The sequence below is a fragment of the Limnobacter sp. genome, assembly GCF_046297615.1.
GTDB lineage: Bacteria > Pseudomonadota > Gammaproteobacteria > Burkholderiales > Burkholderiaceae_B > Limnobacter.
In genome coordinates this window covers 56,266-113,936 of record NZ_JBKBHM010000004.1, presented here as the reverse complement: position 1 = coordinate 113,936, position 57,671 = coordinate 56,266, and the positions used below count along the sequence as shown (strand labels likewise).

General features: G+C 58.1%; 40 protein-coding genes and 1 pseudogene (2 of these 41 only partly in view). 24 read left to right on the top strand and 17 right to left on the bottom strand.

Annotated elements, in window-relative coordinates:
* The 10 genes and pseudogenes from ACK4FF_RS09800 to trhA all read left to right on the top strand — a co-directional run.
* Window positions 1–7,659, top strand: partial view of a pentapeptide repeat-containing protein gene (locus ACK4FF_RS09800; protein ID WP_409708177.1) — the 3' end only. The gene continues 26,529 nt to the left of window position 1, outside the view; the window shows 7,659 of its 34,188 coding nt (coding positions 26,530–34,188); its start codon lies off the left edge, out of view; the stop codon is at window positions 7,657–7,659.
* A 196-nt stretch (window positions 7,660–7,855) separates the two neighbouring features.
* Window positions 7,856–8,140 (top strand): DUF3467 domain-containing protein, encoded by a 285-nt coding sequence (locus ACK4FF_RS09795; protein WP_409708174.1) that lies wholly within the window; start codon window positions 7,856–7,858, stop codon window positions 8,138–8,140.
* 12 nt (window positions 8,141–8,152) lie between these two features.
* Window positions 8,153–9,994, top strand: coding sequence for an efflux RND transporter periplasmic adaptor subunit (locus tag ACK4FF_RS09790; RefSeq protein ID WP_409708171.1), 1,842 nt, complete (start codon window positions 8,153–8,155; stop codon window positions 9,992–9,994).
* A gap of 4 nt (window positions 9,995–9,998) precedes the next feature.
* Window positions 9,999–10,289: pseudogene (locus ACK4FF_RS09785) on the top strand (PqqD family protein); the annotation flags it as partial.
* A 354-nt stretch (window positions 10,290–10,643) separates the two neighbouring features.
* Window positions 10,644–12,155, top strand: a complete 1,512-nt coding sequence (locus ACK4FF_RS09780; RefSeq protein WP_409708724.1) for a hypothetical protein — start codon at window positions 10,644–10,646, stop codon at window positions 12,153–12,155.
* Complete coding sequence (locus tag ACK4FF_RS09775) at window positions 12,152–14,134, top strand: preprotein translocase subunit SecA (protein WP_409708168.1); 1,983 nt, start codon at window positions 12,152–12,154, stop codon at window positions 14,132–14,134. The genes ACK4FF_RS09780 and ACK4FF_RS09775 overlap by 4 nt, the downstream gene beginning before the upstream one ends.
* Before the next feature lie 16 nt (window positions 14,135–14,150).
* Window positions 14,151–14,897 (top strand): efflux RND transporter periplasmic adaptor subunit, encoded by a 747-nt coding sequence (locus ACK4FF_RS09770; protein ID WP_409708164.1) that lies wholly within the window; start codon window positions 14,151–14,153, stop codon window positions 14,895–14,897.
* 30 nt (window positions 14,898–14,927) lie between these two features.
* Window positions 14,928–16,916, top strand: a complete 1,989-nt coding sequence (locus tag ACK4FF_RS09765; RefSeq protein WP_409708161.1) for a ShlB/FhaC/HecB family hemolysin secretion/activation protein — start codon at window positions 14,928–14,930, stop codon at window positions 16,914–16,916.
* Between the two features lie 36 nt (window positions 16,917–16,952).
* Window positions 16,953–24,584 carry a filamentous hemagglutinin N-terminal domain-containing protein gene (locus ACK4FF_RS09760; protein ID WP_409708158.1) on the top strand — a complete coding sequence of 2,544 codons (7,632 nt, stop codon included), beginning with the start codon at window positions 16,953–16,955 and terminating at the stop codon, window positions 24,582–24,584.
* 3 nt (window positions 24,585–24,587) lie between these two features.
* Window positions 24,588–25,238, top strand: coding sequence for a PAQR family membrane homeostasis protein TrhA (trhA, locus tag ACK4FF_RS09755; protein WP_409708155.1), 651 nt, complete (start codon window positions 24,588–24,590; stop codon window positions 25,236–25,238).
* A 22-nt stretch (window positions 25,239–25,260) separates the two neighbouring features.
* Here trhA and ACK4FF_RS09750 read toward each other — a convergent pair whose 3' ends face one another.
* Window positions 25,261–26,262: an NAD(P)-dependent alcohol dehydrogenase gene (locus tag ACK4FF_RS09750; RefSeq protein WP_409708153.1), complete on the bottom strand. Its 1,002-nt coding sequence runs from the start codon at window positions 26,260–26,262 to the stop codon at window positions 25,261–25,263.
* Window positions 26,263–26,320: 58 nt separating this feature from the next.
* On the bottom strand, window positions 26,321–26,965 hold the full coding sequence (locus tag ACK4FF_RS09745) for a TetR/AcrR family transcriptional regulator (protein WP_409708149.1): 645 nt from the start codon (window positions 26,963–26,965) through the stop codon (window positions 26,321–26,323).
* Between the two features lie 128 nt (window positions 26,966–27,093).
* Between ACK4FF_RS09745 and ACK4FF_RS09740 the strand changes: the two genes are divergently transcribed.
* Together ACK4FF_RS09740 and ACK4FF_RS09735 are read left to right on the top strand one after the other, a co-directional pair.
* Window positions 27,094–28,551 carry a flavin-containing monooxygenase gene (locus ACK4FF_RS09740; protein ID WP_409708146.1) on the top strand — a complete coding sequence of 486 codons (1,458 nt, stop codon included), beginning with the start codon at window positions 27,094–27,096 and terminating at the stop codon, window positions 28,549–28,551.
* A 5-nt stretch (window positions 28,552–28,556) separates the two neighbouring features.
* Entirely contained in the window at window positions 28,557–29,501 is a 945-nt protein-coding gene (locus ACK4FF_RS09735; protein WP_409708143.1) for an alpha/beta fold hydrolase, read from the top strand.
* Here ACK4FF_RS09735 and ACK4FF_RS09730 read toward each other — a convergent pair.
* Entirely contained in the window at window positions 29,492–31,351 is a 1,860-nt protein-coding gene (locus ACK4FF_RS09730; protein ID WP_409708140.1) for a hypothetical protein, read from the bottom strand. The two genes, ACK4FF_RS09735 and ACK4FF_RS09730, sit on opposite strands and share 10 nt — an antisense overlap.
* Window positions 31,352–31,426: 75 nt before the next feature.
* On the opposite strand from ACK4FF_RS09730, the gene ACK4FF_RS09725 reads away from it, so the two are divergent.
* The 3 genes from ACK4FF_RS09725 to ACK4FF_RS09715 are packed head-to-tail and all read left to right on the top strand — an operon-like array spanning window position 31,427 to window position 35,845.
* On the top strand, window positions 31,427–32,800 hold the full coding sequence (locus ACK4FF_RS09725; RefSeq protein ID WP_409708137.1) for a TolC family protein: 1,374 nt from the start codon (window positions 31,427–31,429) through the stop codon (window positions 32,798–32,800).
* Window positions 32,797–34,566, top strand: a complete 1,770-nt coding sequence (locus ACK4FF_RS09720; RefSeq protein ID WP_409708134.1) for an ATP-binding cassette domain-containing protein — start codon at window positions 32,797–32,799, stop codon at window positions 34,564–34,566. Before ACK4FF_RS09725 ends, ACK4FF_RS09720 begins: the two co-directional genes overlap by 4 nt.
* Complete coding sequence (locus tag ACK4FF_RS09715) at window positions 34,559–35,845, top strand: HlyD family type I secretion periplasmic adaptor subunit (RefSeq protein WP_409708131.1); 1,287 nt, start codon at window positions 34,559–34,561, stop codon at window positions 35,843–35,845. The genes ACK4FF_RS09720 and ACK4FF_RS09715 overlap by 8 nt, the downstream gene beginning before the upstream one ends.
* Window positions 35,846–35,855: 10 nt before the next feature.
* Here the strand turns inward: ACK4FF_RS09715 and ACK4FF_RS09710 are convergent, their stop codons facing one another.
* Both ACK4FF_RS09710 and ACK4FF_RS09705 read right to left on the bottom strand, forming a co-directional pair.
* Window positions 35,856–36,668: a hypothetical protein gene (locus ACK4FF_RS09710; protein ID WP_409708128.1), complete on the bottom strand. Its 813-nt coding sequence runs from the start codon at window positions 36,666–36,668 to the stop codon at window positions 35,856–35,858.
* A gap of 102 nt (window positions 36,669–36,770) precedes the next feature.
* Window positions 36,771–37,610: an EamA family transporter gene (locus ACK4FF_RS09705; protein ID WP_409708125.1), complete on the bottom strand. Its 840-nt coding sequence runs from the start codon at window positions 37,608–37,610 to the stop codon at window positions 36,771–36,773.
* A 197-nt stretch (window positions 37,611–37,807) separates the two neighbouring features.
* Here ACK4FF_RS09705 and ACK4FF_RS09700 point away from each other — a divergent pair, with 197 nt between their 5' ends.
* The 3 genes from ACK4FF_RS09700 to ACK4FF_RS09690 are packed head-to-tail and all read left to right on the top strand — an operon-like array spanning window position 37,808 to window position 40,874.
* Entirely contained in the window at window positions 37,808–39,316 is a 1,509-nt protein-coding gene (locus tag ACK4FF_RS09700; protein ID WP_409708122.1) for a flavin-containing monooxygenase, read from the top strand.
* Window positions 39,313–40,254 (top strand): alpha/beta fold hydrolase, encoded by a 942-nt coding sequence (locus ACK4FF_RS09695; RefSeq protein ID WP_409708119.1) that lies wholly within the window; start codon window positions 39,313–39,315, stop codon window positions 40,252–40,254. Before ACK4FF_RS09700 ends, ACK4FF_RS09695 begins: the two co-directional genes overlap by 4 nt.
* Window positions 40,254–40,874, top strand: a complete 621-nt coding sequence (locus ACK4FF_RS09690) for a QsdR family transcriptional regulator (protein WP_409708116.1) — start codon at window positions 40,254–40,256, stop codon at window positions 40,872–40,874. Before ACK4FF_RS09695 ends, ACK4FF_RS09690 begins: the two co-directional genes overlap by 1 nt.
* A 30-nt stretch (window positions 40,875–40,904) precedes the next feature.
* Here ACK4FF_RS09690 and ACK4FF_RS09685 read toward each other — a convergent pair whose 3' ends face one another.
* Entirely contained in the window at window positions 40,905–41,141 is a 237-nt protein-coding gene (locus tag ACK4FF_RS09685) for a helix-turn-helix domain-containing protein (RefSeq protein WP_409708113.1), read from the bottom strand.
* A 146-nt stretch (window positions 41,142–41,287) separates the two neighbouring features.
* Between ACK4FF_RS09685 and ACK4FF_RS09680 the strand changes: the two genes are divergently transcribed.
* Complete coding sequence (locus ACK4FF_RS09680) at window positions 41,288–42,103, top strand: cobalamin-binding protein (protein WP_409708110.1); 816 nt, start codon at window positions 41,288–41,290, stop codon at window positions 42,101–42,103.
* A gap of 5 nt (window positions 42,104–42,108) precedes the next feature.
* Here the strand turns inward: ACK4FF_RS09680 and ACK4FF_RS09675 are convergent, their stop codons facing one another.
* From ACK4FF_RS09675 to ACK4FF_RS09650, 6 genes are all read right to left on the bottom strand, one after another.
* Window positions 42,109–42,471 (bottom strand): hypothetical protein, encoded by a 363-nt coding sequence (locus tag ACK4FF_RS09675; RefSeq protein ID WP_409708107.1) that lies wholly within the window; start codon window positions 42,469–42,471, stop codon window positions 42,109–42,111.
* Window positions 42,472–42,631: 160 nt separating this feature from the next.
* Complete coding sequence (locus tag ACK4FF_RS09670; protein ID WP_409708104.1) at window positions 42,632–43,315, bottom strand: Fe2+-dependent dioxygenase; 684 nt, start codon at window positions 43,313–43,315, stop codon at window positions 42,632–42,634.
* Window positions 43,316–43,351: 36 nt separating this feature from the next.
* Window positions 43,352–45,586, bottom strand: a complete 2,235-nt coding sequence (locus ACK4FF_RS09665; RefSeq protein WP_409708101.1) for a TonB-dependent receptor — start codon at window positions 45,584–45,586, stop codon at window positions 43,352–43,354.
* A gap of 159 nt (window positions 45,587–45,745) precedes the next feature.
* The gene (zwf, locus tag ACK4FF_RS09660) at window positions 45,746–47,239 is read right to left on the bottom strand and encodes a glucose-6-phosphate dehydrogenase (protein ID WP_409708098.1); all 1,494 of its coding nucleotides are present in this window, start codon (window positions 47,237–47,239) and stop codon (window positions 45,746–45,748) included.
* 136 nt (window positions 47,240–47,375) lie between these two features.
* Entirely contained in the window at window positions 47,376–47,819 is a 444-nt protein-coding gene (locus ACK4FF_RS09655) for an acyl-CoA thioesterase (protein WP_409708095.1), read from the bottom strand.
* Window positions 47,820–47,831: 12 nt separating this feature from the next.
* A complete protein-coding gene (locus ACK4FF_RS09650) occupies window positions 47,832–48,836 on the bottom strand; it encodes a putative solute-binding protein (protein WP_409708092.1) in 1,005 nt (334 codons plus the stop codon).
* 208 nt (window positions 48,837–49,044) lie between these two features.
* On the opposite strand from ACK4FF_RS09650, the gene ACK4FF_RS09645 reads away from it, so the two are divergent.
* Together ACK4FF_RS09645 and ACK4FF_RS09640 are read left to right on the top strand one after the other, a co-directional pair.
* Window positions 49,045–50,211 (top strand): nucleotide sugar dehydrogenase, encoded by a 1,167-nt coding sequence (locus tag ACK4FF_RS09645; RefSeq protein WP_409708089.1) that lies wholly within the window; start codon window positions 49,045–49,047, stop codon window positions 50,209–50,211.
* An 86-nt stretch (window positions 50,212–50,297) separates the two neighbouring features.
* Window positions 50,298–50,840 (top strand): YqaA family protein, encoded by a 543-nt coding sequence (locus tag ACK4FF_RS09640; protein WP_409708086.1) that lies wholly within the window; start codon window positions 50,298–50,300, stop codon window positions 50,838–50,840.
* Here the strand turns inward: ACK4FF_RS09640 and ACK4FF_RS09635 are convergent.
* On the bottom strand, window positions 50,725–51,606 hold the full coding sequence (locus tag ACK4FF_RS09635) for a hypothetical protein (protein ID WP_409708083.1): 882 nt from the start codon (window positions 51,604–51,606) through the stop codon (window positions 50,725–50,727). The two genes, ACK4FF_RS09640 and ACK4FF_RS09635, sit on opposite strands and share 116 nt — an antisense overlap.
* Window positions 51,607–51,739: 133 nt before the next feature.
* Here ACK4FF_RS09635 and ACK4FF_RS09630 point away from each other — a divergent pair, with 133 nt between their 5' ends.
* A complete protein-coding gene (locus ACK4FF_RS09630) occupies window positions 51,740–52,042 on the top strand; it encodes a hypothetical protein (RefSeq protein WP_409708080.1) in 303 nt (100 codons plus the stop codon).
* A 5-nt stretch (window positions 52,043–52,047) separates the two neighbouring features.
* Here the strand turns inward: ACK4FF_RS09630 and cueR are convergent, their stop codons facing one another.
* From cueR to ACK4FF_RS09610, 4 genes are read right to left on the bottom strand one after another with little or no spacing between them, the layout of a single operon-like run.
* Entirely contained in the window at window positions 52,048–52,455 is a 408-nt protein-coding gene (gene cueR, locus ACK4FF_RS09625) for a Cu(I)-responsive transcriptional regulator (RefSeq protein ID WP_409708077.1), read from the bottom strand.
* Window positions 52,452–54,659 (bottom strand): heavy metal translocating P-type ATPase, encoded by a 2,208-nt coding sequence (locus ACK4FF_RS09620; protein ID WP_409708073.1) that lies wholly within the window; start codon window positions 54,657–54,659, stop codon window positions 52,452–52,454. The genes cueR and ACK4FF_RS09620 overlap by 4 nt, the downstream gene beginning before the upstream one ends.
* Before the next feature lie 54 nt (window positions 54,660–54,713).
* On the bottom strand, window positions 54,714–55,619 hold the full coding sequence (locus tag ACK4FF_RS09615; RefSeq protein WP_409708070.1) for a sterol desaturase family protein: 906 nt from the start codon (window positions 55,617–55,619) through the stop codon (window positions 54,714–54,716).
* Between the two features lie 38 nt (window positions 55,620–55,657).
* Window positions 55,658–57,199 carry a glucose-6-phosphate isomerase gene (locus ACK4FF_RS09610; protein WP_409708067.1) on the bottom strand — a complete coding sequence of 514 codons (1,542 nt, stop codon included), beginning with the start codon at window positions 57,197–57,199 and terminating at the stop codon, window positions 55,658–55,660.
* Between the two features lie 235 nt (window positions 57,200–57,434).
* Between ACK4FF_RS09610 and ACK4FF_RS09605 the strand changes: the two genes are divergently transcribed.
* Entirely contained in the window at window positions 57,435–57,656 is a 222-nt protein-coding gene (locus tag ACK4FF_RS09605) for a hypothetical protein (RefSeq protein WP_409708064.1), read from the top strand.
* Between the two features lie 8 nt (window positions 57,657–57,664).
* On the top strand, window positions 57,665–57,671 hold the 5' end (the start) of the coding sequence (locus ACK4FF_RS09600; protein ID WP_409708061.1) for a hypothetical protein. It continues 1,028 nt past the right edge of the window; the window shows 7 of its 1,035 coding nt (coding positions 1–7); its start codon is at window positions 57,665–57,667; its stop codon lies beyond the right edge, outside the window.

The window sequence follows — 57,671 nt, the reverse complement described above, 5'->3', positions numbered from 1 at the left end:
GCCAGTGTGAGTTTGGCTGCGGGTATTGATTTCAAGGGTACTCTGGATTGGAATGACAACAATGGCAAGGGCGCGAACGACAATAAGTTCCGTGTCTCGGAAATCGCCGATGTGTTGTTGTGCGATCCGAAAGACATCTTTGAAGTCGGTTTGAAAATCGAATTTCAGGGTAACTTGAAGGTCAAGGTGGGTTTTGCCACGGTTTACAAGAAGCAGCTTTTCCGCGAGAAACTGTTCGAATTCAAGCACACCCCAGCACCTTGCTTCCCGATCCTGACCGCGGACGACGATGGTGATGGTACGTTCTCTCTGCACATGGGCAGTGGGTTGACGGACATGGCCTTGTTGACCGACATCGGTGCGTCCCAGTACGCGGACGATTTCGCATCGGCCAAGGCAGAAAACCGGATTCACAAGAACCCGTCAGATGTTGATGAAACCTATGTCATCAAACAGACTGGAACTGATGAGATCGAGATCACGGCCACCATTGATGGAACGGATTACACCCGGACATTCTCTGGTGTGAAGCGTATCGTCGGTGTGACCGGTTCGGGCAAGAACAAGATTGATGTCTCAGGCTTGACGACTATTGAAGCGATTCTGGTCGATACAGGGTCTGGTTCCAACGAATTGATCGGTGGCTCGGCCAGTGACGTGCTGGTGTCCAGTTCCAATGGCTCGACCAAGATCACAGGCAACGGCGGTACAGACCTGCTGGTGGCCCGTGGCGGCACAAGCACGCTGACCGGCAATGCAGGTTCCGACACCTATCGATTCCTGGGCAATTTCGGCACAGTCACAGTTGATGATGTGACAACCACTGATCCAAACGCCTTGGACTTCTCCAAGCAGACATCCGCGGTTGTGTTTGACACCTTGAACATGAAGGCTACACAGGGTGGCAACTCAGCGACCTGGACCCGAACCACCTCGGTGGGTTGGATCGCTGGGGGCACAGGTGCAGACACGCTGGACATGTCGTTTGAAAGCAAACCCTTGCATGTGGCTGTTAAAGATGAAGGCTCTGCGGCCTTCAAGGCCAAACTCAGCTCGGCCGCTCAAGGCCTGATTCGTGACACTGACGATGCAGCCTTGAACGACGGTGTTGTCAGCAATGCCACAACAGGCATGAATGGCGGTACCACCTTCGGTGACACCTCATTCCTCTTCACGGGGATTGAGAGCGTGATTGGAGGTACCAGCAGCGACGTGTTTGCGTTTGACCACGCACACGCCTTGGTTGGAACGGTCTATGGTGCTGCAACACGCGTGGGTGGTGCCAACGTCGGCTTGAACACTGCGGCCGAGCGGCCCTCTGCCCGCAATACGTTGGACCTGTCCTCGTATAACACCGGTGTGACGATTGACGAAAGCACCGCCACGTCCAACAGCCGTTTCACCCAGTCCGCACAGTCCGTCAAGGTGGGTGGTTTCCACAACATCTTTGGCGGCGCCGGCAATGACACCTTGGTCGGCAATTCGACCAACAACATCATTCTTGGTAGCGGAGGCGACGACAGCCTCAAGGGTATGGCTGGGAGCGATTTGCTGTCTGCTGATTCTCTCAAGTTTGTCAATACTTCCGGCAGTGAAGTTGAACTCAGCAAGTCTGGCGCCAAGTTGGCTTGGCAACAGTTGCCAAACCGCGAATGGACCTGGTTCGGTCAGATTGTCGAAAACGTCGACAAGTCGACTGGGCCACAAACCCTGGAAGGCGGAGAGGGTGACGACGTGCTGTTCGGCTCGACCGGTGCAGACACGCTACGCTCCGATGCGGGCAATGAGTTGATGGTGGGTGATTTCGCGCAGGTCAAGTTTGCAGCGGACGGTGCGGTTGATACCGTGACCTCCAAGCAAAGCGTGAAGGGCGGCGCCGACACCATTGTCGGCCTTGATGGCAACCACATTGTGGTGGGCGGCAATGCTGCGGACAACATCACCGTTGGCAATGGCGACAACCTTGTGTTGGGTGACTCTGGCGTCATCAAGTTGCGCGCTTCGACCCGTTTGGCCATCGAAGTCACCAACTTCGATGAATTGACAGCCTCACCAGCGGGTGGCAACGACACCATCACCTTGGGCACGGGTAGCAACATTGTTCTGGGGGGGCACGGCGCTGACACCATCACCGTCTCCGATGCCCTGGGCAAGCGCAACATCGTGTTGGGTGACCACGGCAAGCTGCTCTTCGCCAAGTCTGAGAAGAACTCGCATCTGCTCGCAACCATTGAAACCACGAAGAGTGGGGTGGATGAAAGCGCCACCGCAAGCGACGACACCATCAACTTGGCCAGTGGCAATGCCATCGTGATGGGTGGTGCTGGCAAGGACAACATCACCATTTCGGCTGCGGCATCGAATGAGGCTACCAACCGTCTGGTGGTGGGTGGCCATGCCAAGCTGGAGTTCGATGCGCTGGGTAGCCTGATCAAATTGCGGACTACTGATTCTACTGTGACTCAGGACAGCGATGACCGTGTAACCATTGGTGCAGCACGCAATGCAGCCAGTGGCTCGTTCGGTAGCAACATTGTTGTCACTGGCATGGGCAATGACACCATCCTGATTGGTGGTGGATCAGACCTGCTCGACGCAATCTCCGGTCGTGGTATCAGCCGCGACATCGTGATTGCTGACAACGGTGAAATTGAGCGTACAGCCTCCACAGCAACCACGGCCAACCAGTTGTTGATGATCCAATCCATCCTGAACAGCCTGGGCGGTAATGATGTGGTTGCAACAGGCAGTGGTGACAAGGTCATCATCGGTGGTTATGGCAAAGACGCCATTGCTGCCCATGACGGCAATAACCAAGTTTTGTCTGACAGTGGGGCGTTGACCTATGACGCTACTGGCAACGGCATTCTGCGTGAGGTGACTTCCAACACCTTCACTCAGGCTGAGGCAACCGCCATGGCGAATGTGGACCAGAATGACTACGTTCACCTGGGCAGTGGCAACTCGGTGGTGATCGGTGGCGCAGGCGCCGATGTGATCACCATCACAGCAGCCACTTCGGGCAGCAGTGTTTACCGTTACGTGATTGGGGGTCGAGGAACCGTGGTGTTCGATGCCGTGGGTACGATGACACTGGTTCGTTCCATTGACACTGCAGCCACAGAGGACGCCAATGGCAGCAATGGCATCAATGATGTCATCACCATCGGCGCAGGCCGTGACGCAGCCAGCGGCGACTTCGGAACCAACGTCGTCATCGGCGGCATGGGCAAAGACCGGATCTTCGTCGGTGGCGCAAGCTTCGAAGAAGAAACCCGGGTATTGACCGCAGGCACGGGCATCAGCACCGATATCCTGATTGGCGACAATGGCGAAGTGGTTCGCAGCGAGTCTGTGGTCGACGGCTCGACCGTGACCAAGACACCACAGCTCCTTTTGGTTCGCTCCATCCTGAACGACCTCGGTGGTGACGACCTGATTGGCAGCGGCAGTGGCGACAAGACGGTGATTGGCGGTATGGGTTCAGACATTCTGTCGGCCCGTGACGGTGATCACTTTGTACTGGGTGACAGTGGTTCACTGCAGTACGACACCGCTGCAGAAAACGGCGTGTTGCGTACCTTGTTGTCCGAGAGCCTGGTGTTCGGTGGTGACGACAACATTACCCTGCATGATGGCTTCAAGATGGTGGTTGGTGGCTTCGGCGCGGACACCGTGCGTGTCAACGCCACCCGTGATGCACGCTCCACACACGCTGATCAACGTGGACGCTTTGCCCGATACCTCATGGGCGATGCTGTCACCGTGGCATTTGACGTGGTGGGCGGTGTGCAAACTGTCATGTCCACTGATGTCATCTCGGCCACAGCAGGCAGCGACACCATCACCGTGGGTGTGATCGACAGCAAAGCAGACCTCGGCCGCAACATCATTGTGGGTGGTCTGGGTGCGGATGCCATCACGGTTCAGCCCGGTGCTTACAGCATCGACACAGTCGTTGGTGACAATGTCCAGATCGAGCAGAAAGCCCAGAGCTATGGCATTCAATCCATCACGACACTCACTGATGAGAAGGGCGATGCCGACACCATTAACCTTGGACGCGGTATTAAAACAGTGGTTGGTGGCTTCGGTGCCGATGTGGTGAATTTGGCCACTGTTGCTGGCACTGATGGAAAAATCAACCGCAGTACCGTGGTGGGCGATTCCGGTACCTTGATTTATGAGCCCGGTAACCCCGAAGGTGTGGGCGGTCCTGAAACAGCGGACAGCCTGCGTTCCATCGTCAGCAAGTCACTGAACTTCGGTGATTCGGACACGGTCTCCATCGTTGATGGTGATGTGGTGTTCATCGGTGGCGCTGGTCGGGACAAGCTGACTGTTGATTCTTCCCGCACCGCTTTCCGCTTGGCCGTGGGTGACAGCGCCAGCATGCAGTTCATCGGTGCTGGCCTGGCCAGCGATGTGACTCTGGCGCAGACACTGGACAACACAGCCTCAACCGGCGATGCGGACACCATCACGATTGGCAACGGCAATCTGGTCAGTGGCATGAGCACCTTGGGCAACGTGATTGCCATCGGTGGCATGGGTGCTGACAAGATTGAGGTGAACGCGCCTCGTTCCTCTGCCGTGTTGGTCGGTGACAACGCCAGCCTGGTTCGCAATGCCCTGTTGGGTCAGGTGACTCGTCTCGAATCCATTGCTCTGGAGCAGGGTGCCGGTGACACATTGACTGTTCAGGATGGTGATCACATCATCGTGGGCGGCTTTGGTTCTGACACCGTCAACGCAGGCAAGGGCAATCTGGTTGCGGCCGGTGACTCCATCCAGTTCAGCGCGACTGCCAATTCAGGGTCTACCCTGTTTGGCACACCAACGCTGGTGGCCTCGATTGGCCTGCCCAATGGCGCAGCAGACACCATCGCCGTCGGTGCTGGTATCTCCAACGTTGATGGCATCAAGCTGATTCTGGGCGGCGCTGGCGCTGACACCATCTCCGTCCTGGCCATGGCCGGGTATGAGCGTGTGATCGCAGGCGACAACGCTGAAATCAATCTGGATGCAGCGGGCCGTGTTCTGGGTGTTCAAAGCTTGGACACCGGTGTGACTACAGCAGGTGCCGACAAGGTGACTCTGGCTGTCGGCGCACGCGGACAGAATGCCCAAGTGGCGCTGGATTTCAACGTGCTCGCAGGTGGACTGGGTTCAGACACCCTGACCATCAACGCCACCTCCGATTCTCTGGATGTGGTGTCTGGTGACAACCTTGAAATGCGCCGTGCACTGAATACTGCCACCGGCGAATACCAGTTGACCTTGGTGAATGCCTTGAACGGCCAACTGGGTGGTGACGACACCATTGCAGTGGGCAGCGGTAACAAGGTGGTGATTGGTGGTGCAGGTGCAGACAGTATCGATGTTCGCACTGACACCCGCAGCAACCAGCAGACGGTTGTTTTGGGTGATGCGGGTGCGGTGTTCTACGACCAGTCCCTGACAGGCCGCTTGAGCCGCATTCTCAGCACTGTGGAAAACCAGGGCGGTAACGACAACATTGTGGTGGCTGGCGGCAACGCCTACGTCATCGCCGGTCGTGGCAACGACCGTGTGACGACCACGGCATCGGGCGCTGAGCGTGTGTTCATTGGGGATGACGGTCAAATTGACTTTGTGTCCCGTGACAACCGCCAGGATCTGGCCCGCATCCAGACCACGAGCGACCAGGTCAACCAGACTGAGCAAACCGACAGCGACACGTTCAACCTGCTGTTCAACGGCGGCAAGAACTATGTCTTGGGTGGGGAAGGGCGTGACAGCGCGCTGACCCGGGCCAATGTCAACACGGCCGACCTGATGTTCCCTTATGGCGAACAGGATGTCTTGTTGTCCGGCTCTGGTTCTATCCGCCGCGATGTCGAGGGCTCTTCCTTCAAGGACGTCATCAGCCTGGTTGCTTTGGGCGATTACGATGAGTTCCTGGATGAAGTCAAGGACGGCAACACTGGTGGTGGCAACCAAGGTGGTGGCGACGCGCTGGTGGGCACTGCTGTCGGTGAAGGCTTTGTCATCGATGGCAGCCTGACGACTGCAACAGGCCGCCTTGCGCTGCCTGCAGCCGACGGAGGTGCTGCGGTCTTTATCCCAGTGGATAACCAAGCCACCAACTTCGGTGTGTTCTCGCTGCGCGAAGACGGCAACTGGACTTACACACTCGACGCAATCAAGGGCGGCGCATTGAAAGGTGGTGAAGAACGCATGGAGCAGTTCATCGTTCAGACTGCCGATGGTTCGTCCACAGTGGTGTCGGTCAAGGTGTTCGGTGCCCAGTCCGAGGCCACTTTGGGTGGTAACTTTGCGGGCGGAATCACCGAAGACCAGTTGTCCAGCGTGACTGGCCAGTTGACCATTTCCGATCTGGATCGGGACGAGTCTGTCTTCCAACCAGTCGATTCCACGGGCTTGTATGGTCGATTCACCCTGAGTGCGAATGGTCAGTGGACCTACACCGTCAATATGTCGGATGTGGCAATCCAGTCACTGCCGCAAGGCCAGACCCTGACCGAGCAGTTCGAGGCAGTGTCTCTGGACGGCCTGACCCGCATGCCTGTGGTGTTGACCATCACGGGTTCCAATGATGTCGCCACAATCACCGGCGTTGTACTGAGCACTGCGAACTATGCCCCAGCCTCGACGCTGTCAGGCGCATTCAATGTGACCGACGTGGATACGGGTGAAGCCTTGTTCAAAGCACAGGACACGACAACCTCCTTGGGCCGCTTCGTTTTGGGCACTGATGGTACGTGGACCTTTGCTGTGGCTGACACCACAGACCTGGCTGATCTGGAAGTGGGCCAATTCCGCGAGGTTCAATTCACGATTGAATCCTTCGATGGCTCGGCAACCGACACCTTGACAGTCCGCATCAACGGCACCAAGGTAGTGGTCGATCCAGGCACCGGCGGCGGCAACAACGGCGGCGGTAACAACGGTGGCGGCAACAACGGTGGCGGCAACAACGGCGGCGGCAACAACGGCGGCGGCAACAACGGCGGCGGTAACAACGGTGGTGGAAGTACAGGTGGTGGTTCTACCGGTACAGGCGTCTTCGAGGGCTTGACCCCCGCGCAGATTGCCCAGTTGGCCAACCTGACCATCGGCCTGATGATCACCGGTATGGGCAGCACTTCGACAAGCAGCACAGGCAGCACTGGTGCAAGCGGCTCATCGTCGTCCAACAACGGTGGTTCCTCCAGCACCTCAAGCAGTGATGCTGCGGTCATCGGTACTTCCTCGGGTGACACGGGTTCTGTCAACGCCCTGGGTGGCAACACCGACGGGCAAGAGCCTGCAAGCGACCCGGCCACCGTCAACTCCCTGAACCCCACAGGCCCAACAAGCCTGGGTGTTCAGACTGGCGCGTCCAATGTGACGTCACAGACCGACCCAGCAGCGACCCTGCAAGGTCAGTCGTTCGGTCGGGAAAGCGCCGATGTGTATGACGAGTTGCCTGCACCAGCCTCTGGCGAAGCCGGAGCGCCTGCACAGCAGGGGGCACAAGCGCCTGCTGCCGAGCAAGCTGCTCAGGCCAGCGAAGGTGAGGGCAGTCTGGCCGATGAGATTGCGACAGGGCTGGCTGCGGCCTCCGCCTTGATCGGCTCAACGTCAGGACGCATTAACTGGAAACGTCGCAAGTGAGGATTGACTGAGGGTGTAAACAGGGGTGGAGCATTGAATTGTGTGAACTCTTTCACTGCAAGACAGTGAAAGAATGTCAACCAATGTTAAATGCTCCACCGAGACCCACCCATTCTTTTTACAGAGGGCTTGAAAAAAGACACACTCTATCGGGTTACACCTAAATTAGTTAATTCCTGTGAGGAGTGTCTTTTCCATGACTGAAGCAAATAAAGCTGTTGAGCCAACCACGCCCCGTATTGATTGGGACGACAGCAAGATGTCCACCACCTATGCCAACGTTTGTAACGTCCTGGGTACACGCGAAGAAATCATGTTGCTGTTCGGGGCCAATCAGGCATGGCAGTCTGATTCCAAAGAAGTGAAAGTATTCCTGTCCAACCGCATCGTGTTGAACCCCTATGCAGCCAAGCGTTTGCACGCATTGCTGGAACTGGGCCTGAAGGAATACGAAGCCCGTTACGGAGAGCTCAAGCTCTGATTCTGACTGATCATGGCTGAACAGCTCGGGTTTTATCCGCCCAAGCCGGACCCCGCTATTCGGGGGCCCATCGGCTCTGCCATCGCTGATCCAATCCTGTTGGCCCAGCGGTGGCTTTCTGCGCTTCTAAGTCAGCACCAGTATTCCAACCTGGTGTGTGCCTTGGTGGTTGTGGGCGCTGCCGATGAAGGCCCATTTGAGCCCGCCGCCTACTGGCCCAACGAAAAGTCGGCCACGGCGGAGCACATCCGCAACGCGGCTGAACGCGCCATGACCACCCGCTTGCAAATCACCTTGCCCACATCAAGTGGCTTTGTGTGGGCGCAACCGCTGGTTTTGGATGGTGCGCTGTATGGCGTGTTTGTGGTGGAAATGGCCCAGAAGCAGTTTCCCATTGCCCTGCGTGAACAGTTCACGATAGGCGAGGGGTGGCTGTATTTGCCGTGGTTGCATGGGCGCACCCATGCCAGTCAAAACAATGTCAAACGCCTGGAATTGGTGATGGAACAGGTGATGGCCATCGAAGATGAGCCGTCTGCTGATGACGCCTATCAGGCCATGGTGACGAATGCAGCCAACCGCTTGGACAGCGACCGGGTTTCACTGGGCTTCGTCAAAGGCGATCGCGTCAAGCTGCAAGCCCTCTCGGCCACCTCGGATTTTCAGAAACGCATCGACCTTGTTCTGCTGCTGGAATCGGCCATGAACGAGGCCCTTGAGCAGGGCAAGCCCACAGAATTCAACCCGGCTAATCCCCCGGAGCCAGTGCTTGCGGCCACCATGCAGGCCCACCAGCAGTTGTGCAGGGATTACGGCAGTGTCCATGTGGTCGCGGTGCCGTTCACACGCTCGGCCAAAGAGGCGGGCGTTGTCCTGTTTGAATGGGCACAGGCCCCCACACCAGACACTGTGGCCATGGCCCAAGCCCTGGTGCCCGTGGTCGGGCCGATTGTGCTGTCTCGCCGACATGCTGAACGGCCGTTCCGTCAGCGTTTCACGGACTGGTGCCGTGAAGAAAAAAACCGGCTGCTGGGTGCCCAACACGGCACTCGAAAGCTGGTGTACTCCTGTGCATTGATCGTTGTGGCCTTCTGCGTGTTGGCCACCGGCGATTTCCGCGTGTCGTCCAATGCCCTGCTGGAGGGCAGTGTGCGCAGGCAGATTGCTGCGCCTTATGATGGCTTCGTGGCTTCAGCCGCTTACCGTGCCGGGCAGACGGTCAAAAAAGGCGAGGTGTTGGCCACCCTCGACGACAAAGAATTGATGCTGGAGGCTCAGCGTTGGCTCAGCCAACAGGACCAGTATGCCAAGCAGGCTCAGGATGCCCAAGCGCAGTCTGATTTGCCTCAGATCCAGATTGTGATGGCCCAGGTCGAACAGGCCAAGGCCCAGCGTCAGTTGTCTGAATCCCAGTTGGAGCGCACCAAAATTGTCGCCCCATTTGATGGCCTGCTGACTTTGGGCGACTTGTCCCAAAGCCTTGGAGGCGCCATTAAAAAAGGGCAGGTGCTGTTTGAGTTGGCACCTCTGGATGGCTATCGGGTCGTTCTGGATGTGGACGAGGCGGACATTGCGTGGCTGAAAGTCGGGCAACGTGGCAACCTGGTGGTCACCGCCATACCGGACGAAAAATTCCCTTTTGAAGTCAAGCTGATTACACCGGTGGCCAAGGTCATGGACGGCCTGAATTACTTCCGTGTCGAAGGCACTTTGCTGGCCTCGGAGGCCAGTTTGCGGCCCGGGATGGAAGGCGTGGCGAAAGTGGAAATTGACGAGCGTCGTTTGGTGTGGATTTGGACCCACCGTGCTGGCGTGTGGCTGCGTCTGAAGCTCTGGTCTTGGTTCGGGATTTGACACCATGACTGGCTCCCTGTTTTCCAGTTCATGGTATCGGGTTAAGGGTTTGAGGCCGCAGTTGCGCGGCCAGGCCCGAATTGCCCGCCATGTGTACCGCACTGAAGTGTGGTACGTGGTTCAGGACACAGCCTCAGGGAAAATGCTTCGTATTGATGAAGTGGCGCACAAGTCCCTGGCCATGCTGGATGGCCGAAAAACCGTCGAAGACATTTGGCTGGCCTTGCAGGATGAGTTGGGTGACCGGGCACCGACGCAGGATGAATTGATCGGCCTGTTTACCCAGTTGCACCAGACGAACCTGCTGCTCGGTGGCAATGTGCCCGATCTGGATGAGCTCAAGGAGCGTCGCAAGAAAAACCGCACGGCAAAAATCAAGCAGTACATCGGTAACCCGATGGCGCTCAAGCTCCCCCTGATTGATCCAGACCGATTTCTCACGCATGTCGTTGCCGCTTTTCCCAGAGGCAGTGCGCCCTGGGTTCTGGCCATCTGGGCCATGGGCATTGCAGCAGGGGTCTTTCAGGCGGCCATGAATTGGGATGCACTGACTTCCGACATCACGGCCAGAGTGTTCAATGCTGACAACATGATTCTGTTGTGGTTCGCATTCCCGGTCCTCAAGGCCATCCACGAACTGGGTCATGGCTTGGCCATCAAGGCCTATGGCGGTTCATGCCGTGAAATGGGCTTGATGTTTCTGCTGTTCATCCCCGTGCCCTACGTGGATGCCAGCAGTTCCATGATGTTCAAGAACAAGCGCCATCGCATTGTCGTCAGCCTGGCGGGCATGATGATTGAGATGTTTGTGGCGTCACTGGCCCTGTGGGTGTGGGCCTCTGTCAGTGGTGGGCCTGTCAAAGCCCTGTTGAATGAAGTGGTTGTCCTCGCCAGTATCACCACCTTGTTTTTCAACGGCAACCCACTGTTGAGGTTCGACGCTTATTATGCTTTGGCCGACTGGCTGGAAATTCCCAACCTGGGACAAAAAGCGAACAAGTACATCGGCCACCTGCTGCAGAAGTACGTGTTTCGTGTGGGCGATGAATTGCAGGCCATGCTGCTGACTCCACGAGAGTCTGGCTGGCTGGTTTTTTATGCCATAGGTTCATTCATTTACCGCATGGTGGTGGCATTCGGGATTATTTTTGCCGTTGCCCAGATGTACTTTTTTGTGGGTGTCTTGCTGGCCCTGTGGTCGGTTTGGTCCATGTTGTTGTCCCCACTGCACAAGGTACTCAAAGAGTTGTTCGTCGGCCCTTCGCTGCGCAGCGTTCGCAAACGCGCAGTGATTCTGACCGGGGCGTTCCTGGCGACTGTTGGCATGTTTGTCACACTGGTTCCTGCGCCGTCGTGGAGCATGGCCGAGGGCATCATCTGGATGCCGGACAACGCCAGAGTCACCAACAGTTACGCCTGTTTCGGCAACTCTGTGTTGGTCAAACCCGGGGAGCAGGTGCAGTTGGGGCAACCCATTCTGCGTTGTGACGACCCAGAACTGCTGACCCAGTTGGAGCGTGCCCGCGCCCGTCAAGATGAATTGACTGCACGAGTCACCTTCGCCGCTGCGAATGACCGGGTGCAGGTGGGTGTAGCCCAGGCGGAACTGAACTACGTGCTCAAGGAAGTGGCCGAACTTGAACGCAGGCTTGATTCCATGGTGATCCGCAGCCCCAACATCGGGGTGTTTTACATGGATGCCCCGGGCGACTTTGCGGGCAAGTATTTCGACCGTGGCTCGCAGCTTGGTGATGTGGTCGACCCCAAAGCCTTGAGTTTGATCACCGTTGTGCCCCAAAGCAGTGTGGCCTTGGTGCGTGAGCGCACTGAAAGCATCGAAATTCGCACCTCGGACAATCCGATGAGCTTGGTGCATGCCAAGCTGGTGCGAGAGGTACCCTCGGCCACCAAACAGTTGCCTAGCCTGGCATTGGCGTTGCAGGGGGGTGGACAGATTGGATTGGACCCGGAGTCAGACGCCAGCACAGGGCCCAAAGCCCTGAACCCGCTGTTTCAGTTTGAGGTTCGCTTTCAGGACAACACCATGCCGAACACACTGGGCAACCGGGTGTTTGTGCGTTTCGTCCACCACAGCGAACCTTTGGCCATGCAGTGGTACCGTTCACTCCGCCAACTCTTCCTGAAAAGGTTTGCCGTATGAGCAATTACGCGCTGACCGTCGGGGGGCGTCCCTATCCGCAACGCCAGAATTGGACTGAGGCCGGTTGGCTGGACCGCCAGTTCGAAAAGCTGCGTACTTTCATGCTGAGCAAGTGGTGGTCCCGCGAGGCCCACATGGCGCGTTTCGTGCGTAAGGTTCATGCAAGCTACGATGAGCTTGAGCGTTTGAGCCAGGACGAGTTGGCTCAGCGGCTGCAGGCAGTCAAGCGTGACCTTCGCCGTTTCGGGCCGGTGGACGATGTCGCTGCCCGCGCATTCGCGCTAATCCGTTGGCATTCCAAACAAAACTTGGGGCTGGCGCATTTTGACAGCCAGATCTGCGGGGCCTATGCGCTCATTCGCGGCACCATCGCGGAAATGGACACGGGTGAGGGCAAGACACTCACCGCCACCCTGGGCGTCAGCACGCTGGCCATGGCGGGCAACTCGGTGCATGTCATCACGGTGAACGATTACCTGGCCACGCGTGACCTTGAAAAAATGAAGCCGCTCTATCACAGCCTGGGTTTAAGCACTGGGCTGATTGTCGAGAAGCAGAGCCCTGATGAAAAACGGGTGCAGTACCGTGCGGACATTGTGTACTGCACCAGCAAAATTCTCACTTTCGATTACCTGCGGGACCGCATCGACCTTGGGCCGCGCATGAAGCCCATGGGCATGTCCCTGCGCGCATTCCTGGGCACCAGTGAGCCCACCATGTTGCCCGGGCTTCAGTACGCCATCATCGACGAGGTGGACAGCGTGCTGATTGATGAGGCCAGAACCCCACTGATCATCTCGCGCGAAACACGCAACAACGTGTTGGAACAGTATTACCGACAGGCCATGCAATTGGCCCGTTCGCTGAAAGCGGGTGAAGACTACGAACTGATCGAACTGGGCAAGGCGGCAAGGCTCAATGACACCGGCAAAGGCCGGATTGAGGCATTCGCTGAAGAACACGGGGGCCTCTGGCGGGGCAAGTTGCGCCGTGAGGAAATCATCACCCGCGCCTTGAATGCCATTCACGGTTTCCAGCGGGATATTGATTACCTGGTGCGCGATGACAAGATCATGATCATCGACGAAAACACCGGGCGTGTCATGCCCGACCGTTCTTGGGAGCTGGGCCTGCAACAGTTGATGGAAATCAAGGAAGGTGTGCCCATCAGCCCCGAGAAGGAAACCATGGGCAAGATCAGCTTTCAGTTGTTCTTTCGCCGCTATCTGAATTTTTCCGGCATGACCGGCACCTGCAAAGAAGTCGCTTTGGAGATGGGCGAGGTCTATGGCCTGCCTGTGGTGCGTATTCAGCCACGTTTGAAAAACAAGCGGGTTTATTTGCCCAGCCGAATGTTTGTGACTGCCGAGGACCGTTGGCTGGCCGTGGTGGCCAGCGTCAAAAGCCGACTGGCGGCCGATCAGGCTGTGTTGGTCGGCACCCGCTCGGTGAAGGCCTCAGAAACCTTGTCCGAGCATTTTGACCGTGCCGGTGTAGATCACCAGGTACTGAATGCCAAGAACGACCAAGAGGAAGCCGAACTGGTGTCCCGCGCCGGGTTCCCGGGCAAGGTCACCATCGCCACCAACATGGCTGGGCGGGGCACCGACATTCATCTGGATGATGCAGTGCGCAAGGCAGGCGGCTTGCATGTGATTCTCACCGAGCGCCATGACAACCGCCGTGTGGATCGCCAGCTGATTGGCCGTTGCGCGCGACAGGGCGACCCCGGCACCTGTGAGGAAATGCTGTCCCTGGACGATGAGTTGTTCCAAGGGCGTGCACCGTGGGTGGTCAACACTCTGAAACGAATGTTGACATCCAATTCGCAGTCGCGTTTGTACAACAACATAGCACTGCGTGTTTGTCGGTTTTATCAATGGTCTGTGGAGCGTCAGCACCGAAGAATTCGGGGCGGCATGCTCAGCAGCGATTTTCAGGCCCGGCGTTCTTTGTCATTTTCGGGCCAGCTTGAATGAGTGTTACATGCGCTTTATGAACGTTAAATTATGTCAAGCCGCGGTGCCTGTCGGCATGGGCCTCGCCTTGGTGCTTTCCGCTGGGTCAGTGTGGGCGCAGAGTTCGTCCTCCCGCATGGTCAGCTCATGCTTTTTGTTGCCTTCACATGAAGTCATTGTTGGAACACCCCTGGACGGTGTTTTGGAAAGCGTCAACGCCGACCGTGGCGAGTTGGTGAAGGCCGGGCAGGTGATTGCCAAGCTGAACACAGGGCTGGAGACCGCCCAATTGCAAACGCAAGAGGCCAAGGCCGAGTTTGGTGACCGCAAAGCGCGGCGCAACGAAGACCTTTACAAAAAGCGGGTCATCTCCGACCATGAACTGGACGAGGTGAAGACAGAGGCCAATCTCTCCAAACTGGAGCTGGAAGAAAGAAAGCAACTCTTGAAGTTGCGCACCATCACCAGCCCCATCAATGGCGTGATCGTAGACCGCTACCGCGCACGTGGCGATTTGGTCAAACAGGAAAAGATTTTCAAGATTGCGTCCATCGACCCCTTGCATGCGGAATTGGTCGTCAACTCGAAACTGTTTGGCGAATTCAAGCAAGGACAAACAAGGGAAGTTTTTCTCCCGATGTTGAACAAGAAAGTCACCGGCAAAGTGACCAACCTGGATCGTGTGATTGATCCAGCCAGTGGCACTTTCCGGGTTCGCCTGACGGTACCCAATCCAGGCAGCCAGATTCCGTCGGGCTTGCAGTGCGAAGCCAGCTTTAATTGACCTTATAAGAACCTAACCGGACCGATTCCAATGAAACAGCGATCCAATAACAAACGCAACCAGACCGTGGTGGCTGCAAGCCTGCTGCTGATGGTCAACGCGACAATGGTCACCCCGCTGAATGCCAACCCGGCACCTGATGATGCCAACCCGGACAATTCGCAATCCACAACGCGTGAACAGGTTCAGTTGCCTTCGCGTTTCAAAGAGAAGACCACCATTCGCGCCAACCAGCAACGCACTCAGACGAACCTGTCTGCGCTGCGGTTGTCGGTCAAGGGTTTTGCGTTTGAGAACAGCCCGCTGGTGGATTCCGATGAAATCAACCAGATTCTGTCGCCTTGGCGCGAGCGGGACTTGACCTTCGCTGAGTTCGAACTGGCCGTGCACCAAGTGGCCGATTACCTGCGCAACAACGGGCACCCCAATGCATCGGTCCAAGTGTCACGCGCTGCGTTCTCGAACGGCCAGGTCGTTGTTGCCGTCAATGGTTTGTCCACGGGTGAGTCCATTCAACCCACGGTGGCCATCAATGAATTCGACATCAAGGGTTTGACCGTGGCCACGGCTGATCAGGTTCGTCCCATTCTTGAACCCTATGCCAACAAAAACCTGACTGTGGCCGAGCTGCAAGGTGTGGCTGAGGAAGTTGCCGTGTTCCTGCGTGGCTTGGGTTACCCGCTGGCACAGGCGTATTTGCCCCCACAAAAAATTGATGGCGGCAAGGTTCAGATTCAAGTGCTGGAAGGCATTGTGGACGGCCAAAAAGGCACCGATGGTTTGATTGTGGAGACTGCTGGCGAGCGCGTTCAGCCCACCATCATCGAAACCATCCTGAGCAAAGCGGTCATTCCCGGCCAACCCATCAAGAACGATGACCTGGACCGCGCTGTCCGCTTGGCCGGTGACCTGGCGGGTGTCCGCTCCCTGACCACCACGCTGGGCCCCGGTGAACAACCCGGCAGCACCTTTGTGACGGCCAAGGTCGACGAAGAAAACCTGTTCACCGGCAGTGTGTCGGTGGACAACTATGGCAACAAGTATTCCGGTGAAGAGCGTGTCAACGCCACGCTGAACCTCAACAGCCCCTTCGGTTACGGCGAGCTGTTCACATTGAACCTGACTGAAACGGACCGTTCCCGTAGCGCGAAAATTGCAGGCGTCACCCCAGTTGGTTCATCGGGGCTGAAGGTTGGTGCGTCCTATGCGGACCTGGATGTGAGCGTCGGTGGTGCTTTTACCCCGTTGAACATTGCCAGCAACTCCTCAGTGGCTTCGGTGTTTGGCAGTTATCCCTTGATTCGCTCGGCCACCAACAACGTGCAGGCCACAGTGGTGGTGGATGACAAAGACGTGTTCAACCAGTTGCTGGGTACACCCACTTCAGACCGCAAGGTTGAGCTCACCACGCTGGGCTTGAACGGCAATTTCACCGAGACTTCCGGCGCGCAGAACTCGTGGAGCGTGTCTTACGGCTTTGGTGACGTCACACTGAAATCCAACACCGTGCTGGCCGATGATTTGGCCACACGTGGTCCTTTCGAGAAGATCAATGCTGCGTTTGGCCGCTTGACCCCCTTGAGCAAAGACCGCACCTGGAACCTGTACACCGCAGTGTCCGGGCAAACCGCCAACAAAAACCTGGATGTGGTTGAGCAGTTCCAGTTGGGTGGCCCCAACGGCGTACGCGCTTACCCCACCGGGGAGGCCATTGGTGAAGAGGGCGCCTTGCTGAACGTTGAGTTGCGCAAGTTGGTCAACCGCACCAGCTTTGGTGACCTGAACGTTTACGCCTTTTACGACTACGGGCATATCAGCCAGCGTCGACAGTTTGGCCGCAGCTATGGGCTTGAAGGGGCTGGTGTGGGTGTCAGCTTGGTCAAATCGAAGTTTGGTTCGGTCAACATCGCCTTCGCCAAGAAAATTGGCAACAACCCCAACCCCAACCCGCTGGGGCAGGACGCCGATGGTGAGGCCAAGAGCGCACGTGTGCTGATCTACGCGAACATCGTGTTCTAAAGACAGGCCACCCTCGACATTACCGGACTATTGACCATGAAAACTACAGCACATACACCACGGATCCTGGGTCTCCTGATCGCCTCCCTGTTTGCAGGCAACCAGTCGCAGGCCAACCCACTGGCGGCCAATGCCTTGCCTACAGGCGGTACGGTGACTTCCGGTATTGGGAGTATTTCGTCGATCGGCAACACGATGAGCATCACTCAGGGCTCGCAAAACCTGTTCACGCAATTCGACACGTTCAACATTGGTGCATCGGCTGCAGTGAAGTTCCTGCAGCCCAGCACCAGTGCAATTGCAGTGGGTCGTGTTGTGGGTGCGGACCCTTCCCAGATTTTTGGTCAGTTGTCCGCCAACGGTCAACTCTTCCTGCTCAACCCCAACGGCATCGTGTTTGGCCGCACGGCACAGGTGAACGTGGGCGGCTTGGTGGCTTCGTCGCTGAAATTGAGTGATCAGGACATCCTCTCCGGCAAATTCGCCTTGAACCAAGGTTCAGGTGCAGGCGCTGTGCGCAACTTCGGTGAGATCATCGCCCGCGAGGGCGGACTGGTTGCGCTGGTGGCTCCTCAGGTGGAGAACCAGGGCACCATTCGCGCCGATGGCGGCCAGATTGCCTTGGCAGCAGGCGACAAGGTGCGCCTGGAACTGGGGCAGGGTGGGTTGATCAGTGTGAATGTGGACGGCGGCGTTGCACAGGCGCAGATTGACAACAGCGGTTCGCTGTTGGCCGATGGCGGAAAAATCTGGATGACGGCCCGTCAGGCGGGTGATCTCGCATCCAACTCTGGCATTAACCAGAGTGGTGTTGTGCGGGCCAATACCATGGCTGAACGCAACGGCGAAATCTGGATTGACGGCGGCCCCCAAGGCAAGCTGGTGCTGGATGGCCAAACTCTGGCCATGGGCACTGGCGCTGGCGACAAAGGCGGTCGTATCTCCGCCACGGCTGGCGATGTCACCGTCAAAGGCCAGGTGAATGCGTCGGGTGGTAAAGGGCAGGGTTACATTGAAATTGGCGGTGGTTTCCAAGGCAAGAATGCCAAACTGAACAACGCCAATACCACTACACTGGCCAGCACTGCGCGTGTAAACGCCAGCGCCACCGCAGACGGTGAGGGTGGTACAGCGGTGGTTTGGTCCGAGCAGCGAAGCAATGTGGCTGGTGCCATCGAAGCCAAAGGTGCTGGGGCTGGAAAGGGCGGTCTGGTTGAAACCTCCTCCCGCGGTCTGCTGAATTCGTCAGCCATCGTTGATGTGAGCGCGGCCAGCGGTAAGCATGGCGAGTGGCTGCTCGACCCAACCACCATCACCATTGCAGCCGGTGCACCTGCTGCGACCAATGCGACTGACGGTGTCAACACGGTAGACGCAACCACCATTTCAAACGCCCTGAACACCGGTGCGAATGTCACGGTCATGGGCACAGTCGGCATCAACATCGAGGCTGATATCTCTAAAACAGCCGGTGCGGAATCATCGCTGACTTTCACAGCGCCGGGGAACATCAATCTCGGTACAGTCTCCCAGTCCCGCCAGATTTCCGCCACTGACGCACCCAACAGCGGTGTCACCAGTTCCTTGAATGTCACTTTCAATGGCGGCACTGGTGGCAACGTCACGCTGTTCGGCAGCATCAGCACCAACGGCGGTGACGTGGTCTTTGACAAAGCAGTCAACCTGGCTTTTGCTCGCCCCATTTCCACCTCGGTGGCACAACCCAACAACGGTGTTCCAGCGTCCAACCCGTCAGGTAATATCACTTTCAATGAAGCGGTGCGCCTGATCGGTTCCGACCCTGTCACGCTGGATACCCAATCGGTGCGGGACGGTGGTGGCAACGCCATTTCCGTGGGTGGCAACATTTTGTTCAACAAACTGGTCGATTCGCTGGGCACCGGCGGCGTGCCTTTGGCGTTGACCTTGAACACCACCGGTTTGTCCAACGGCACCGTGAACCAGTCTGGCGCGGTGACCTTCAAGGGCGATATCGGAACTGGTACAACCCCACTTCGCAGCTTGACCATCAACGGCCCAAGCACTGTCGCCTTGGGCGACACAGTGGCTGGCTTGGCGGGTACCCAATCGGTATTCCTTAAAAATGATGGCGGTGCTGTGCTCACCTTCAGCGCCCCGGGCACCATTCGGCCGGCCCTGGTGTTGAATGCCACCAACACCGTCATTAACGTCGGTGGTTTCGGCGCATCCGGCATTTCGAATTACCTGCAAAGCACCTTTGACATTGTTAAAGGCACCGCCACTGCGGTGAACAACACCGCATCCAATTTGACCATCAATTCCGAACGGTCCATTCGCGTGTTGGATCGCGATATTCTGGGTTCGCTGGACGGCACGTCCGCACCCGTGAACAAGCAGATCAATGTGGCTTTGAACAGCAACTCGCTGGATCAGTTCTCGGGCGGTATTGCGTTGGAAGGGCAGCGCGGCGTGAACGTTCAAACCTTCGGTGGAAACATCACCTTGGGCGGTGCATCCACCCCCACGGGCCGCGCCTGGGGCGTGTCGGGTGAGCAGAATACTGACGGTATCCTCTTGCAGAACACGGTGCTGGAAAGTTCCGTAAGCACTGGGCCGACCATCACCGGCGGCGGCAACATCACCTTGCGTGGCGCTTCCCCGTTGGACGATGGTTCCGGCGGTACGGCGGTTCGCCTGTTTGGCACTTCTGTCCTCAATTCCGGGACTCAAAACATTCTGGTGGATGGTCAAGTGACTTCCACCTCCGGCGGCGCCCCCAAGGATGCCGTTCTGATTGGCAGCGGTGGCACTGCGGCAGTCAACCTGTTGGCGGCCGGCAGCGGTAACATCACCATCGTCGGCGATGCATCGGGTGTGACTAACGTGGCCCAAGCAGGTGCCAGCTACAACGGTGTCGAACTAAGCCGCGGCGCAAATGTGCGCACTGTGGACGGCGACATTGTCATCAAAGGCCTGGGTGGCGGTGGCAACAACGTCAACGTGGGTGAAAACGTGGGTGTTCGTATGAAGGATTCAGACACCCAAGTGACCTCCAAGACCGGTGACATCACCTTGATTGGGCAGACCGGCGGCAAAACCTCCAGCTACGCCATCACCACCAGTGGTGACGATATTGCGATCGGTCAGCGGCGTGATCAAACCTTGGCGCGTGCCGCCACTGGCGATACCTTCACCGGCAACGTCAACCTGGTTGGCGATACCATGAAGTTCATCAACAACTCCACCAACCGGCTGCGTGTAACCACGCAACGCAATGGCGTTGATTTGAACACCGGGCAGGTCAACATCCGTTCCCTGCATGATGTCGACATTCAAATTGGTGGCACCGAGCCCACACCTCCGTCGTCCGACAATGTGGCGATGCCCGACAAGCCTTTGTACCTGGCCAGTGAGATTTTCTCGGGCACGAATGCGGTGTTCATTCCCGGTGCCGGTGAAATCAACATCGGTCAATTTGGTGACGTGAATGGCCCTGTTGCTCGTGGTGAAACCAGCAAAACCATTGCCGTGAACGGTGCAACCACGGTTCGTGACCCCTTGAACCTGTTGGCCCGCGGTGGTATGGCCACTGGCGGTGGCAATGTAGCCATCAACAGCAACCTGACCGTGCGTGGCATTGGTACATCGCCTGGCGCAGACCGCACGCTGAACATTGAAACCGCTGCTGGTGTGGTTCAAACCACCGGGGCATCCATCAATGCCACCAACCTGCGTGTGGATTCAGGCAATGATGTCTTGCTGCTTGGCCCCAACCAATTGGGCACCGTGGCCGCGCGAACCAATGGCAACGTGTCCATCAACAATGCGCAAGCGTTGACTGTGGGTTCGGTAGGGCGCAACTTCCAAGGCGACTCGGTAGCCGCCTCAACCTTGAATGGTGTTGACACCCAAAAGGCCAACACAGCCAGCAATGCAAACGCCGTTGTGCCCAACCGTTTCCTGTCGGTGTCAACCAACGGCAGTAATGCCGACTTGACCATCACCCAGAAACTGAACAACCCGCAAGGGCTGGTCAACTTGTCGGCTTTGGGTGAAACCCTGGCCACAGGTCAGCGTGGCAACGCCATCAATCAGTCGGGCGTGGGCACCATCAGTGCGGCTGACTTGATTGTTCGGGCTCAGGACAATTCCGACCTGACGTTGACGGGCAATGAGTTCACCAAACTCGCAGTGGACATGAGCACAGGGCAGGGCGATCTGTCTTTAGTGCGCGCAGCCACTACCAATGCCGACATCACCATCGACAGCTTGACCATTCCGGCTGCCGCCAGTGGCGCTACGGCTGGCACCACAGTCAACGGTTTGGTCAGCGACCGCACCGTGGCCGAGGCTGGTCATGTTTACATCCAGAATTTGAACGGCGGCCTGACACAAACTGCCACGGCACCCATTCAAGTGGGTGGCCTGGCCGCCGAGGTAACGGGCAACGTTGCGCTGACGGCCAGTTCAAGCAACCAGATCAACAAATTGGCTGCGCTGACCACCGACGGTTCTGTGGCGGTGAATAACCAAACCGCCATGCGCGTTGATGCAGTCAACACCCAAAACAATGCCAGCACCCCAGTGGGTTTGAAAAACGTGACCGGTGTGCGTGCGCAGGGTACAGCCCGTGACGTCACCTTGAATGTCACAGGTGCAAACGCCAGTCTGACTGTTGCAGATGTCGACAACAACCCTGACATCAACATCAACAATGCGCTCTCGGCCACCGGCAATGTAAGCCTGTCCACCACCACTGGTGTGTTGGATGTGCAAGGTGCAGTGCTGGCGTCCGATGGCGCCGGTGCAGGTGCTACACCCACCGCAACGTTGAGCACAACGGGTGGCAACATCACCGTGTCCAAGGCAGTGACATCCGACGGCAACCTGGCCGCCACCGTGAGCACTGGTGCGGGCGATATCAGCACCACCACCGCGGGCACGCTGACTTCAACAGAGGGTGATGTGGCCCTGTCCACCGTCAGCGGCAATATTGCTCTGGCAGCGGATGTGACAGCGAATGGCAATGTTTCGGCGACTGTATCCGCCGCATCGGGTGGTATTTCGACAGCATCAACGGCTGATCTTTTGTCCAACAATGGCAACATTAACCTGAGTGCACACACCGGCAACATTGCATTGGGCGCTACCGTTCAGGCCAATGGCAACATCAGTGCAGCAGTCACCACTGGGGCTGGCGACATCACCACCACCAGCGCGGCAACACTGACCAGCAGCACCGGGAATATCAGCCTGTCGACAGCCGCAGGCAACATTGCGCTGGCGGCTGCTGTATTGGCCAACAAAAATGTGGATGTGGCCATCAACGGTGGAACTGGTGCGTTTTCCAGCACCGCTGCAGCCACCATCACCGCCACAGGCGGAGCGGTGTCAATCAAAACCACCAATGGCAACATCGCCGTCAGTGGTAATGTCACATCCGGTGAAGGCGACATTGTGGCCAACGCCACCACGGGTGGAAACATCACCATCGCCTCCAAACTGACGGCTGACAACGCCGCTGACAACGCGGACATTGCCTTGAACACGGCCAATGGCACTTTGACCCTCGGGGTCACCACACCCGCAGGCAACGAGGGTGATCTCACCGCATCGGGTCAAGGTGACGTTCGTCTGCGGGCCACCAGCATCGCGCAAAACACAGGGTCTGTCATCACGTCCAACGGCTTGTCTGCCCGCGCAACGGGTACAGCGGCCAACAGCAACATTTCATTGCGTGGCGACAACAGCTTCCTGAACCTTGCGGCGGCCACTGCCAATGGCACAGTGCATGTGAAGAACACCAACGCAGGTGGAACCAACATCGCTGAAGTGGTTGGACAAAGCGCCAACGTAGACACCTTGAGCGGCATCAATGCCACGGGGCAGGTGACCCTGGTGAGTGCAGCCCAAGTGACCCAGAATGCAGACGCCACCGGTAAGCTGACCAACCCCGGTGGTTTGTATGTTGATGCAGCCTCTGGCAACGTGACCCTGAACAACGTGCTGAACGAACTCAGCACAGTGGCGGTCAAGGCCAACGCAGCCAACCAGAATGTGGCGCTGAACAGCACCAAAGCCATCCAGTTGGCCAACCTCACCCGAACCAACCTGGATGCGTCCACCACGGCGCAGGCTGGTATTTCGACGGCAGCAGCGACAGGGCAGGTGTCCATCAACAGCGGCACCAGCACCTCTGCAGGTGGGTTGACCCAGCAAACTGGGGCGACACTAACCGCCAATGTGGCTGCGTTGCAGACCACTGGCGGTAACATTACCCTCACCGAAAACAACGTCATCAACACTCTGGCTGCTTCAACGTCAGACAGTTTGACTTTGGTCAACAACCAGAACCTGTCCATCGGCAGTGCAACCAACCAAGCCAATGGGCAGACCATCAATGGTGTGGCTGTCGGCGTAAGCTCCGTGCCCACGACTGACAAACAACTGGCTTTGCAGGTTGTTGGTGATCTGACCCAGAACAACTCGGTCACCGCAGCCCTAGCTGCCATTGTGGCTACAGGCAACGTTGTGTTGAGCAACTCTGGCAATGATGTGGGTCAGTTTGCAGCCAAGGCCTCGAATGTGACGCTGACCGACTCCTCGGGTGTACGCTTTGCAACATTGACGACCGTACTGCCCACCCCCAACACCACGGTCAGTGGTGTGGACACCCAACAATTCCTGCTCAACAGCACGGGCAATGTCACCCAGCAGTCCACAGCGAATGTGAAAACCACATCGGCGCAACTGGTCACTCAAGGCGGCAATGTCACTTTGACCAACCGGCAGAACCAGTTCGCTGCATTGGCGGGTTCAATTCAGGGCAAAGGCGACATTTATTCGGCGGTGGACACCAGCGTACAGACCGTGAGTATCTCCACAGGCTTGAGCGCGACGTCGGACCTTCAGGTGCGTACCGCCGGCAACCTCACCTTGCAAGCTGGCACAACTGTGTCGGCCAACAACGCTCAATTGGTGTTGGCTGCAGACAAAGCCTTTACCAACCTGGCCGGTGCCAATGTGATCAACCCGGCCACAGGCCGCTGGCTGATTTACGACAGCAACTTGACCCTGCAAGACCGTCTCGGTGGTTTGCAACCCAACTTCCGCCGCTTCGCCACGCGGTATGACCAATACACGCCCAGCCAGGTGTTGGAGGCCGGTAACGGTTACATCACCGACGCCGTGGTGGTGAACCCCAACGACGCCATCCGTCAGAACGGCGGTGTGGGTTCAGGCATGGCCACCGGCGGCAGCCAAACGCCCACCACCAGCATGACCGATGTGCAGAATATCGGTGCGGTGCCTGTGGTGTATGCCGCCTACGGGGATACGCCCTTGCCGCAGTTTCCCATCAGCAAGGCAGCCTTCATCGATGGTTCACAAACCAGCGTACGTTTCGATGCGCCAGTGTTGGTTCAGGTGGCTTACCGCATGCCATTCAGCATTGACCTGAATGCCCTCGTTGGCAAACAGCAGGTGAAAGGCGTGACCATGGTGGACGGTTCTGCACCGCCCAACTGGATCAAGTACGACGCTGAGCAGGGAGTGATTCTGGGCCGTGTGCCCACCAAGCAAAATGAGCCCTTCACTTTGGTGGTGAAAACCCAATTGGCCGATGGTCAATTGGCTGACCTGAACGTGTTCATCAGCCCAAGCGCCAAGGAAGAGGACGACCGGTAAAGCATGAGCAAGGTGTTGGCCCCTTATTCACCCGCTGAAGAGCGGGCCAATGCCTGGTCACATGGCTTGGCGGCTGCTGCCTCGGTGGCTGCCAGTGTGTGGTTGCTGAACAAGGCATGGGCTGTGCTGACCACTGGCCAGTTGTTCGGTCTGTGGGTGTATTGCGCCAGCCTCATTGGGCTGTTTTTGGCCTCAACGCTGTACCACAGCGTCAGCAACCCCAAGCGCAAGGACTTGTTCAAACGCTTGGACCACTGCGCCATTTACCTGCTGATTGCGGGCACCTACACGCCCATGTTGATGCTCATCTTGCACAGCCTTTCGGCCACCATTCTGTTGTGGGTGGTGTGGGGCCTGGCAGCGGCGGGCATTGCCTTCAAGACCTTCTTCATCAACCGCTTCAAGCGTATTTCGTTGATCACCTATTTGCTGATGGGCTGGTCGTCCATCGTGCTGATCAAGGACTTGTGGGAGGCCATGGACCGCAGCGGGTTTTGGCTGTTGCTGGCCGGCGGCTTGTGTTTCACGGTGGGGGCCGGGTTTTACGCGGCCAAAAAAGTGAAGTTCACCCACGCCATCTGGCATGTGTTTGTGGCTGCTGGTGCAGCCTGTCATGCGGCGGTAATCGGTTTGTACGTGATTCCCGCCGCCTGATTCAATCGACTCACACGTCAACTCAGCGGCTGAGCACCACCCGGAAGCGCGGGCTGCCATTGCGCAGGCGGTCAATCGCCTCATTGATCTGGTCAAACTTGAAGTGTTCCACCACGGGTGCCAAGTCATGGTGAGCGGCAAAGTCCAGCATTTGGGCAATCACGGTGGGGCTACCCACGGGCGAGCCTGACACACTGCGCTGCCCGCCAATCAGGGAAAACGCGCCAATGTCCAAGGGCTCCAGGGTTGCGCCCACAAAGTGCAAGCGCCCTTTGGGGGCCAAGGTGCTGATGTAGGCATTCCAGTTCAGCTTCACATTCACGGTGGACAGCAACAGGTCAAAGCGCCCAGCCGCATTTTTAAGGGCTTTGGCGTCTTTGCTGTTCAGGGTGTGGTGTGCACCCAGTTCCAGCGCCTCTTTTTCCTTGTCGGGTGATGAGGTGAACGCGGTGACCTCACAGCCCCAGGCATTGAGAAACTGCAACGCCATGTGGCCCAAGCCACCGATGCCGATGACGCCAACCCGGTCAGTGGGTTTCACATTGAACTGCACCAAGGGGTTGAACACGGTAATGCCGCCGCAAAACAGCGGGCCTGCCTTGGCAGGGTCTACCCCTTCGGGCAGCTTCACCACAGCGGCCGCCTGCGCCCGCACCTGTTCAGCAAAACCCCCGTGGTGGCCTGCAATGGTGGCCTGTGCGCTGCCGCACAGGTTGTGGTCGCCACCCATGCAACTGCGGCAAGTCATGCAGTAAGCGGCATGCCAGCCCAGGCCCACCACATCACCAATGGCCAGGTGGCTCACATGGCTGCCCACGGCTCGAATTCGTCCAATCACTTCATGGCCGGGCACCAGCGGGTATTGGGTAAAGCCCCATTCATTGTCGATCATGCTCAGGTCACTGTGGCAAATGCCGCAATGGTCCACATCAATCTCGACATCAAAGGCACCCAAGGGGCCCGGGTCATATTCAAATGGTTTCAGGGGGCCCTTGGGCTCGAATGCGGCGTAGGCTTTGATCATCAACAGCTCCGGCAAAATGGTGGACACAACACTCAGTGTTGTACCACAGCGGCCGGGCTCAGGCTGGGGTTTGCATGCGTTGCGCCACGCCTTCGAGCAACATCACATTCACATCCACCAAATCATCGATGCAGTGGGTGTAGCCACTGATGTACCAAGTCATCACCGTTTGGTTGATTGCACCCACAATGCCCATCACCAGCAACTCATCTTTCACGGTGTTGGTTCTCACGGCCGGATAAAGGTTGCGGATCATCAACAACAGCATTTCTCCAAACTCATGCGTGGTGCTTTGGTACACCTGGTTCACCCGGTCGCTCACCCCGAGTGTTTCAAACCACACGGTGCGGCACACATGGGGGTTTTGGGTCAGCTTGAACAGCGCGGTCAGGGCAGGGCGGGCCACCACTTCAATGGACGCGCCTTCAGTGGGGTTGCCAATCGCCTGCAACACCTCAATGACAATGCGCTGGGTTTCACGTTCGTACACACCGATCAGCACATCTTCCACGGATTCGAATGATTCGTAGAAATAGCGGTCCGTCAGCTTGGCTTCCCGGCACAGCGCGCGCACTGAGGTGCCCTTGTAACCCACGGTGCCGAACAATTGGAGGCCTGCATCTAAAAACTGCTCTTGGCGCTTCTGGACTCGGTCTTCGGCAGATTCGCCCCCATAAACCCGGTAGGCTGTGGCATTGGCCATGGTGTTCTCCTGTTTTTGGTATTTGACTACACCTTACATCAGATGTAAAGTGACAACAGATGTAGTCAGATTGACAGGTTCCGGTCTGGCTTGATAACAACCACCCGACAGGACACAGGGGAGCACTCATGAATACACATCACGTCGTCATCATCGGCAGCGGCTTTGGCGGCCAATGCGCAGCCATCAATCTGATCAAGCGCGGCATTGATGACTTTCTGATTCTGGAACGCCGGGACTTCATGGGGGGCACCTGGTGCCAGAACAGCTACCCCGGCGCGGCGGTGGATGTGCAGTCGCCCCTGTATTCCATCTCCCACGAGCCCTACGATTGGTCTCAGATGTTTGCTGAACAGGCAGAACTTCAGCAATACACCAACCACGTGATCAACAAATACGGCCTGCGCGCCAAAACCCAGACCAATTGCAATGTGGTGTCTGTGAACTGGGATGAAGCCCAGAGCCTGTGGATGATTGAAACCGCACAACAGGGCACCATTGCGGCCCGCATTCTGATCAACGCTTCCGGCCCTTTGAGCACCCCGGTGATCCCCAATTTTCCGGGGCGCGACACTTTCAAAGGCACCACCTTTCACACCAACAACTGGGACCACAGCATTGACCTGAGCGGCAAGCGAGTGGCCATCATCGGCAGCGGCGCCAGTGCAGCGCAGGTGATTCCTGCGATTGCACCGAAAGTAGGGCACCTGCATGTGTTCCAGCGCAGCCCGCACTGGGTATTGCCCCGCCCGGACAAAACCTTCAACCGGTTTGAGCGCGCACTGCTGCGCATCAAGCCCATTTACAAAGCATTGCGCGCCGGCATTTACTGGGCGCTGGAAAGCCGCGTGGTGGGCTTCAAGTATTCCAAAGCCATGCTGTATTTTGTGGCCCAGCGCAGTGCGCTCAAGCACATTGAACGGCAGATTCCCGACCCGGAACTGCGCCGCAAAGTCACCCCCGATTTCACCATCGGCTGCAAGCGCATCATTTTGAGCAACACCCTGTACCCCGCGTATTGCCGCCCCAACGTCACCCTGCATGACAAGAACGACGGCATTGGCAGCATCAATGAAACCGGGATTCAAACCCGCAGCGGCGAGCAGGTTGACCTGGACCTCATCGTGTATTCCACCGGCTATGACGCCACTGACGGCGTGATTTCCTACCCCGTGAAAGGGCAGGGCGGCAAGGCCTTGGCTGACGTGTGGAAAGAGTTTCCGCGGGCCTACCTGGGCACCACTGTGCCCAGCTTCCCCAACCTGTTCATTGTGACCGGCCCCAACACCGGGATTGGCCACACCTCCGCGATTTTCGTGATTGAGGCGCAGATGAACTACATCATGAAAAGCATTGAGGCCCTGCGCAAGTCCGGCAAAAAAGCCATTGCCGTCAAGCCGGAAGCGGAAGCCGATTACACCCAGATGATCCACAGCGAGATGAACAAAACCGTGTGGAAGACCGGTGGCTGCAACAGCTGGTACCAAAGCAAAAGCGGCCATGTCATTGCCATGTTCCCCGGTTTCAGTTTCACCTACCGAATGATGGCCAAGCGATTCAAACCCCAGCATCACACATTCAGTTAAGCAGCATGAGCAAAACAACCCGATTAGTTCTTGTCCTTGCCCTGGCTTTGGTCAGTGGCCTGGCCCTCTGGAATGCCAACACCTACCCGCGCATCGGCCAGGTGGCTATGGCGGTGGGCGGGCAACTGGAAGCCCGAATTCATGGTTTGACAGAAAAAACCGTGCAGGTCGGCGATGTGCCCTACCGGGTGTACGAGGGCGGTAACCCCGCCAACCCCACCTTGGTGCTGTTGCATGGCTACAGTGCGGACAAGGATGTGTGGCCTCGTTTTGCCAGCACACTGGTGGACCGTTACCACGTCATCATTCCGGACCTGTTGGGCCACGGGGAAACCGGTTATCGGGATGACTGGCAGTACAGCGTGCCTTCGCAAAGCCAGCATGTGCTGGCCTTGATGGAGGCCATGCATGTCATGAACTTTCATGTGATTGGCAACTCCATGGGCGGTTTCATTGCCGCCTATCTGGGCTTGACTGCACCTGACCAAGTGCTCAGCGTAGTCGCCATTGACCCAGCCGGTGTGGTGTCCCCCACGCCCAGCAAAATGGAGCGCATGCTGGCCAAGGGCCGCAACCCTTTTGAAGTGCATAACGCCGATGAGTTTGTGGAGTTCTACGGCATGACCATGGCCAAGCCGCCCTACCTGCCCCGGTTTGTGTTGGACGGCATGGCCCAGACGTATCAGGAACGCCGACCCGAGTTGGCCCGAATCGTTCAGGATTTCCGCGGCAAGGACATGCTGGACAAACGCCTGCGCGAGATCAAAGTGCCTTTCCTCTTGATCTGGGGCTCAAAGGATGAGCTTCTGGATGTCAGCTCGGTGCAGGTGTGGCAAAAAGGCGTACCGGGTATTCAGGTTCACCTGTTCCCCGAACTGGGCCACATGCCCATGGTTGAAGCCCCGGCCGAGACCGCAACCGTGGTGAAATCCTTCCTGACTCAGATCTGACCCGCCCGTTCCGCCGCAGCCTGGTGCGCTTGCACCACGGCCTGCGCGAACAGCGCTGGCTCGCCTTCAAACAAACGGGCGGCATAGCCACTCTCGACAATGTGCTGACGCAGGGCCGCCCGTTCACTGGCTGAGTCAATCAACTGCACGGCCTTGGCTACGTAGTCGTCTTCGCTGGTGGCCACCCACTGGCTGCCCAGCCCCAATTGCTCAAAGAGCGCCCCATCGAAACAGGAATGCACTTCGCGCCCAGTGCGGCACACGCCCGGCACGCCTTGGCCCACGCAATCGACAATGGTGTTCACGTTGCCGAAGGGGTAGGGGTTGATGAACAGGTCCAGTTGCGCAATGCAGTCGAGGTAGGTCGAAAACTCCATCATGGGGTGCACCACCGCCTCGGGCAGCATGCGCACAATGTCCTCTCGCACATGCAACCAGGCCACACCTTGCGCAAAGGCCGGTATGAATTCCAACTCCACATCACTTTGGCAGGTGTCCAGAATACGGCGACACATGGCCAGAAACGGCGCATTGATTTTCATGACCGCACCGATCACGCCAACCTTCACGCTGTTGCGCCGCCTCGGGCGTTTAGGGTAGGGCTGTGGCCACACAGCGGGTGGTCTGAACGGAATGGCCTGGCGAGACACCGGCAACACGGTTTCACTGTAACAGGCCACGTCGCCGATACATTCTGCTTCCACAATCACTTGGTCCATGACTGGCGAACCGGAGGTGGCCGGGTGGCCGGTGCCCATGATCTGCAGCGGGGCCAAGCGCAACGTGCTGGCAAACAGCGTGTACTGGAACATGCCGATACTGGGGTAATAGAGCACCTGCGGCTTGGCCTGTTTGGCCAAGGTTTGAAGTGCCGCCAGCGTGTCAAACAGTGGGGTGTTGTAGCTCAGGCTGGTGAATTCATCGAACATGGCCCGGGTGCTTGCATCGGTCACCTCTTCAAAGCCAAAACCGATCAGGTGGTAGTGGCTGCGCAGGGCCTCCAGGGCCAGCGAGTGGGTGCGGTAAATTGAATGCTTGCTGTGAAACCATTCCACGGGCACCAGCATGGTTGGCAGCGTTCCCGGTGCAGGGGCCACAATGGGTGTGGCAAGGTCCGCATACCCCGTGGTGGGGTTCAGCAAGGTACGCCTGATCAGCCGGGCAATGCTGCCGCGTATGGTGTGTTTTTGGTCGAAGGTGGCATAACTGCAATGCATGGCCACGTCATGCAACAGGGCCAGCGGCAAACCATTGAGGTTGGCCAGCGCGTCGATTTTGGCGGGCAACCAGTTCAGCAACACATTGCGTTTGGCCTCGGCGTTTGCACTACTGGCCACCCTGGGGCTGAGCAGAGACAACAACAGGTTGATGCACACCGTGGGGTTCAAGGCCCACAGCCCTTCACAATTCAGGCTGAGGTCGCTTTCAAGGCTGTACAGCAGGCAAGCTTCCTTGAGTTTGGGGCTGTGGATGTCCAGGGCTTGGTGCAGTTCGCCCGTGCTGGCGCCCAAGAGGCGAATGAGCGAATCGGCATGACGCTGGCGGCCACTGGCAAAGGTACTGCAGATCCATCGGTGCCGTTGCATCAGCTTTCTGAACTGAAGGTCATCCAGCGCAAAGTCGGGCCGAAGTACCAGCGTGGTCATGGCCTGGCGCAACCGGTCTGCCAACACCTCTTCCACCTCGGCAGGGCGTTGTTGCCTGGGCAGAACCAGCCCGTCGCAAGGCAGTTTCGACAGGCTGCCGCCGTGCTGGTCCATCAGGCCCAAAATGTCCATCAGTACATCCAGGGCGGTGCTCACAGGCCCGTTAAAGGCCAGGCGTTCGAACTCGTTGAGGGTGGTTTGCACGGTGTTGAACAGGTGTCGCGGTGGGGCTGTTAGTATACCGACACGACCGTTATATCACCCATCGTGTATCGCCCCATGCGCGCCTTATTCTCCCCTCGTTCACGCTCCTCTTTGCCCTTGGCCGCCGCACTGGCGTTGTTGGCCACGTCAGCCCTGGCGCAACAAACGGAGCCCCAGCAGACCGACCCGGTGCCGCCGCCCCCAGCGGTGGGCGACAATGCGCAAAACCCCCCGCCCGAGGCCAAAGCCACGGCAGTGCCTCAAGTGGACCTGTTGGCTGCCTTGCAGTCGGCCCTGCGCACGCATCCCAGTGTTCAAAGTGCCCGTCAGAAACTGACCGCCTCGAATTACGAACTGGACGCCGCTGAATACCGGCTTTACCCCACACCCGCCATCGACTTGGGTGCCATCAGCGGAAGTTCCCGATCCAATGGCAACCAGACCAGCATCAGCGTCACCCAACCCCTGTACGCCTTTGGCCGATACACCTCGGCCATTGATGCGGCAGAAAGCCGCGTGTCGGCAGCCACTGTGGCCATTGATGAAGCCCAACTGGACTTGATGGACCAAACCGTGACCGCGTACTACGAGGTGGTCAAGGCTGAAGCCCGGCTGGCAGTGCAAAACCGCTTTGTGGATCAACACCGCGACCTGCGCGACACGGTGGAACGCCGCCTGAAGGCCGAAGTGGGCAGTGAAAGCGACTTGGTGTTGGCTCAGACCCGCCTGTCCCAAGCCCAGAACGACCGCAGCCTGATCGAAGCACAGGTCAAAAAGGCCCGAAACACCCTGATGAACCTGACCAGCTTGAATGCTGCCCAGGTGGTGCCGCCAGCCCAACTCGATGCGCCTTTCCGCTCGGAAGAGGCTTTTCAGTCCAAGGCGCTGGCCTATTCCCCCAACCTGAAGCGCTTGCGGGCTGAGTCCATTGCCCTGAAACAGGACGCAGCCGTGGCGTGGGCCAACACGAAGCCCCAACTGGTGCTGCGTGCCGAACGGGTTGAGTCCAATGTGCCCACGCCGTACGCAGACAACCGCTTGATCACCGCCTTGCAATACCAGCCGGGTGCGGGTTTCTCGGCTGGCAGTGTGGCCCAGGCTGCGGAAGCCAAAGCCGTTGCGGCTGAGTTGGACATCCGCTCCGCCCAACTTAAGTTGACCGAGCGCGTGTCCACCGTGTACAGCGATTTGACTGCCAACCTGACGCAAGCCAGAAATTTGGAGCGTGTACTGCGCTTGAACAATGATTTTTTCCAAAGCATGCTGCGCCAGTTCCAGTTGGGCAAACGGTCCTGGCTGGACGTGCTTAATGCCCTGCGTGACTCCAACCAGTCCGAGCTGGGTTATGCCACGGCGGCTGCCGATGCGCAGCTCAACTCGCGCCGTGCATTGTTGCTCAGTGGCCAGTTGGAAGCTGTCGTGGACGCGGGCAAGGGCGCTGCACAATGAGCACCACACCCGCCAGGGCCTTGGCACTGGATATTTTTATTTCAGCGGTGCGTCGGCGTTCCCGGCAATTTGTGGAATCGGCGGTGGCCTCTTCGCTGATCAACATCCTCACCTTGGTCACCTCGCTGTTTGCCATGCAGGTGTATGACCGTGTCATTCCCAACAGCGCTTTCGACACTTTGAAGGTGCTGTTTGTTGGGGTGCTGATTGCGGTGGCCCTGGAAGCAACCTTGAAAATTGCCCGAGTGAAGTTGCTCGACATCACCGGCAAAGCAATTGAGCTGGAGTTGTCGCAGACCTTCTTCAACAAGGCCATGAGTATCCGAATGGATGCCCGCCCCAACACCATCGGCACCTTTGCCTCGCAGATCCGGGAATTCGAATCGGTCAAATCCTTCCTGACCTCAACTACCTTGTTTGTCATTGCTGACGCGCCTTTCGCCGTGCTGTTTCTGGTGATGATTTTCGCCATTGGTGGCTGGCTGGGGGTTGTGGCTTTGGTGGCGCTGCCCTTGACCATGCTGGTCGGCTTTGTGGTGCAGCGGCCATTGGCCAAGCTGACGCACTTGCACATGCGCGAATCCAGCATCAAAAACGGCATGCTGATTGAATCGATTGACGGCGCGGAATCCATCAAAGCCGCAGGCGGGGAAGGGTGGTTCAGTGCGCGGTGGTTCAAGCTCAGTGCCCTGCTGGGCGACACCGGTTTGCAGACCCGTGCCCTGGCCAACCTGTCGGGCACCTTGGCCGCATCCATTCAGCAGATTTGTTACGCCAGCACCGTGGTGGTGGGCGTGTTTCTGGTGGACCAAGGCACCATCACCGTGGGTGCCTTGATTGCTTCAACCATTCTCGTGAGCCGGGTGCTGACGCCCGTGTCGCAACTGGCTGGCATGGCGGTCAGTTGGAACTCGGCCAAGTCGGCGCTGGAGTCGCTCAACGACCTGGTCAACCGGCCCAGCGCGGGGCCCGATGAACACACCACGCCCGTGCGTATGGAAAAGTTCAGCCCCAGCTTGCGTGCCGAGGCGGTGCGCCTGGCCTATGGGGATGACAAAGTGCTGGCCATCGAGCTGGACAAACTCAGCATTGCCCCGGGTGAACGTGTGGCCATTGTTGGGGCCAGTGGCTCGGGAAAAACGTCTTTGCTCAAAGTGTTGTCCGGCCTGTACAAACCCACCGAGGGGCGGGTGTTTTACAGCGATGTGGACATGGCGTTTCTGGAACCCACCACACTGCGCCGCCAGATTGGTTATTTGCCTCAGGACACCCGTTTGTTCAACGGCACTTTGAGGGATAACCTGGTGCTGGGTTTGCAGGAGCCCACCGACGACCATGTGATGGACGTCTGCAAGATCACGGGCGTGGACAAACTCATTGCCCGCCATCCGCGGGGCATCAGCTTGCCCATTCACGAGGGTGGGCGCGGCCTTTCCGGCGGGCAGCGGCAAATGGTGGCGCTGTCACGCCTGTTGATCCAGCAACCTGCAGTGCTGTTGCTGGATGAACCGACCGCCTCGCTGGATCATCAGCACGAGATGAGTCTGATCCGTTCCTTGAAGCAATTCATTCGGCCTGATCAAACCCTGGTTGTCGTCACTCACAAGCTGCCAATTCTTGAATTGGTGACCCGTGTGATTGTGGTGGACCAGAACAAAGTGGTGATGGACGGGCCGATCGACAGCGTACTCAAGCGTGGCAAACAAGGTGGCGAGATGAAACCGTTGGCCCAGATTCCCGGTGCCCAGGACAGCAAGCATGGATAAGACACCGGGCACCGAATTGACGGTCACCAAGAAGGCGGGTGAACTGCAGCGCCTGAATGTAAAAACCGAAGTGGTGTTGAACAATGCCACGGGCATGTACGACGTGCTTGAGGCCGACCAAGAGGCCGCCCCAGTGCGCAGCCCTGTGATCTGGGTCGTGTTGGTGACCTTGGTGATTGCCTTGGGTTGGGCGGCTTGGGCGGAGTTGGACCAAGTCACGCGTGGTACGGGCGCCATCATCGCCAGCCAGAAAACCCAGATTGTTCAGGCCCCCGACGGCGGCGTGATTGAAGAGCTGTTGGTGCGCGAGGGTGATGTGGTCAAACCCAACCAGTTGCTGGCCACGCTGGACACAGCCAAGGCTGGTGCAGCGGTGGCCGAGGTGGTGGCCAAGCAAGGCAGCCTTCAGGCCAGCATTGTGCGCCTGCGTGCCGAGGTGCTGGAAACACCCATGACCTTTCCGGATTCGCTCAAGAAATACCCGGACATTATTGCGGCACAAACCCGCCTCTACCAGAAACGCCGACAAGCCCTGAATGAGGAAGTGTCGGCTTTGGTGAAGTCCCTCAAGCTGATAGAGGAAGAGTTGGTACTCAATGAAAAAGCATTGGCCACCGGTGATGTCAGCAAGACGGAAGTGATTCGCCTGAGACGGCAAGCCAATGATTTGCAGTCCCAGATCACCAACCGCCGCAACAAGTATTTTCAGGATGCCCAAGCCGAATTGGCCAAGGCTGAGGACGAGTTGGCCACAGTCTCCCAAACCGTCAACCAGCGCCAGGCCAGCCTGGACTACACCCGCTTGACTGCCCCTGTGGGCGGTGCCGTGCGCAATGTGCGCTTCACCACCAAGGGTGCCGTGTTGCGCCCCGGTGATGAATTACTGACGATTGTACCCACCGCCGATGCCTTGATTGTCGAGGCGAAAATCAAGCCATCGGACATTGCCTTCATCCGCAAAGGCATGACAGCCAACATCAAGGTGGATGCCTACGATTACTCAATCTACGGCACGCTGGAGGGAGTGGTCACCTACATCAGCCCGGACACCTTGACGGATGATCAGGGCACACGCCAAGCCACGGGTGAGCCCACCACGTATTACCGCATTCACGTGGAAACCCGGGACCGTTCCTTCAAGAAAAGGGCCGATGAACAACTGGACCTGATTCCCGGCATGACCACCACGGTGGAGGTCAAAACCGGCAAAAGTTCGGTGTTGCGTTATCTGTTCAAACCCGTGGTGAAGACCCTGGACCAAGCCCTGGTCGAGCGTTGAAGCGGCTTACTCAAGTGGCGGTTTGCTGCATCAACAGGGCGAAATCGTGGGTGCCTTGAATGGCCACGGTGTAGGCCACGCCGTCAAAACTCAACACTGTCGGGGTGCTGCTCTGCTGCGCAGCTTGTGTGGCCGCAGTCACCCCGGTCAGCGTCCATGTGTCGGTCAAACCGGTGGTTTGGTCGGTGTGGCTTACCACCACTTGAACCAACTCATCGTCAGTGGGCCCCGGGTCCGACACAGTCACCTGATAGCTGGCCAGCGCGCCTTCAAAACCCACTCGGGACAAACCTTGGCTCACCTCAACGGTTTCCGTTTGGGCCACATTCACGTCGTTGACCAAATCAATGCTGTCGCTCACCAGCAGGGTGGCCACCGAGGCGGCCGTCACTGTTGCTGTGGGCGTGGTTGTTGTTGTGGTGGTGGTTGTGGTACTGCTGTTCGATTCGCCCCCGCTGGAAATGCCCACCAAGCCGAGGCCAACAACGGGCGGTAGCCAAGACATCACCCCCGAGGGCACCGCACTGTCTTTGCCTGCAGGAAACAGGCCCTTCGCGTCCAGAGGGTCGTTGATATCGCCCGTCTCAAAGCCACGGCCACCGTCTGGTGTCCGGTTGCCTGTGAATTGGGCCACATTGATCGCATCGTTTTGTGCACCCAATTGCGCCTGTTCATCGGGAACGTCAGCCAGTTGCAGCGACAAAAGGTCGGTGTGAACGTCGCCAGGAATCTGGGTTTCAAGCCTTGGTTGTTGTTGCTGCGTTTTTGAACCAAGCTGCTTGAGCCACAGGTTCTTGAGGGGTTTGCCGGTTTTCAGTGACACGGTCGTCTCCGCGAATACAGGGTTTACGCGTCACTGTAGATCAAAAATTCCAGTGGCTTGGCTCGGTCATTCGTGATTCGGGTTTTGAATCATCAAACTGAACTAAAAAAGCCGGAAAGACGCTGCACCCAAGGCCACCAACACTGCACCGCCCATGCGTGTGGCCCGGTCTTTTTCTTTCAGCAGCGTACCGCCCAACAGCGCTGCAAACACCACTGAGCTTTCCCGAAGCGAGGCCACCGCTGGCACAGGTGCCACAGTCATGGCCCACAACACCACACCGTACGAGGTCATCGACAGCACCGAGGCCGCCACGCCACCCCGCCAGCGTTGTGCCATGTAGGCCCAGGTTGATTGGCCCCTGCGCCACAGGGCGACGCCAAGTATCAGAAATGCATCCAGAAAAAACAGCCAGGCAGTGTAAGACGCGGCACTGCCCGACGCTTTCACCCCCTGTGCATCCACCAGCGTGTAAGTGGCAATCAACACCGCATTGCCTGCGGCCCATTTCAACGAGGCCAACGGGGTGCCTGTGCGCCAAATACTCAGTGCTGCGGGCAACACCACGCCGCTGACCACCAGCACCACACCCACCATCACACCCGTGGACAGTTCGCGGCCCAAGGCCACTGACACCAGCGTCACCATGGCCGGGGCCAAGCCTCGCATCACCGGGTAAGCCAATGACAGATCACTGGCTTGGTAGGCTTTCACCAAGGCCAAAAAATAGGCCACATGCAGCAGCACCGAACAGCCCAGCCAAGGCCATGCCGCAGGGTTGGGCGCGGGCAGGAAGGGCAGCAGTGGCAAGGCCAGGGCACTGGCCACACAGGCGAAGGTGGTAGAGTCCAGCAGCTTGTCCTGCCCGGCTTTGATGAGGTAATTCCAGGCAGCGTGCATCAGGGCCGAGCCCAGGACCAAGGTGATGACCAACGCATCCATGACAGGCAAAGGGCTTGATTCAGCCCGTGACAACAAGGCCCCACAGTATGCACTGCCATGGGTTCGCTGAATTGGGGATGCGCGAAAACTGCCTGTGTCGTGAGACAGATTGACGCCCGTGTCTCATTCCTCTATGCTCAATCCACACTTCAACAGGGCGGCCTCGAGAAGCAGCCCACGACATGGCAGGAGACACCATGCAACACAGCACAGCAACTGATCTGGACATTCTCGTCATTGGTGCCGGCCTGACCGGCGTCGGCCTTGGCCATTACCTGAAAACCCAGTGCCCTGAAAAAACCTTCGCCATTCTTGAATCACGCCACGCAATTGGCGGCACCTGGGATTTGTTCCGCTACCCGGGCATCCGCTCCGATTCGGACCTGCACACCTTCGGCTACGAGTTCAAGCCATGGACCCATGAAAAGTCCATCGCCGATGCACACCTCATTCTCGATTACATCCGCGAAACAGCCCGTGAAAACCAGCTTGAGCCGCACATCCGCTTTGGCCACAAGGTCAGCTCCGCCAACTGGAATTCTCAAGCCCAGCATTGGGAGCTGACGGTCAATCTGGACGACGGTTCCAGCAAAACCCTGACAGCGCGTTGGGTGTTCTCGGCGGCCGGCTACTACCGGTATGACCAGGGCTACACCCCTGAATTGCCCGGTCTGGGCGACTTCAAGGGGCAGGTGGTTCATCCGCAGCACTGGCCCGAGAACCTTGATTACATCGGCAAAAAAGTGGTGGTGATTGGCAGTGGCGCCACAGCCGTCACGCTGATCCCCGCCATGGCGGACCGCACCGCCCACATCACCATGCTTCAGCGCACGCCCAGCTACATCATGAGCCTGCCTGCCAAAGACCCCTTGGCCAAGCTGTTCCGCAAATACCTGCCAGAGGAGATGGCGTACCGCTGGACCCGTCGCAAGAACATCATCCTGCAACGCCTGTTCTGGTTGTATTGCCAGAAGTTTCCCGACTCGGCCCGCAGCTACATCCGCAAACACATTGCCAAGCGCCTGCCCGCCGATTTCGACATGGACCGCCATTTCAACCCACCCTACAACCCCTGGGAACAGCGGCTGTGTGCGGTGCCCAATGGTGACTTGTTCAAGGCCATCCGGCATGGCAAGGCCAGCATCGTGACGGATCACATCGAGTCTTTCGATGCCAACGGCATTCGTTTGAAATCTGGTGAGCGTCTGGATGCCGACATTGTGGTCACCGCCACCGGCTTGAATATCCAACTGATGGGCGGCATCACCGCCACCCTGGACCATCAACCCGTCAACATGGCGGACTTGGTGGCCTACAAAGGCATGATGATGAGCAATGTGCCCAACTTCGTGTTTGCCATTGGTTACACCAATTCCTCATGGACCTTGAAAATCGGTTTGCTGTGCGAGCATTTCTGCCGCCTGCTCAAACACATGGACCAAAAAGGCATGGCGGTGTGTACACCGAGGCTGCCCAAAGAAGGCATGCCCACCCGACCCATCCTCGACTTTGGCGCAGGCTATGTGCAGCGTGCATTGGCCGGTATGCCCAAGCAAGGGGTTCGTGGCCCTTGGGTCATGAACATGAATTACTTTCACGATGAACGTGTGCTGCGCAATGGCCCTGTGGCCGATGAAGGGCTGCAGTTTGAGCCCGCCCGCCCAAGCCGGGCCGACAGCACTTCCAACCAGAAGGTGGCCGCATGAGCCAGGTTTTTGCACTACACCCCACCAGCTCGACTGAGGTGGTCAACGCTTCTCGGGACGAATACGCGCCCTTGTCCACCGGCATGACACTCTGCTACCGCAGCCATGGCAACGCCAGCGCGCCTGCGGTCATCCTGATTGCCGGGTTGGGCCTGCAACTGCATTACTGGCCGCAGACGCTGCTGGAGGGCTTGGTGGAACAGGGTTTCCGGGTGATCACGCTGGACAACCGCGATGTGGGGCATTCCAGCCGGCACGACTCGCCGCCTGTGACCCTGAAAGACCTGATTTTCAACCGGGGCAACCCCGCTGGCTACACCGTGACCGACATGGCACACGACGTGGCCGCCTTGATGGACCACCTGGGCATTGAATCGGCCCATGTGGCGGGCATGTCCATGGGTGGCATGATCACGCAGGAGCTGGCTGCCCACCACCCCAACCGTGTGTTGACCATGACGTCGATTTTTTCCACCACCGGCTCGCGCAGGGTGGGGCAGCCTTCCCTTAAGGGCAAGCTGACCGTGATTCGCAAACGCTCGCGCGAAAAAGCCGAGGCCATTCGCAACTACATTGACACGTCCCATTTCATTGCAGGTGGGCGCTTTCACATCGACGACACTGTGTTGGCGGACTACGCCGACAAAGCCTGGGAGCGTGGCGGTGGCCGCAAATCAGTGTTGGGTGTGTCCCGGCAGATTGGTGCCATTCTCAACAGTGGTGACCGCACAGCCCACCTGGGCCGCATCAATGCTCCTGCCTTGGTGATTCATGGCGACCGCGACCCCTTGGTCAATGTCAGCGGTGGGTATGCCACAGCCGATGCCATTCGGGGCGCCCGGCTGGTGCTGATTCCTGGCATGGGTCATTTGATCACCGACGATGTGTCACCGCTGTTGCTGGACCTGCTCACCGGCCATTTCCGCAGGGCTGCCTGATGCCCATGACCATTCGGCCCATGCCCGTGCATGGCAAAACATCCACCCGGGCTCAAGGTGCGAGCCCGGAAGATGTATTCAATGTCGCCCGTGGCATGTACATGTGCGGCGAAAAGCTGGACATGACGGAATTGTCACGCCGGGTGGGCATCGCCAGAGCGACGTTGTACCGCTGGATTGGTGACCGTGACCGCCTGATTGTGGACATACTCTGGCACAGCATGGACACGCTGTTTGCCTTCCTCGCACACACGGCGCCCACCACAGGGCCAGCCCTGGGGCAGCGGCGAATTCAACACCTGATGAATGGTGTGCTGGAAGCCATTGTTGGATCGGTGGCCTACCGGGCCTTTCTGGACCACGAAGGCAAAGAGGGGCTCAATCTGATTACTTCACCGCAGGGCCTGCATGGCCGCGTGGTTGAACGGCTGATAGACCTCGCCCAGACCGAAGTGGACGCAGGCAATTACACACCACCCGCTGACCTAACCATTCTGATCGAGTCTGCAGTCAGCCTGGTTGAACACTTCCTGTACGCGCACTTTGTCGTGGAAGGTTTCAAGCCCAAACTTGAGCATGCGAAGGTGGCCGTGGGGCTGTTGTTGAGGGAATCTGTGTAAGGCGCTTTGGCTTGTTCGATGCCATGGCCTTCATTCGTCGATGTCATTGAACAGGTCGCCTACCTGAACGCCCAAGGCTTTGGCCAGTCGTTCAATGTTGTCCAGCGAGACATTGCGGTTTTCTGCTTCCACATGGGCCACGTAGGATCTGTGTAAACCGGCCTCGAGGGCCAGTTTTTCTTGCGACACTCCCCAGGCTTTGCGCAAACGGCGAACGTTGCTGGCGAGTAGATGGCGGGCGTGACTCACGGTGTCCTGAAAATTCATGTAATGTCATAATCATGGTTTAGCACCTGAATGTAGTCACCCGTTTTTGAGTCACATTAGGGGTAATCACCAATCAATTCACCCAATAAAAATCGCATTCATCAACTGTGGCACACTGGGGGCTTCGCCAACCCCTGAGTGTTGTCATGAGCCAAGTGCCACGCGGCTTGCGCCGGATTGTTTGCCTGACCGAGGAAACCACGGAATGGTTGTATACGCTTGGGCAGCAGGACCGAATTGTGGGTGTGTCCGGGTACACCGTCAGGCCGCCAGAGGCCCGTCATGAGAAACCTCGGGTCAGCGCTTTCCTGTCCGCAAAAATTGACCGGATTCTCGAACTCAAGCCCGACTGCGTGTTTGGGTTCTCCGATCTTCAGGCCGACATTGCGTCCGCACTGATCCGTCAGGGTGTTCAGGTGTTCGTATTCAATCAGCGGTCCATCGCCGAGATCATGGACATGTTGTGGCAGGTGGCGGTATTGGTTGATGCGCGTCAACGCGGGGAAGCGCTGTTGGCGCAGTATCAAACAACCATGGACCACATCGCCGAGTCAGTCACCGCGTGGCCGCTTAAACCCCGGGTGTATTTCGAAGAGTGGGATGAGCCCTGTATCAGCGCCATTCAGTGGGTGTCTGAATTGTTGGAGCTGGCGGGCGGAGTGAACTGCTTTGACGAGTTGGCCAGGGAAAGCCTGGGCAAGAACCGCATCATCGCTGACCCAAGTGAGGTGGTGAAACGCAACCCGCAGGTGATTTTCGGGTCGTGGTGTGGCAAGAAGTTCCGTGCTGAAACCGTGGTCCAGCGGCCGGGTTGGGGCAGTATTGACGCGGTGCGTGACCGCGAATTGCATGAGATCAAGTCACCGGTGATTCTTCAGCCAGGCCCGGCAGCCCTCACCGAGGGGCTGGTGCAGATGCATCAGCACCTGGCACGTTGGGTGGATACCCATCAACACGACTAAAGGCCTCAGGCCACCCGGCGGTGGTTGCCAACAACCGAAGTTTGGCCCACAGCAGGGCGTGCAGTGGGTTGGGGTTTATTCCGTATCGCCATCTGCAACGACACCACGTTCGACTTTCCCGGCACTGGCCCCCGCACCTGGCGAATCAATTTGCCGACGCGACTCATCGAGGTATACAGCAACTCGCCCCACACCACCGAGAAACCCAGCGCAAAGCCGGCGCTGACCAGCAGTGCTGTGGCTGAAATGTCCTGCCCCAGCACTTTGCTGAGCATGTAAACACCACCGAGTTGAACAGCCAAGGTGCTCACGGTCAGCAAAGCGAGCAAACACTCTCCAATGATCAGGCTGAACTGGCGTGTGGACATGGCAAACCCCTTGATGATGCATGGTCAATATTGAACATGCGCCATGGTAAGTGAGCTTGATCCATCCGCTCAATTGGATGAATTTGCGGTTTTGTGAGTATTCGCGCCCGGAAAATTTAGAGCAACGATTCTATTTGTGGAGGCCACACAGCGGCTTGCTTCACAGTTCCGCATAGCGCCGCATAGCATTGTGATACAGGCCGGTGAGGCGAACCACTTCATCGTCGCCGGGCCCCAGTCGAGTGGACAGGCTTTGGATGCTTTGGTCCAAGTCGAACAACCATTGCCGTATGCCATCGTCACGAATCATGCTTTGTAACCAGAAGAAGGCACAGATGCGTTCACCCTGCTCAACAGGCCGCACGGCGTGAAGGCTTGTGGCCGAATACAGCACCATGTCACCTGCAGCCAACTTCACCTCTTGTGCGCCAAACTGGCCTTCAATCACCAGTTCGCCACCGTCATAGCTGGCTGGGTCCATCAAAAACAGGGTGGCGGACAGGTCGGTGCGAATGACTTGTGAGGTGCCCTTGATCGGCCTGATGGCATTGTCCACATGCACCCCGAAATGTTCGCCACCCGCGTAGCGGTTGAACAAGGGGGGGTAGATTGCTTTGGGCAAGGCAGCGGACAGAAACAACGGGTGCTTGCCCAAGGCGTGCAAGACCTGATTGCCCAGTTGCTGTGCAAGCGGGCTTAACTCCGGCAGTTGGCGATTGTGCTTGACCATGGCCGATTGTGACCCCGCCGTGGACCGGCCATCGGCCCAGTCGGCCTCCAGCAGGTGTGTGCGAAACTGCTCAACCTCGTGGGCACTGAGCACTTGGGGAATCACAATCAGCATGGTTCAAACGTCATCGTTGAATGGTGATGGCCTTGATCAGAAATCTTTGATCAGGGTCAGCGTCGCCGAACGGCCTTCTCCGACATACGTGAAAGGCGCGTTCGACCGGTACAGTGCAGTGTAATACTCTTCATCCAGCAGGTTTTGAATGTTCAAACGAACCCGCAGGTCTTTGGAGAAGCGGTACTCGGTCAGGAAGTCCAGCACCACGCTGGAATCAATGCCCCGTGCACTGGCTGTGCCGTTGGGTGTACCCCCATAAAGCTGGCCTTTGTAGGTCACCGTACCGCCAATCGACCAATTGTCATCCAGCCGGTAGCGGGTTTGAACGTTCGCACTTTTCTGGGCCACGTTGGGGAAGGGCTTGCCCACTTCAGCGGGCGTGTCCGATGCCAAGACCTCGGTGTCCAGAATGGCCAGGCCAGCGTTCACGTCCCAACCATACTGAATTTGACCGCTCGCACCCAGCTCAAAACCACGCACCTGCAGCTTGCCGATTTGGGTAAAGCCGCCGCCGCCGATCGCAGACAACACGTTCGATTTGGTGATGTCGAACACCGCTGCACTCAGCAGCAGGCGTTTGTTCAGGAACTGCCATTTGGTGCCCAGTTCAAAACTTTCATTGTGCTCTGGCTTCAAGCCGGCACCGGTGCCGCACAAACCGCCGTAGTCGCAACTGGTGGCATCCAATTGTTCGCCACTGGCATTGGATGAGGTGCTGTAACTGGCGTACACATTCCCGTTGAGCCACGGCGAGTAGGTGGCGCCTACGTGGCCGTTGAGGAATCCGTCCTTGTAACCACCGCGCGAATTGCCTTGGTAGTCATTCGGGCCAGAGTAATAGTAGTAATCGAAGGTGTCGTAACGCAGGCCACTGAACACCTCCCATTCGCTGTTCAGTTTCACCGTGTCCAGCGCGTACACCGACAGGGTGGACACATCCACTTCAGCCACGTTGGTGCCGGTGCCCAGCGTGCCACCCTGTTGCAGCCACGCGTTGTTGTTGGGGGCCTGCGGGTTGCCCGCGTTCGGGCTGCGCAGTGTGTCCGCGTAAGGAATGTTCAGCGCATTTTCTTTGGAGAACTCTGCGCCCACCACCACGTGGTGGCGGAATTTGCCCCAATCGAATTCCTTGATCCAGTTGGTCTGGTTGCCGAAGTAAGTGTTGTCCTGGTTTCGGTTCTGCGAGGTTGCACGGGCAAACACGCCGGGCGTGGCTACACCGATGGGCGTGCCAGCCGCTGGGGCAGGCGTGGCGCCCAAGCCGGGAATGGTGATCACGTATTGGTTGGTGGTGACACCATAGCGGGTGCGGTTCTCGATCTTGGAGCCATCGCCCAGGTTCCAGTCCACACCGAAGGTGAAGATGTCCGCTGCATTCTTCAGAAAGTCGCGGCCATTTTGGCCATAGTAATTGCGGCCCGGTACGGGTTTGCCGGTGATTGAATCCCAAGGCACGCCACCGTCGGGCATTTTGTCCAAGCGGTAGTAGTAGTAATCCGCAGTCAGTTTGATGTCTGAATTCAAGCGGTGGGCAATGGCAAAGGCCACGCCTTGTTTGCTCTCGTCCGCTTCGCCCCGACCGGGTATGTTTCGGTCGCTGGTCATGGCATTGAGCCTGATCTGCGTGTCATCGCTCAGCACGCGGTTCAAGTCCACCGCTGCGCGGCGTTTGTTGTCTGTGCCGACCGACAGTTCAACGGAGGAGAAGTCCAGCTCCGCTGGCTTTTTGGTGACGTTGTTGATGGCACCACCGGTGGTCCCGCGCCCTGCGAAGCTGCTGCTGGGCCCTTTGGACACTTCAATCTGCTCGACCGAGAAAATGTCGCGGCTGGTCACGCCAGGGTCACGCAGGCCGTCGATGAACACATCGCCACGGGCTTCAAAACCGCGAATGATGAAGCGATCGCCGAAAGCGTTGCCGCCTTCTCCCGTGCTGATGGTGATGCCGGGCTGAACACGGATCACGTCGGCCAGGTCAGACGCGCCGGAATCTCGGATGGCTTCCTTGGTGATGACCGAGATGCTTTTGGGGGTTTCGGCCACGGGGCGAGCGAATTTGCTGGAATCCAGCCGCTCAGCCTTGTAAGGGGAATCGGGGTTGCCATTGGGGTTGGCGCCCGCGATGGCTTTGTCTTGAACAATGACAGGTTCAAGTTGGTTTTGGGCCACTTCCTGCGCTGTTGATACTGCAGGCAGGCCAGCAAGGCTGAGTGCCACTGCGCTGGCGGTGGCCGTTCTTAGGGTTTTGGGTTGTTTGATGTGGGGCATGACGCGGGGTGGGTGACAAAGAAAGGACGCATCTTGCCATATGAAAGCAATAAAGTAAATGCAAACAATTCTCATTAATATAAGTGTTCACTAAGTTACCACGCAGAAGTTCCGCACGCCGTCAAAATTCCCCCAAGCCTGTGGCTCGGGGGAGGGGAGTCATTGGGTGTCTTCGGACCAGAGGGCACCAGCCCTCATGGCCATCGAGGTGGCTGACGGGGGGCCGTAGGTGCCACTGGTGTATTGCACGGGCTCAACGCCACGGTCACGCAATTCGGCGAAAATGCGGTCAATGAATTCCCATTGGGTTTGCACTTCATCACGCCGCAGGAACAGGCTAAGTCGGCCCCGAAGAATGTCTGTGATCAGACGTTCATAGGCATCCCGTACAGGAATTCGCCAAGTGTTGAAAAAGTCCAGGTCCAGGGACACAGGTTTGAGTCGTTCCCGCTCCCCCGGGGTTTTGGCCAGCAACTTCAACTCCAGTTTGTCATTGGGCTGTAGTTGGATGATCAATTGGTTGCCGCTCCACTGGCCACCCACGGGCTCAAACAAGGGTTTGGGCACTTCACGGAACTGGATGAGGATTTCCGCAAAACGCCGTGGCATGCGTTTGCCCGTGCGCAACAGGAAGGGAACCCCTGCCCAGCGCCAAGTTTGCACTTCGGTGCGCAACGCCACATAGGTGTCTGTACGCGAATCGGGTTTGACCCCCTTTTCTTCACGATAGCCTTGCACCGCTTGGCCACGCATGTGGCCGGGGCCGTATTGGCCGATCACAATTTCCGGCTCATTGATGGCGCGTGGCACTTTCAGAGAACGCAGCACCTTCAGCTTTTCATCGCGTAAATTGTTGGCCTCCAGCGACAGCGGGGGCTCCATGGCCACAATGGCCAGCAGTTGCAGCATGTGGCTTTGAACCATGTCACGCAGGGCACCGGTCTGCTCGTAAAACCCGGCGCGGTCTTCAACGCCCAGGTCTTCTGCCACGGTGATTTGAACGCTGGCCACATGTTCACGTGTCAACAAGGGCTCGAAAATCCGGTTGCCCAAACGCAGCGCCAGCAGGTTCTGTACGGCTTGTTTGCCGAGGTAGTGGTCGATGCGGTAAATCTGGTCTTCGTTGAATTTACTGGCGACTGCGGCTTCGATCGCCGCAGATTCAGCCGCATTGGCCCCGAGTGGCTTTTCCAGCACCAATCGCAAGTGGTTGGCATCACGCACTGAGGGCAAGCAGGCAATCAGCGCTTCAAAACGTGAGGAGGGCAGGGCGGCGTAGTGCACCACTGGCTTGGGCCCGTCGGCCACCGCCGCTTGCAGGCGAGCGCAGGAGTCGCTTTGCCCAAGGGTGATGGCGCACGTGTGCAGGTAGGGCAACAAGGCCGGCAGTTGCGCGCAAACGGACTCTTGCCCATTGCGCCTGAGAAATTCGTCCACTTGGGCCAGCGCATCTTCGGGGCTCAAGGATTCCCGCTGCGCGAAGATCAGTTTGGATTGAGGGTTGAAGTAGCCCCCGGTGGCCAAGTGGGCCAGGGCCGGGATGATTTTCCGCTTCGCCAAGTCCCCGCCCGCACCATGCAGCACAAAGGTGAAGGCACCCACCGGGTTGGGTAGCCCCTCGGCTTGCCCGGTGGTGGTGTTGTTTGAATTCATTCAGTTCTCCAGGGCTGAGCCCGCGCACAAGGTGAGTGCGCTGGCGCTCAAGCCAGGAGCAAGGTTACTGCGCAGCGGCGGCGAATACAATCACCACCGCTGGGTGCAGCTTGGTTCAGGACAAGAGGATGCAGGCTCAGTATGCCGAGCCGCTTTGGTCGACCCGCCGCCCAGGGGCGCCTAGGGCCAACTGAATACGCAAGTCCTCAGGCAGCGGGCGTTTTTCGAAGCTGTGGGCATCCACCAGCACATAGGTGATGTCAGTGACCGCCACCGGGCGGCCGCTCTCATGCGTGAACACCACCTGCAAGCTAAAACTGGTGTTGCCCAAGTGCTGGCATTGCACGCGCGCATGCAGCACTTCATCAAAGCGTGCAGGCCCCTGCCACTGCGTCAACAGTCGCACCACCTGTGTTTCGTACCCAGTGCTGCGCATGGCCTCGTAGCCACCCAGCAGCACTCGCCAAAACTCGGTCACCGCCAAGTCGGTGTAGTCGCCATAACGGGCGTTGAACACCACGCCTTGGGCATCGCACTCCGGGTAACGCACCCGGAATCTGAACTCAAATGCATCAGTCACGCGGCCCCCGGGTCAGCTTTCATTTTTGTCGGCGCATTCGCCCAGCGAGGCGTCCAGCCTGCAACGAATGCGCTTGAGCAGCTTGGTCATCTCGGGGTCATAGAAGCCTTCTTTGGTCATCTGAATACGCGCTTCACGCATCAGGACGTCGTACTTGGCGCGGTCTGCTGTTGGAATGTCCAGCCAGGCGTTGGCAGGCACGGCTTTCTCTGCCTGGTCAACCATGGCAATGGCGCGGTCGAACTGTTTGCTCATCCATTCCCGGCTTTTCTGGCCGAAACCTTCGGGAAACTTGTCTTTGCGGATGATGATGTTGGCAGTCAGTTGCACCAGGGGGAATCGATAAATGCCACCTTTGGTGCCGATGCCTTTGTACAGTTCCAGCGGTTGATACGCAATGGCTGGCGCGGCAATGATATCCACTTGGCCGTTGTTGAATTTGCTGCCAAAGTTGATCACTTCGCTGGCCACAGGCTGCGCGCCCAACTGCTGCACCATCTTGGCTTGCGATTTGTCGTAGTCCAGCACGGCAATTTTTTTGCCTGCAGCTTTTTCAACCGAGTTGATGTTGCGGTCATTCACCATCACATAGGCCGCACCAATGGGCAGAATACCCACCACTTCGAACTGCCCTTGGGTCATTTTGTCGGCCATTTTCGGGCTGGTGGTCAAATCGATGATGGTGCGCATGTGCTTGTAGGACGGCACCGCGCCAATTGAATCGATGCTGCCGACAAACTGGTTGAATTGCCTGCCCCGCAAGGCGGAGATGGCCACCACATCGCATTTGCCGGTTTTGAAGTCTTCAGCCGCCAAGCGTTCATCCACATACGCCGTCAACTCCAGCGTGGCACCCCAGGTTTTTGCGGCGATGGCGTAATCGCGCGCCTGGTTGAAGGCTGGGCCGTTTCGGCCAGCGATGTCGAAAATGCACATTTGGGTGGCAGCAGCAGAGGCTTGGGTGCAGGCCAATGCAGCCAGCGCCCCCAGAAGGATGCGGGTGGTGCGAGTTGTCATGATGGGGTCTCCGGCGGGGCTGTGTTTGGGCCAGCGTGTTGCCCCGCGTGTTGTTGTTTTGGTGCAGGCCCTTGCCAAAGCAGTATGAAGGATGCCCACAGCAAGTGCAACACGGCCAAGGCTGCGCAGATTGCATCCGTGTGACGGGTCATATTCCTGTAATCGGCCTGTGATAACCTCAATTCATGACGACAAAGGGTACACATTCATGAAAATCGCTGTTGCTGGCACAGGCTACGTGGGCCTGTCAGTGGCCACCTTGCTGGCGCAACACCATGAGGTGGTCGCCTTGGACATTGATGCACGCAGGGTGTCGCTGCTCAACGCCGGGCAAAGCCCGATTGAGGACACGGACATCAGTGAATTTCTGTCGTCTGGCCGTCTGAATTTCAGGGCCACCCTGAATGCGGAAGAGGCCTACTCCGAAGCCCGTTTTGTGGTGATCGCCACCCCCACTAATTACGACGAAGTGACGGGCACCTTCGACACCAGCAGCATTGAACTGGTGGCCCAGCAGGTGATGGCGGTGAATCCGGATGCTGTGATTGTGATCAAAAGTACAGTGCCTGTGGGTTACACCCGTGGCCTGCGCCGCCGGCTCATGACCCACAACCTGTTTTTCTCGCCGGAATTTTTGCGTGAAGGGCGCGCGTTGTATGACAACCTGAACCCCAGCCGCATTGTGGTGGGCGAGCGGTCCGAACGCGCCAAGGAGTTCGCTGCCCTGTTGTGCGAGGGTGCGCGGCAAACCGACATTCCCGTGTTGTACACCGGTTCAACCGAAGCCGAAGCCATCAAGTTGTTTGCCAACACGTATCTGGCCATGCGCGTGGCCTATTTCAATGAACTTGACAGCTACGCCCTCAGCCATGGGCTGGACAGCCGCCAGATCATTGAAGGCGTTTGCCTGGACCCCCGCATTGGCAACCACTACAACAACCCCAGTTTTGGCTACGGCGGTTATTGCCTGCCCAAAGACACCCAGCAAATGCTGGCCAACTACCGCGATGTGCCACAAAACCTGATTCAGGCAATTGTGCAGGCCAACGCCACCCGCAAAGACTTCATCGCCTACGACATTCTCGAAAGGCAACCTGACACGGTGGGCATCTATCGCCTGGTGATGAAAGCGGGCAGTGACAACTTCCGGGACAGCAGCGTGCAAGGCATCATGAAGCGCCTGAAAGCCAAGGGTGTGGAGGTCTTGGTGTATGAACCTGTGCTGAAAGATTCCCAGTTTTTCCGCAGCGAAGTGGTTCGGGATTTGTCGGAATTCAAGCAGCGCTGCCAAGTGATTGTGGCCAACCGGCATCACGATGATTTGGCCGATGTGGCCGACAAGGTTTACACGCGGGACCTCTTCACGCGGGATTAAGGCCTGCACCCCCTCACAATCCCTGTGTTCTCTGGCATGCTGTGGGCGTTTTTCAAGCAGCCCACCCCATTGCATCCGAGTTCCCCATGAGCGCAGCCAAGCCCAAATCCTATTTCGCACGCCTGTTCGAGCAGTGGGCGGGCCACCGGCTGGCCCCGGTTCTGCTGGGTGTCATCAGCTTCATTGAGGCCTCATTTTTTCCGATTCCCCCCTACGCCATGCTCATTCCCATGTGCATCGCCAAACCGGCCAAGGCTGTGTGGTTTGCTTGGGTGGGTACGCTGTCGTCCACAGCGGGTGGGGTGTTGGGTTATGCAATCGGGTATTTTGCGGCTGACTGGGCCCGCGAGCTGTTCACCAGCCTGGGCTATGCCCAAGCCTTCACGCTGACAGAAGCCTTCTTCAAAACATGGGGTGGATTGTCCATACTCATGAGCGCCATCAGCCCCTTGCCCTACAAGGTGATGACCATCACCTCAGGAATTTTCGGCATGAACCTCCCTGTGTTTATTCTCACGTCGGTTCTGGCTCGGGGTCTTCGATTCTTTGTGGCGGCACTGTCTGCTGCGAAGGTGACTCAAGTGGTTCAGAAGCGTCTGGCGACATCACCGGATACACCTGCTCCCTGATTGTCAGCTCAGGTCTGGCTGCCTCGGGTTGTGCGGCTGACTCGGTTTGTTCGGATAGCGCCGCTGGTTCGCTGGGCACCGTTGTTTGAGGTTGCGCTTCGTTGTCCACCTGCTCAAGCATGGGCAACGGTGCTTCTGCCGGCTCCACTTCAGGCATGCCGGGCAGGGCGTCTGGTGTTGGGGCCTCTTGAGGGCAAGCCTCCTCTACGCCGATTGAAAAACGCGCACGGGTCAGCCCTTCAATTTCGTGAATGGCTGCGCATGGGTCCATGTCCCGGCTTTTCAGGTACGCAATCGCCGCCATGTTCGCTCGGGTTTCTGCCACGGTCAGGTAGTCCAGAAACTCTTGTTCCCGTCCATACTTGCCCAGCAGGGTCATGAACCGAAGGTCATTGTCTTCGTCCCCCCGGTTCAGCTTGATCTGTTTGAGAATGTCGTGCCCGGTTTTTGGGTCATCGAATTGCAAATGGGTTAACTCATGCACGAACACGTACCTGAGCGCCGCCTCGGAAAGGCCATGCGCAAACTGGTCGTCCAGCACCACATGCGTGGTTTTCTGCGCGTAGGCAAACATGCGGGTTTTCTCCAGTGTCAGCCGGGCTTCCGGCTGGTTCAGGTCAGTGCGTGTCATCTCGAAGGTGGCGAGAATGTCGGGCAACTCCTGAACCGCTTCGATGCTCGGTGTGGCGCAACCCACCACAAGTGCCAGGCAGACGCCCGCCAAAAGGCAAGACAAGGCAGGCACGGCGGGTTGGCGAACAGACATGTGAATTCAAATGATGCAATGACCTCACATTGTAATGTGTGTCCATTAGAGTGCGCACGCACATAGGCGTCAACCCGCTGTCAGGGCTGCGCGTTGAACATTCCATCGGCAGCAACCACATTGAGGTTGAACCATGAAACACAAATCCGTCCAGGCTCTGCGTGATCAGATTCTGGCCCTGACCACGGTGTGGTCCGAACCCGAATTGCCCCTGGCACCGAAAGCGAAAGTGGCCCGACAGGACCGCCGCTCCGAGCGTTGGCACGAGCTGTGTCATGCCCGTGCCATGCCTGACCGCAAGGCCTGGCTGAATGAGTGCCGGGTCGAACCCGGTGACCAATCCGACTCACTGTTGCCCAGGGCCTTGTGGACCACAGGCTGTTCGGTGCGCCGCGCTGCCGCCAGCGTCAATCGCCCCGAGGATCGAAAAACCTAGGGCGTTCAGCCTGCACCTGAGGCCTTGCCCGCACCCAGTTCTTCCAGTATCGGGCAATCCGGCCTTTGGTCGCCATGACAACATCCCTGCAAGCGAGTCAGTTGCGCTCGAATGGATTGCAGCTTGGCAATGTCCTCATCCAGTTCTGCAATGTATTGAGTGGCCAAGGCCTTCACATCGGCACTACGCCGGGACTGGTTTTGCCACAGGTTCAGCAGGGTTCGTATCCGTTCAATTGAAAACCCAAGGTCACGGGACCTGCGAATGAATCGAAGCGTTTGAACGTCGTTGTCGCCATACACCCGGTAGCCCGAGTCGGTTCGTTGCGCTTGCCTCAGCAGGCCTATGCTTTCGTAGTGCCGAATCATTTTGGTGGACACGCCACTGGCTTTGGAGGCTTCTCCGATATTCATTGTTCAGGCTCCTTTGTTGGGGCAGCCGGTGCCCATCGCGTTAATCGCAGTGAGTTACTGACCACACTGACCGAACTGAGCGCCATCGCCGCACCAGCCACCATGGGGTTCAAGAACCCCAAGGCGGCCATCGGGATGGCCACCACGTTGTAGGCAAAGGCCCAAAACAGGTTTTGGTGAAGAATACGGCGGGTGGCTTTGGACAGCATCAATGCATCCACCACAGCGGTCGGGCTGCTGCGCAACAGCGTGATTCCTGCCGCTTGGCGCGCCACCTCGGTGCCTTGCCCCATGGCGATGCCAACGTCGGCGGCAGCCAGGGCTGGGGCATCGTTCACGCCATCACCCACCATAACAACAGGCCCATGCTGCGCCCGCAGTTGTTTCAACACGGTCAGTTTGTCGTCGGGCAACAGGTGCGCATGCACTTCTTGCACCCCCGTGCGCGTGCCCACTTGCTGGGCCGGTGTGGCGCTGTCGCCGCTCAGCAACGCAGTGCGCAACCCCATGCCATGCAGGGCTTGAACCGCCGCCGCACTGTCGGGTTTGAGGGCATCGCCAAAAGCCAGAAGGCCAAGGCAGCGGCCATCAAGCAGCACACCAGACACACTGAGCCCCTGGGCCTCAAAGGCTTTCGCTTGCGCCAGTTGTTCCTTGGTGAGTGTGGTAAGGCTCGATAGCCATTGCAGTGAACCCAGGTGGGCGGTGGTACCTGACACAAGCCCGATCACGCCGCGCCCGGGGTGTTCTGACAATTCCGTGGCGGCGGTGGAATCCACCAAGCCCTCTTCGCAATAGCGGCGCACTGCCCCGGCCAGTGGGTGGCTGCTGTGCAATTGAAGTGACAGAGCCACTGTCAGCAGGCGATTGCGTGCGTCTGCGTTGTCGGGCTGCGCAGCCATCGCGATCAGGCTGGGTTCCCCTTGCGTCAGGGTGCCAGTTTTGTCGAAGGCCACCACCTTGGCCATGCTGGCTGCTTCCAGCGCCGGGGCGTCTTTCACCAAAATGCCGTGGCGCGCAGCCGCGCCTGTCCCTGCCATGATGGCAGTGGGCGTGGCCAGCCCCAAGGCACATGGGCAGGCAATCACCAACACGCTCACTGCGTGGACCAGGGCGGATTCCCACTGCCCGGTCAGCAGGCCCCAGCCCAGCAAGGTCAATGCCGCCAGGGCCAGCACTGCCGGCACAAACACGGCGCTGACACGGTCCACCATGCGTTGGGTGGGGGTTTTGTTGATTTGGGCCTGTTGAACCAGTTCGATCATGCGAGACAACTGGCTGCTGCGGCCCACCTGCGTGGCTTGAACAATCAACGCCCCTTGGCGGTTTACGCTGCCGCCAATCACCCGGTCGCCCACGTTTTTGTTGACAGGCAGGCTTTCGCCCGTCAACAGGCTTTCATCGACCGCGCTGTGGCCTTCCACCACCTGTCCGTCAACAGGCACCGACTCGCCTGGGGCCACCACCACCTCATCGCCTGTCCTTACCCAATGCAAGGGCACCTGCGCTTCTTGTCCTTTGCGCCGAATGCGGGCAGTGGCGGGCCGCAACTGCTCCAAGGCCCGCAAGGCGGCCATGGTGCCTAGTTTGGCGCGGGCTTCCAGCCATTTGCCCAACATCACCAAGGTGATGACCACCGCAGCCGACTCAAAGTACAGGTGCTGATTCATGGCCCCATGGCCCCAGTGTTGAATCATGAGGGCCACCGACAGGCCATAGGCGGCCCCGGTGCCCAACACCACCAGGCTGTCCATGTTGGCCGTGCGCGATTTCAAGGCGTGCCACGCGGATTTGAAGAATGGGGCACCCAGCCAGAACTGCACAGGCGTGGCCAGCGCCCATTGCAGCCATGCAGGCAGGCCCCAGTCGTACCCCACCAGCATGCCCAGCATGGGCAACACCAAAGGCAGGGTCAAGGCGATGGCCCAGCCCAATGGCCGCACGTCGGGTGCGGTGTGTTCCATGGTCAAGGTGTTGGACTCTTGCACCAGTTCAGCGGGGTAGCCAGCCTGTTTGAGCAAGTGAATCAGGGCCTCAGCCGTCGATAGGGATGCCCGCACATGGGCACTTTCAGTCACCAGGTTCACTTGCGCCGAGGAGACACCTTCGGCAGCCGTCAGCGTTTTCTCGACCCGGCTGGCGCAGGATGCGCAGCGCATGCCGCTGATGCGCAGGTCAAAGTGGGTGGGGGGTAAGGTGGTCATGGCAAGTGTCCTGAGAGCGTTGACACTAGTGTCAACCTTGCCATGATGTCAAGGTCAAGCCTTATTCGGTGTCCAGCCCGGTGGCTTGATCAGGCAGAGCAAACGCTGCTTCAAGCCTGAAGTACGCCGAATCTTCTGGGCCAGGTGTACCCAACCCATCACCGCCTGTTTGAACGGGTTGGTGGTCAACACTGGCGTCAAAGTACCGTAGACCGGCGCCACGCCGGGGGTGTAGTCCCGATAGGTGCCGAACCAGCGGTCAAACACGATGAACATGCCGCCGTAATTGCAATCGTGGTACTCCTCGTTTTTCGCGTGATGCAGGCGGTGGTGCTGCGGGCAGTTGAAGACCCGTTCAAACCAGCCATGCACTTCGAACAACTCGGTGTGTATCCAATACTGGTACAGCAGATTCACCGCATGGGCAAAGGCCAGCACCAGTGGGTGAAAGCCCAGCCACACCAAAGGCAGCCAGAACACGAATGCGTACAAGGGGCCGGTGACTGACTGGCGCAGGGCAGTGCTCAGGTTGTAGGTTTCACTGGTGTGGTGGTTGGAATGTTCGGCCCAGAACAAGGCGCAGCGGTGCGCAGTGCGGTGGTACCAGTAATACACGAAGTCGTCAGCCACAATCAGCAGGGGAACAAACCACCATGCCGACACATCCAGATCGAATACCCGCCGCGCGTACAACCAGTCCATGAGGGGCAAAGTCCACAACAGTGCAACGCCAGTCACCACCAGCATGATGGCGCCCATGGAGATGGAGCACACGGAGTCTTTCCATTGATAACCTTGCACCACCTTAATGGGGCCTGAAATATTGGGCATTCGGCCGTTGAGTTTACGCAGCGTGGCCAATTCAATGGCAATCAGCGCAAAAAAGTAGGGAATACCCACCGCGTAAAGCAGGTGGGTTGCAGTTTGATAACTGTCCAGCGTCAGTGGAAGGCTGTTCATGGTCTGTCTCCGGCAAGGGTAGGCCGGGACAGGGCGCCTCAAGGCTGGCTTAAAAAGCGGTCAATGAGGTGGGCCGTTACAGGGTTTTCTGCTGCATTGTGTCCCGGTGTCAGATTCTTTTCGATCTGCTCAGCGATCACTTTACCCAATTCCACGCCCCACTGGTCAAATGGGTTGATGTTTTGCAGGGCGGCCAGCGCACAGGTGCGGTGTTCCCACAAGGCCAGAAGCTGTCCCAAGGTGTTGGGGGTCAGTGCGTCCAGCAACATGAATTGCACGGGGCGCCCGCCCGGGCAGGACCGAAAATTCACGGCAGGGTCAGCCAACTCGCTGCTGCTGTTCAGGCGGCCACTGGCAAACGCCTCAGCCTGAGCCAGCGCGTTGGACAACAGAAGGCGGTGGGAGTGCAAGTCGCTGTGCGAGGGCTTGATCACACCGAGAATTTCCACGGCACAGGCATTTCTGCCCTGGTGCAGCATCTGGAAAAAAGCGTGCTGGCTGTTGGTGCCCACGTCGCCCCACAAGGTCGGGCATGCGCTGTCTGCCAGCGCTTGGCCAGCAAGGTCAACCCCTTTGCCCAGGGATTCCATCCACAGCTGTTGAAGGTAAGGTACCAACAAGCCCAGCCGGGAGTCGTAGGGGCTGAGCATGAGGGCGTCCACCCCGTGTTGCAGGTTGCCGTAGTCGGCCAGTGCCATCAGGGTGGGCAGGTTGCTGCTGGCCGGGGCTGTCAGCCAATGCCGGTCCATCAACGCGGCACCGTTCAACAAGGCGTTGAATGCGCTGTTGCCGTGGGCCAGACGAATGGACAGTGACACCGGGCCCCACAGGGAAAACCGCCCGCCCACGGTTTCACTGAACTCGAATATTCGTTCCCGCGAAATACCGAATTGCTCCGCTTTGGCGGGTTTGCAGGTTGCGGCCATCAGGGCTGCGGCTTTGTATTGGGGGCCAGCGTTGTCCAGCCAGCGCATGATGTGCCCGGCGTTGTGCAGGGTCTCCCGCGTCGAGAAGGACTTGCTCGCAATCAACACCAGCGTACGGGTTGGGTCCAGCGCGGCCAAAGCTGACTGTACTTCATGGTAGTCGATGTTGGCGACGAACCTGCAGCGCAGGCCCTGTTGAGTCTCGGCCAGCTTCAGGTGGGTGAACACCTGGTCGATCAAGCGTGGGCCCAAGTCTGAACCGCCGATTCCCAGGTGCAGTACATGGGTGTAGGGCTCGCCCTCTGGGTTGCGGTAGAGGCCATTGCGCACCGCATCCACAAAGTTTTCCATGCGGTCTTGCTGCGTTTGGGCCAGTTCAAGTTCATCACGGCCGTTGGCTTGCAAGGCAATCCACTCCGGATAAAGCGCGCGGTTGCCCGCAGCCCTCAAACTCCAATGGCCCGCTGCACGGCCTTCGGACGGGTTCACCTGTTGGCCGGAAAACAAGGCCTTTGCGAAGGCTTCAACCCGTTGCTCGATGCGGCCTGAAAGTTGGCCCTTGGGCAAAGCCTGCCCATGCGGGCTGCGGTCCAGGTTGATGTGCACCGCATCATGGCTGAATGAAAGGCCCGCTTGGCCTTGATGGCTCGACATAATGAAATCCGCAGGGATGATCAATGTTGCATTGTGATTTGCAAATTTGCCGCAATGCACTGTTGCTTATAGTGTAGCCATTTTACGGACATACGGCAGGTTATCCATGCGCTAGCATGTGCTGCGCCCTCGTGCTGGAGGCGCTTCTAGGGCGGTTTTCCGTTAACATGGCCGCTTGGGCCACCAGTTGCAGGGCTCGCTTAACCCCATTCCAACAACAACGACAGGAGACAACATGAGCAACAAAGTGTGGGAGTCCATCACACGTACCCCAGGTGTTTTGACCATCAAGGTGTTGATGGTTGGTTTTTTGATTGCCGGCTTGGTGACCTACATCAATGGCGAAGAGTCCGCCGGGCCCTATTTGTTGGCCGCTGCTGCTTTGCTGGTCGCAGAGATTGTGTTGATTCTGATTCAGGTGGTTCGTAAATCCACCGAAAAACTGCCTCCCAAATAATCAAGCCCATGTCCA

Bases quoted from the DNA above. Each gene is read 5' to 3' on its own strand.
- ACK4FF_RS09790 (WP_409708171.1), top strand. From the start codon at position 8,153: ATGGCTGAACAGCTCGGGTTTTATCCGCCCAAGCCGGACCCCGCTATT.
- ACK4FF_RS09670 (WP_409708104.1), bottom strand. From the start codon at position 43,315: ATGCTGATTGTGATTCCCCAAGTGCTCAGTGCCCACGAGGTTGAGCAG.
- ACK4FF_RS09795 (WP_409708174.1), top strand. From the start codon at position 7,856: ATGACTGAAGCAAATAAAGCTGTTGAGCCAACCACGCCCCGTATTGAT.
- ACK4FF_RS09740 (WP_409708146.1), top strand. From the start codon at position 27,094: ATGAATACACATCACGTCGTCATCATCGGCAGCGGCTTTGGCGGCCAA.
- ACK4FF_RS09705 (WP_409708125.1), bottom strand. From the start codon at position 37,610: ATGGATGCGTTGGTCATCACCTTGGTCCTGGGCTCGGCCCTGATGCAC.
- trhA (WP_409708155.1), top strand. From the start codon at position 24,588: ATGAGCAAGGTGTTGGCCCCTTATTCACCCGCTGAAGAGCGGGCCAAT.
- ACK4FF_RS09700 (WP_409708122.1), top strand. From the start codon at position 37,808: ATGCAACACAGCACAGCAACTGATCTGGACATTCTCGTCATTGGTGCC.
- ACK4FF_RS09770 (WP_409708164.1), top strand. From the start codon at position 14,151: ATGAACGTTAAATTATGTCAAGCCGCGGTGCCTGTCGGCATGGGCCTC.
- ACK4FF_RS09615 (WP_409708070.1), bottom strand. From the start codon at position 55,619: ATGAACAGCCTTCCACTGACGCTGGACAGTTATCAAACTGCAACCCAC.
- ACK4FF_RS09635 (WP_409708083.1), bottom strand. From the start codon at position 51,606: ATGTCTGTTCGCCAACCCGCCGTGCCTGCCTTGTCTTGCCTTTTGGCG.
- ACK4FF_RS09645 (WP_409708089.1), top strand. From the start codon at position 49,045: ATGAAAATCGCTGTTGCTGGCACAGGCTACGTGGGCCTGTCAGTGGCC.
- ACK4FF_RS09715 (WP_409708131.1), top strand. From the start codon at position 34,559: ATGGATAAGACACCGGGCACCGAATTGACGGTCACCAAGAAGGCGGGT.
- ACK4FF_RS09765 (WP_409708161.1), top strand. From the start codon at position 14,928: ATGAAACAGCGATCCAATAACAAACGCAACCAGACCGTGGTGGCTGCA.
- ACK4FF_RS09610 (WP_409708067.1), bottom strand. From the start codon at position 57,199: ATGTCGAGCCATCAAGGCCAAGCGGGCCTTTCATTCAGCCATGATGCG.
- ACK4FF_RS09750 (WP_409708153.1), bottom strand. From the start codon at position 26,262: ATGATCAAAGCCTACGCCGCATTCGAGCCCAAGGGCCCCCTGAAACCA.
- ACK4FF_RS09690 (WP_409708116.1), top strand. From the start codon at position 40,254: ATGCCCATGACCATTCGGCCCATGCCCGTGCATGGCAAAACATCCACC.
- ACK4FF_RS09720 (WP_409708134.1), top strand. From the start codon at position 32,797: ATGAGCACCACACCCGCCAGGGCCTTGGCACTGGATATTTTTATTTCA.
- ACK4FF_RS09695 (WP_409708119.1), top strand. From the start codon at position 39,313: ATGAGCCAGGTTTTTGCACTACACCCCACCAGCTCGACTGAGGTGGTC.
- ACK4FF_RS09775 (WP_409708168.1), top strand. From the start codon at position 12,152: ATGAGCAATTACGCGCTGACCGTCGGGGGGCGTCCCTATCCGCAACGC.
- ACK4FF_RS09735 (WP_409708143.1), top strand. From the start codon at position 28,557: ATGAGCAAAACAACCCGATTAGTTCTTGTCCTTGCCCTGGCTTTGGTC.
- ACK4FF_RS09680 (WP_409708110.1), top strand. From the start codon at position 41,288: ATGAGCCAAGTGCCACGCGGCTTGCGCCGGATTGTTTGCCTGACCGAG.
- ACK4FF_RS09630 (WP_409708080.1), top strand. From the start codon at position 51,740: ATGAAACACAAATCCGTCCAGGCTCTGCGTGATCAGATTCTGGCCCTG.
- ACK4FF_RS09745 (WP_409708149.1), bottom strand. From the start codon at position 26,965: ATGGCCAATGCCACAGCCTACCGGGTTTATGGGGGCGAATCTGCCGAA.
- ACK4FF_RS09620 (WP_409708073.1), bottom strand. From the start codon at position 54,659: ATGACCACCTTACCCCCCACCCACTTTGACCTGCGCATCAGCGGCATG.
- zwf (WP_409708098.1), bottom strand. From the start codon at position 47,239: ATGAATTCAAACAACACCACCACCGGGCAAGCCGAGGGGCTACCCAAC.
- ACK4FF_RS09650 (WP_409708092.1), bottom strand. From the start codon at position 48,836: ATGACAACTCGCACCACCCGCATCCTTCTGGGGGCGCTGGCTGCATTG.
- ACK4FF_RS09760 (WP_409708158.1), top strand. From the start codon at position 16,953: ATGAAAACTACAGCACATACACCACGGATCCTGGGTCTCCTGATCGCC.
- cueR (WP_409708077.1), bottom strand. From the start codon at position 52,455: ATGAATATCGGAGAAGCCTCCAAAGCCAGTGGCGTGTCCACCAAAATG.
- ACK4FF_RS09640 (WP_409708086.1), top strand. From the start codon at position 50,298: ATGAGCGCAGCCAAGCCCAAATCCTATTTCGCACGCCTGTTCGAGCAG.
- ACK4FF_RS09605 (WP_409708064.1), top strand. From the start codon at position 57,435: ATGAGCAACAAAGTGTGGGAGTCCATCACACGTACCCCAGGTGTTTTG.
- ACK4FF_RS09665 (WP_409708101.1), bottom strand. From the start codon at position 45,586: ATGCCCCACATCAAACAACCCAAAACCCTAAGAACGGCCACCGCCAGC.
- ACK4FF_RS09725 (WP_409708137.1), top strand. From the start codon at position 31,427: ATGCGCGCCTTATTCTCCCCTCGTTCACGCTCCTCTTTGCCCTTGGCC.
- ACK4FF_RS09685 (WP_409708113.1), bottom strand. From the start codon at position 41,141: ATGAATTTTCAGGACACCGTGAGTCACGCCCGCCATCTACTCGCCAGC.
- ACK4FF_RS09675 (WP_409708107.1), bottom strand. From the start codon at position 42,471: ATGTCCACACGCCAGTTCAGCCTGATCATTGGAGAGTGTTTGCTCGCT.